Annotated in this window: 50 protein-coding genes and 3 pseudogenes (1 of these 53 only partly in view); 12 read left to right on the top strand and 41 right to left on the bottom strand. The window is 42.4% G+C overall.

The genetic code is table 11. The annotated features are described in order from the left end of the window. From DBX26_RS25255 to DBX26_RS25215, 9 genes are all read right to left on the bottom strand, one after another. Nucleotides 1-302, bottom strand: the 5' portion of a protein-coding gene (locus DBX26_RS25255; RefSeq protein ID WP_025767105.1) for a DUF3316 domain-containing protein. Its footprint begins 70 nt before the window's first position; the window shows 302 of its 372 coding nt (coding positions 1-302); the start codon lies at nt 300-302; its stop codon lies beyond the left edge, outside the window. Between the two features lie 364 nt (nt 303-666). Next, nucleotides 667-2,013 carry a hypothetical protein gene (locus DBX26_RS25250; protein ID WP_025767106.1) on the bottom strand — a complete coding sequence of 449 codons (1,347 nt, stop codon included), beginning with the start codon at nt 2,011-2,013 and terminating at the stop codon, nt 667-669. Between the two features lie 1,190 nt (nt 2,014-3,203). Continuing rightward, a complete protein-coding gene (locus tag DBX26_RS25245) occupies nt 3,204-5,045 on the bottom strand; it encodes a methyl-accepting chemotaxis protein (RefSeq protein ID WP_162889795.1) in 1,842 nt (613 codons plus the stop codon). A gap of 290 nt (nt 5,046-5,335) precedes the next feature. Next, nucleotides 5,336-5,629, bottom strand: coding sequence for a hypothetical protein (locus DBX26_RS25240; protein WP_074374617.1), 294 nt, complete (start codon nt 5,627-5,629; stop codon nt 5,336-5,338). Between the two features lie 100 nt (nt 5,630-5,729). Further along, the gene (locus DBX26_RS25235) at nt 5,730-6,053 is read right to left on the bottom strand and encodes a hypothetical protein (protein ID WP_118121339.1); all 324 of its coding nucleotides are present in this window, start codon (nt 6,051-6,053) and stop codon (nt 5,730-5,732) included. 177 nt (nt 6,054-6,230) lie between these two features. Further along, a complete protein-coding gene (locus tag DBX26_RS25230) occupies nt 6,231-8,951 on the bottom strand; it encodes a heavy metal translocating P-type ATPase (protein ID WP_102963034.1) in 2,721 nt (906 codons plus the stop codon). Beyond that, complete coding sequence (locus DBX26_RS25225; protein ID WP_102963033.1) at nt 8,941-9,387, bottom strand: MerR family transcriptional regulator; 447 nt, start codon at nt 9,385-9,387, stop codon at nt 8,941-8,943. The genes DBX26_RS25230 and DBX26_RS25225 overlap by 11 nt, the downstream gene beginning before the upstream one ends. A gap of 267 nt (nt 9,388-9,654) precedes the next feature. Then, complete coding sequence (locus DBX26_RS25220; protein ID WP_102963032.1) at nt 9,655-10,296, bottom strand: hypothetical protein; 642 nt, start codon at nt 10,294-10,296, stop codon at nt 9,655-9,657. A gap of 643 nt (nt 10,297-10,939) precedes the next feature. Next, nucleotides 10,940-11,404 (bottom strand): hypothetical protein, encoded by a 465-nt coding sequence (locus tag DBX26_RS25215; protein ID WP_102963074.1) that lies wholly within the window; start codon nt 11,402-11,404, stop codon nt 10,940-10,942. Between the two features lie 845 nt (nt 11,405-12,249). On the opposite strand from DBX26_RS25215, the gene DBX26_RS25210 reads away from it, so the two are divergent. The 6 genes from DBX26_RS25210 to DBX26_RS25185 all read left to right on the top strand — a co-directional run bounded on the left by DBX26_RS25210 (nt 12,250) and on the right by DBX26_RS25185 (nt 16,638). Continuing rightward, nucleotides 12,250-14,496 (top strand): heavy metal translocating P-type ATPase, encoded by a 2,247-nt coding sequence (locus DBX26_RS25210; protein ID WP_025767112.1) that lies wholly within the window; start codon nt 12,250-12,252, stop codon nt 14,494-14,496. A gap of 11 nt (nt 14,497-14,507) precedes the next feature. After that, nucleotides 14,508-14,861: a cupredoxin domain-containing protein gene (locus DBX26_RS25205; protein WP_118121338.1), complete on the top strand. Its 354-nt coding sequence runs from the start codon at nt 14,508-14,510 to the stop codon at nt 14,859-14,861. Nucleotides 14,862-14,902: 41 nt separating this feature from the next. Beyond that, nucleotides 14,903-15,238 carry a DUF2933 domain-containing protein gene (locus DBX26_RS25200; protein ID WP_025767114.1) on the top strand — a complete coding sequence of 112 codons (336 nt, stop codon included), beginning with the start codon at nt 14,903-14,905 and terminating at the stop codon, nt 15,236-15,238. Further along, entirely contained in the window at nt 15,231-15,893 is a 663-nt protein-coding gene (locus DBX26_RS25195; RefSeq protein ID WP_025767115.1) for an isoprenylcysteine carboxylmethyltransferase family protein, read from the top strand. Before DBX26_RS25200 ends, DBX26_RS25195 begins: the two co-directional genes overlap by 8 nt. A gap of 35 nt (nt 15,894-15,928) precedes the next feature. Then, nucleotides 15,929-16,300, top strand: coding sequence for a hypothetical protein (locus DBX26_RS25190; protein ID WP_025767116.1), 372 nt, complete (start codon nt 15,929-15,931; stop codon nt 16,298-16,300). A 74-nt stretch (nt 16,301-16,374) separates the two neighbouring features. Beyond that, nucleotides 16,375-16,638: a DUF5676 family membrane protein gene (locus DBX26_RS25185; protein ID WP_201769217.1), complete on the top strand. Its 264-nt coding sequence runs from the start codon at nt 16,375-16,377 to the stop codon at nt 16,636-16,638. Nucleotides 16,639-16,720: 82 nt separating this feature from the next. On the opposite strand, the pseudogene istA reads toward DBX26_RS25185, so the two are convergent. Then, a pseudogene (gene istA / locus DBX26_RS25180) lies at nt 16,721-17,559 on the bottom strand (IS21 family transposase); the annotation flags it as partial. A gap of 124 nt (nt 17,560-17,683) precedes the next feature. Continuing rightward, nucleotides 17,684-17,997 (bottom strand): annotated as a pseudogene (locus tag DBX26_RS25715) (NIPSNAP family protein). Between the two features lie 356 nt (nt 17,998-18,353). Between DBX26_RS25715 and DBX26_RS25175 the strand changes: the two are divergent. After that, complete coding sequence (locus DBX26_RS25175) at nt 18,354-19,877, top strand: ISNCY family transposase (RefSeq protein ID WP_118121337.1); 1,524 nt, start codon at nt 18,354-18,356, stop codon at nt 19,875-19,877. A 225-nt stretch (nt 19,878-20,102) separates the two neighbouring features. Here DBX26_RS25175 and DBX26_RS25170 read toward each other — a convergent pair whose 3' ends face one another. Beyond that, nucleotides 20,103-20,441 (bottom strand): NfeD family protein, encoded by a 339-nt coding sequence (locus DBX26_RS25170; protein ID WP_118121336.1) that lies wholly within the window; start codon nt 20,439-20,441, stop codon nt 20,103-20,105. A gap of 326 nt (nt 20,442-20,767) precedes the next feature. On the opposite strand from DBX26_RS25170, the gene DBX26_RS25165 reads away from it, so the two are divergent. The 3 genes from DBX26_RS25165 to DBX26_RS25155 all read left to right on the top strand — a co-directional run bounded on the left by DBX26_RS25165 (nt 20,768) and on the right by DBX26_RS25155 (nt 23,290). Next, nucleotides 20,768-21,145 carry a DUF3316 domain-containing protein gene (locus DBX26_RS25165; RefSeq protein WP_025767089.1) on the top strand — a complete coding sequence of 126 codons (378 nt, stop codon included), beginning with the start codon at nt 20,768-20,770 and terminating at the stop codon, nt 21,143-21,145. 104 nt (nt 21,146-21,249) lie between these two features. Beyond that, nucleotides 21,250-21,942 (top strand): heavy metal response regulator transcription factor, encoded by a 693-nt coding sequence (locus DBX26_RS25160; RefSeq protein WP_025767090.1) that lies wholly within the window; start codon nt 21,250-21,252, stop codon nt 21,940-21,942. Further along, on the top strand, nt 21,935-23,290 hold the full coding sequence (locus DBX26_RS25155) for a heavy metal sensor histidine kinase (RefSeq protein WP_118121334.1): 1,356 nt from the start codon (nt 21,935-21,937) through the stop codon (nt 23,288-23,290). Before DBX26_RS25160 ends, DBX26_RS25155 begins: the two co-directional genes overlap by 8 nt. 247 nt (nt 23,291-23,537) lie before the next feature. On the opposite strand, the gene DBX26_RS25150 is transcribed toward DBX26_RS25155, so the two are convergent. Then, complete coding sequence (locus tag DBX26_RS25150; protein ID WP_025767091.1) at nt 23,538-23,981, bottom strand: DUF411 domain-containing protein; 444 nt, start codon at nt 23,979-23,981, stop codon at nt 23,538-23,540. Nucleotides 23,982-23,999: 18 nt separating this feature from the next. Then, nucleotides 24,000-24,641: a hypothetical protein gene (locus tag DBX26_RS25145; RefSeq protein ID WP_025767092.1), complete on the bottom strand. Its 642-nt coding sequence runs from the start codon at nt 24,639-24,641 to the stop codon at nt 24,000-24,002. 261 nt (nt 24,642-24,902) lie between these two features. Here DBX26_RS25145 and DBX26_RS25570 point away from each other — a divergent pair, with 261 nt between their 5' ends. Beyond that, nucleotides 24,903-25,088, top strand: coding sequence for a hypothetical protein (locus tag DBX26_RS25570; RefSeq protein WP_162889761.1), 186 nt, complete (start codon nt 24,903-24,905; stop codon nt 25,086-25,088). A 260-nt stretch (nt 25,089-25,348) separates the two neighbouring features. Here the strand turns inward: DBX26_RS25570 and DBX26_RS25140 are convergent, their stop codons facing one another. From DBX26_RS25140 to mobH, 22 genes and pseudogenes are all read right to left on the bottom strand, one after another. Further along, complete coding sequence (locus tag DBX26_RS25140) at nt 25,349-25,711, bottom strand: cupredoxin domain-containing protein (RefSeq protein WP_025767093.1); 363 nt, start codon at nt 25,709-25,711, stop codon at nt 25,349-25,351. Nucleotides 25,712-25,725: 14 nt separating this feature from the next. After that, nucleotides 25,726-27,377: pseudogene (locus DBX26_RS25135) on the bottom strand (copper-translocating P-type ATPase); the annotation flags it as partial. 185 nt (nt 27,378-27,562) lie between these two features. Next, a complete protein-coding gene (locus tag DBX26_RS25130) occupies nt 27,563-28,480 on the bottom strand; it encodes a hypothetical protein (RefSeq protein WP_118121333.1) in 918 nt (305 codons plus the stop codon). 278 nt (nt 28,481-28,758) lie between these two features. Then, nucleotides 28,759-34,518 (bottom strand): conjugal transfer protein TraN, encoded by a 5,760-nt coding sequence (gene traN, locus DBX26_RS25120; RefSeq protein ID WP_118121331.1) that lies wholly within the window; start codon nt 34,516-34,518, stop codon nt 28,759-28,761. A 34-nt stretch (nt 34,519-34,552) separates the two neighbouring features. Further along, complete coding sequence (locus DBX26_RS25115; protein ID WP_025624955.1) at nt 34,553-35,224, bottom strand: hypothetical protein; 672 nt, start codon at nt 35,222-35,224, stop codon at nt 34,553-34,555. A gap of 144 nt (nt 35,225-35,368) precedes the next feature. Further along, entirely contained in the window at nt 35,369-35,815 is a 447-nt protein-coding gene (locus DBX26_RS25110; RefSeq protein WP_118121330.1) for a lytic transglycosylase domain-containing protein, read from the bottom strand. A 15-nt stretch (nt 35,816-35,830) separates the two neighbouring features. Further along, entirely contained in the window at nt 35,831-36,865 is a 1,035-nt protein-coding gene (locus tag DBX26_RS25105) for a TraU family protein (RefSeq protein ID WP_162889794.1), read from the bottom strand. Between the two features lie 10 nt (nt 36,866-36,875). Further along, nucleotides 36,876-38,027, bottom strand: coding sequence for a TrbC family F-type conjugative pilus assembly protein (locus DBX26_RS25100; protein WP_118121329.1), 1,152 nt, complete (start codon nt 38,025-38,027; stop codon nt 36,876-36,878). Then, a complete protein-coding gene (locus DBX26_RS25095; protein ID WP_162889793.1) occupies nt 38,021-38,572 on the bottom strand; it encodes a S26 family signal peptidase in 552 nt (183 codons plus the stop codon). Before DBX26_RS25095 ends, DBX26_RS25100 begins: the two co-directional genes overlap by 7 nt. Continuing rightward, nucleotides 38,565-41,147, bottom strand: coding sequence for a type IV secretion system protein TraC (gene traC, locus DBX26_RS25090; protein ID WP_118121327.1), 2,583 nt, complete (start codon nt 41,145-41,147; stop codon nt 38,565-38,567). The genes DBX26_RS25095 and traC overlap by 8 nt, the downstream gene beginning before the upstream one ends. Before the next feature lie 11 nt (nt 41,148-41,158). Beyond that, nucleotides 41,159-41,878 carry a hypothetical protein gene (locus tag DBX26_RS25085; RefSeq protein ID WP_118121326.1) on the bottom strand — a complete coding sequence of 240 codons (720 nt, stop codon included), beginning with the start codon at nt 41,876-41,878 and terminating at the stop codon, nt 41,159-41,161. Nucleotides 41,879-41,894: 16 nt separating this feature from the next. Beyond that, complete coding sequence (traA, locus tag DBX26_RS25080) at nt 41,895-42,227, bottom strand: TraA family conjugative transfer protein (protein ID WP_254063649.1); 333 nt, start codon at nt 42,225-42,227, stop codon at nt 41,895-41,897. 26 nt (nt 42,228-42,253) lie between these two features. After that, the gene (gene traV / locus DBX26_RS25075; protein ID WP_118121325.1) at nt 42,254-42,859 is read right to left on the bottom strand and encodes a type IV conjugative transfer system lipoprotein TraV; all 606 of its coding nucleotides are present in this window, start codon (nt 42,857-42,859) and stop codon (nt 42,254-42,256) included. Then, nucleotides 42,856-44,169, bottom strand: coding sequence for a TrbI/VirB10 family protein (locus DBX26_RS25070; RefSeq protein WP_118121324.1), 1,314 nt, complete (start codon nt 44,167-44,169; stop codon nt 42,856-42,858). Before DBX26_RS25070 ends, traV begins: the two co-directional genes overlap by 4 nt. Then, nucleotides 44,166-44,978, bottom strand: a complete 813-nt coding sequence (locus DBX26_RS25065) for a type-F conjugative transfer system secretin TraK (protein ID WP_118121323.1) — start codon at nt 44,976-44,978, stop codon at nt 44,166-44,168. Before DBX26_RS25065 ends, DBX26_RS25070 begins: the two co-directional genes overlap by 4 nt. After that, on the bottom strand, nt 44,975-45,577 hold the full coding sequence (locus DBX26_RS25060; protein ID WP_118121322.1) for a TraE/TraK family type IV conjugative transfer system protein: 603 nt from the start codon (nt 45,575-45,577) through the stop codon (nt 44,975-44,977). Before DBX26_RS25060 ends, DBX26_RS25065 begins: the two co-directional genes overlap by 4 nt. A gap of 21 nt (nt 45,578-45,598) precedes the next feature. Further along, complete coding sequence (locus tag DBX26_RS25055; RefSeq protein WP_025624840.1) at nt 45,599-45,898, bottom strand: type IV conjugative transfer system protein TraL; 300 nt, start codon at nt 45,896-45,898, stop codon at nt 45,599-45,601. A gap of 611 nt (nt 45,899-46,509) precedes the next feature. Further along, nucleotides 46,510-46,926, bottom strand: a complete 417-nt coding sequence (locus DBX26_RS25045; protein ID WP_118121320.1) for a hypothetical protein — start codon at nt 46,924-46,926, stop codon at nt 46,510-46,512. 96 nt (nt 46,927-47,022) lie between these two features. After that, complete coding sequence (locus DBX26_RS25040; RefSeq protein ID WP_118121319.1) at nt 47,023-47,673, bottom strand: DUF4400 domain-containing protein; 651 nt, start codon at nt 47,671-47,673, stop codon at nt 47,023-47,025. A gap of 1 nt (nt 47,674) precedes the next feature. After that, nucleotides 47,675-49,222, bottom strand: a complete 1,548-nt coding sequence (gene traD, locus DBX26_RS25035; protein ID WP_118121318.1) for a conjugative transfer system coupling protein TraD — start codon at nt 49,220-49,222, stop codon at nt 47,675-47,677. Next, entirely contained in the window at nt 49,197-49,529 is a 333-nt protein-coding gene (locus DBX26_RS25030; RefSeq protein WP_025624833.1) for a hypothetical protein, read from the bottom strand. Before DBX26_RS25030 ends, traD begins: the two co-directional genes overlap by 26 nt. Continuing rightward, a complete protein-coding gene (gene mobH, locus DBX26_RS25025) occupies nt 49,522-51,375 on the bottom strand; it encodes a MobH family relaxase (RefSeq protein ID WP_118121317.1) in 1,854 nt (617 codons plus the stop codon). Before mobH ends, DBX26_RS25030 begins: the two co-directional genes overlap by 8 nt. A gap of 140 nt (nt 51,376-51,515) precedes the next feature. Between mobH and DBX26_RS25020 the strand changes: the two genes are divergently transcribed. Beyond that, complete coding sequence (locus DBX26_RS25020) at nt 51,516-52,031, top strand: hypothetical protein (RefSeq protein WP_118121316.1); 516 nt, start codon at nt 51,516-51,518, stop codon at nt 52,029-52,031. A gap of 202 nt (nt 52,032-52,233) precedes the next feature. On the opposite strand, the gene DBX26_RS25785 is transcribed toward DBX26_RS25020, so the two are convergent. From DBX26_RS25785 to DBX26_RS24990, 5 genes are all read right to left on the bottom strand, one after another. Then, a complete protein-coding gene (locus DBX26_RS25785; RefSeq protein ID WP_267867363.1) occupies nt 52,234-52,365 on the bottom strand; it encodes a hypothetical protein in 132 nt (43 codons plus the stop codon). Nucleotides 52,366-52,455: 90 nt separating this feature from the next. Next, nucleotides 52,456-52,641 (bottom strand): hypothetical protein, encoded by a 186-nt coding sequence (locus DBX26_RS25015; protein ID WP_118121315.1) that lies wholly within the window; start codon nt 52,639-52,641, stop codon nt 52,456-52,458. 590 nt (nt 52,642-53,231) lie between these two features. Next, nucleotides 53,232-54,203, bottom strand: a complete 972-nt coding sequence (locus DBX26_RS25005; RefSeq protein ID WP_118121313.1) for a ParB family protein — start codon at nt 54,201-54,203, stop codon at nt 53,232-53,234. Between the two features lie 7 nt (nt 54,204-54,210). Then, the gene (locus DBX26_RS25000; protein WP_158297105.1) at nt 54,211-55,443 is read right to left on the bottom strand and encodes a ParA family protein; all 1,233 of its coding nucleotides are present in this window, start codon (nt 55,441-55,443) and stop codon (nt 54,211-54,213) included. 600 nt (nt 55,444-56,043) lie between these two features. Beyond that, entirely contained in the window at nt 56,044-57,114 is a 1,071-nt protein-coding gene (locus DBX26_RS24990) for a replication initiation protein (RefSeq protein WP_118121311.1), read from the bottom strand. Nucleotides 57,115-57,671: the final 557 nt, after the last annotated feature.

Raw genomic sequence — 57,671 nt, 5'->3', positions numbered from 1 at the left:
TTATTCATAAATTCCTGTACAGTAATATAACCGTTTTTATTCAAATGGACGTCGTTATTGGTTGATGTTGTAATCATCAATTTACGGTCGAGCTCTTGTGTCGAGCTGTTATCAAGTTCATGCAATTTCTGTAAGCCTAATTTATAAGCTTCTTGTTTTGAAGAGACCGCTTCGGTGTGAAATGTACGAGTTGCCAACCTTTCCTCATAATTGCCAAAAGTATCAATATACTGGCCAGCTAGGACGTTTCCACTTAGTAAAATCAAGGCTGCTGTCGTAAAAGTCGTTTTCATCAGTTTCATTGGATTTCCTTTTGTTGCGTTGATATTTGTAACTTGATCACATCTTAATGGTGCCATGGTGTCGAACTCTGGTCTTTAAGATGACAATTTTGTCATATTTCCTTAAAGTTAATGAGTTGAACTCATTGGTTGATATCAACGCTATACACAGAAAGATTAACAATGGAAACGGTCCGAATGGTAAAAATCGGTTAACCCATTAATAAGAAAAAGGTTATCCATAAGGCTCGACTTTGATTAAAACTCATGAGAAGAACATCCTGGATTCAATAAAATAATAATCTTGAATGATTTGATAACGCAGAAAAACGGTCAAGCGACTGCTTGACCGTCATAATAAAATTAATTGTATTTAATGATTCAATTAGAATACGACATTGAGCATAGCAACAATCTTGTATGTGTCCTCAGAGCTTTCTTGATAGAAATCCCCCATAAAACCGTAAGAACCACGCAAACTCAAGTCATATATACCCGCAAATTTTTTGCCAAACTGTGCAGCCAATTCAGCACCAAGATTCGAACCATTTGCCTGTGAAGCACTCTGAGGGGCATCGTCAGCCACTCTGAAGTAACCAGCGCCATACTTAACATAGTAGTCATCTTCTAGCATCTGATCACCAGAGAGCATCAAACCCAACAAGCCGTACCCTTGGTAAGCCGCATCATAAACTGCCTTACCGCCTTGCGAGCCGTTGTTATAGTATGAATCGGTTCCAAATATCATCAGGTTACTATTGTTGAGCTCATAACCTGAATTGTTTTCAGCAAAACGATCTGTCCCATTACTGCTGTCGTCAGCAGGAATATAGATACCGTGGACTTTAATATAACCGCCAGTCCAATGTTTTTTAGCATAGAGATTTAACATGAATGCTTCCCCATCAGAAGCATTTGAGTCCATTCCTGACGCAATCTTATAGAGTACAGAACCGCTATAAGCCATGTCACCATAAGTGTAGTCAACGTAGGATCCAAGATAAATATCGTCCGTTCGAGCAGCCGTGCCATTAATGGCATCTTCGTTCCTGTTGTTGATTGAGCCTCCAGTAAAACCGTAACTTAGATTATCGTTAGGGTTTAACTCACCATTCAACACGTAGAAGTCGACGTCGTCTGACGAATCTCTTTCTCCTTCATCCCATTTAAACCACCCCCCGCTCAGGTTGACCATGTCTATATTGCCCAAAAACGAGATGCCGTTCATGTCATCATCAGTCACGAAACTCTCATATTTGCCAAAACCATACCCTTGAATACCCGTTCGTACCTTCCAGTCCGTATTCGGTAGTCTAAAATCAACGTAAGCGTTTTTTGTCTCAATACCAACGCCATCAGAACTGAGTTTGCCACCTGAACCTGCGACCGTCTTACTGCCTTTTTCACCAAAGGGAGCATCGTACTCACCGTACCAAACCACAGAAACATTTTCATTCAGGTCGCCGGTGACCTTCATGCGCAGACGCTGATCAACCCAAGTACTACTATTATCGTCAGTTTCATCGAGGCTTTCCGCCGTGCCTTGCATACGGTAATAACCATTAAGCCTGATAGCAGATTGGTCATTTTTTAGTTTAGCGACTTCTGCGGTCAGTTGATCAATTTCACCCTTCAAACCATCTAGCGATGGTGAAGCGACATCAGCCAGTGCCGGAGCTGTAATTAGTACCACTGCCAAAGGAGCAGCCATTTTTAATTTTTTTTCAATCATTTATGCAATTTCCTTGTGTTGTCGAAACAGGACAAAAATCTATTGATTCTCATATAACTTTCGACATTCCTACCCCCTACTACAGAAAGAGAGGGGCCATTTAATTGCATGCCAGTACTAACAAAGTCACGAAGGAGACAAAGAAAAATATGCCATATAATATTATGGTATCGCCCCACTCAACAAAATTAAAATACTGGCAAAGCAATATCACGCTGCTTTCTACTCAAAAAATAATTAAGCAGACAAAGCTGCTTAATTTGTTCTAACCATGCATATTTTTGAATAGGTAATCATTCATCTAATTTCTATAACGGAGAAATTAACAATTCATTCATGTCATAAACATGACTCAAAAATGACATTCGTGTAATTTTAATATCCTTTGCCATTTGTATTTTAAGTATTCCCAGCACAGAGGAAAATATAGAAAAAAGCGATAAAAGCAGTTCATTGCTGTAGAAAAACATTTAGAAGCGTGATGTTACCAAAAGCAATTGCTTGGATAAAAACAAAAAAAAATCAAAACCTCACATAAACAATAACAAAACACCCTCTGCATCGTAAAGCTTAACAATTACCTATCATCCTATTAATTTTTCTGTAATTAATAATTAAGAACAATGGCGTTATGTCTTATATTTATTGTTAATTCCATGACAAATCTGTCATTCCCTGGTCAGGAAAAATTCATTATATTGCATTTATACTAGAGATCCACTGCTTACTCATATGGAAACATTTGAGGTTCATTATTTTATTTATCATTTATAGCTGAGCATTAGGCTCAGCTTTTTTTATTATCACTACTTAATAAACATTATCTCCATCTAATATGAGATTAAACAGAGAGAGAATGAATAATAACGACAGAAGATACGAATACGAAAAATCTGGTTCGCTCTTTTCACCAAAGAAACAAGCAGTACTGAGATGAACGATTAGCAATAGACCTAAGGAAGAGGGCACCAAATTTCATATTTGTTGAACTTCCTTGTCTCTTCAATGGCAGAGAACGAAAGAGTGCCACGGTAAGCCCGCGCAGACACAGCACTTCAAAATATGAGAACCGACCTGAACAATCTATCAACCTCATTTCATGTGGCTCAGCTACCCAACGTCTCTTTTTAATTAAAGCGAATTTTTATACATCTCAGCTCAACCAGGCACCATCCAAATAATTTGCTGATTTATGAAAGCTTAAACTGACTGATCAGCTTACTCAGTTGAATTGATAAACTACCGACATCACTACATAACGAGTTGATATCCATAATCGTGTTTGTATTTCTACGAGCAATTTCACCAACGGATTTCATATGTTCACCGACACGATCCGCGACGATACTTTGCTGACCAGAAGCACTAGCAATTTGAGTATTCATATCAGAAATAACTGACACGGACTCTTCAATAGCCGATAGTGCGTCGCCCATGAGGCTAACCTGTTCAACACTGGACACGGTTTGAGTTTTACCATTGTTCATTGCCTGAACAGCATCTTGGATACCATGTTGTAGTTTTTCAGTGATAGTATGTATCTGAGTGATTGACTCTCGAGTTCGCTGTGCAAGTAGCCTTACTTCGTCAGCAACAACCGCGAAACCACGACCATGTTCCCCCGCTCTTGCTGCCTCAATGGCCGCATTTAAAGCGAGAAGATTCGTTTGCTCCGCGACTTCATAGATAACATTTAATATATTGCCAATATCACCGGACTCAACTTCCACTACAGATAATTTTTCAGCAGAATCACCAACGGATTGAGCTAGCTTATTGATTATCTGCGTGGTCTCTTTTGCAATGATATAACCTTTCGTTGCTTGCTCCCTTGCTTCACTTGCTGTTTGTTCAGCCATTAAAGTATTTTGAGCAACATCTTTTACGGTCGCTGTCATTTCCGTCATTGCAGTTGCTACGGAATCGGTTTCCTGTTCTTGTCTCTGGATACTGTTGGAGTATTTCTCCGTCAGATTGATCATCACCGAAGATGTTTGATTCAGCTCTTTACCGGCTTCAGCAATCGTGCTGACCATACTTCTCAATCGTATCGTCGTAACATTGATCGCATTGAGTAACGTTCCAACCTCATCTTTTCGAACACTTGATTCGTCAGAGCAGCCCGATAAATCTCCCTGAGAAAGCTTATCTGCTGCATCGATAGCTTTCAAAATGGGCTTAGTAATCGAGATAGTCATCAAGTACGCCAAGACAGTACCGATTAAAATGGCAATAAATGAAATAGCAGTAGTAAACTGGATACTCTGCTTTGTTGTTGACTTCAATGCCAGTTCGGTTGTTCTCTTGCTATCATTGACGGTAGATTGAATCTCTAATATGTCTTTTTCTATTTCAGTTTCTAAACCTTTAAGGCGAACTTGAATCAATTCTTTTCGGGCAACTTCGGCCTGTTGAATCAAACTCATTGCTTGAAGATACGATTTGTGTGACGTGTGATACTGAGTAAGGAGGCCTTTCAATGAATCCTCGGTTAACAGGTTCTTTAACGCCATAGCTTCGCCTTTCAACTCTTGCATATCTTTCAAGGCTATATCGTAATTTTCATCACTGCTTGACTGTAGAAACTTCAACACATTGATCCGACTTGATAGCAGCTTTTCCTGAACCAGAGATGCCCGATACGCAGAGTCTGTGTCACCATAATCATAAGCCTTGACTGCAAGTTGACGCATGGTACTGAACATATGCTCACCACTCCGTTCAAGGACACCATTCAAAACATCGCTTCTCTGTTTTGTTTGGTTGATTACATCTGAAAATATTTCATCATATTGATGCAGTTTATTTGATATGTCGTTAAGCACTTTTGCATTTTTCATGTCGAATGAGGGTAAGTGCATCTGAAGGGCTTTGTCCAACTCCGAGATATGTTTGTTGTAGCGTTGAATGTCTGTATCACTATTTGACAATAAGTACGCTCGTGTATCTTCTTTCACTTCAATCAATTTATTTCGAATATGATAACTAAAGTCAGACACTTCACTAAGGCGACTATACGATTCTATACCCAAATCAGCCTTATTCAGCGTGAAAATACTCATCATCACTATAATGGAAAGAAATACCATAGAGTCGCAAAACCCAGGCCTATCTTTTGACCAAGTTTCAAGTTATTAAACATTTATATTAATCCAGCAAACATTCGACACATCAGATAGTTATACATGAAGTTACAAAATATTCAGATGATCTATATCATGCTAAAAATCAATTAAAATTTTGAAAAAAAAGAAAAAAGCCCGGCCATAAGCACGAGCTAAATTTAAAGTAGATAAAGAGAAATTGTGTACGGAATCGGTAACTAGCTTTCTTTTTCCATCATATTTTTTCCCATTGCTTTGTCGCAACCTTTCTCTGACATCATCTGATGCATTTCAGTCATCATGGCATGCATCTGCGACATCATCTGCTGGTGATTTTCCATGTTCTGCATCATATCCATCATCGGCATTTCAGCGGATGAAGAAGTGTTACTCTCCGAACCGTGGTGCTGATTATGAGAACCTTCGGTTGCGCTGTCTTTTACCATATCCTGTGCAAATATTGGTGCAGAAATAAGGCTACCGATCAGCATTGTTGTAAGAACAGTTTTCATTATTCAATCCTTATTCTCTTTTTTAAATTTAAAGTTGTACGGCGTTATCAAAAGACTTAGAAATCTTGGTTTCCTGATTCGTTGCTTTGAATGAGATAAATCAAGCGCTAAATCGACCACCATCATTCGTTTTATCTTCTACCATTTGCACCTCTTTCTTATCCTGCGGTTCTTGAGAAGCATCCTGATCTTTTGTACTTCCTGGCATCATAAATTTCATCATCACCCCGTGCATGACCAGACATAAAATCAGAGGCACAAGTGCGGTACCAAGCAGAGACGGACTAAACGAACTCATGGTTGAGGAGAGAACCAGGAACGGTATTCCGACCATAAACAGTACACATAGAAGCATCATCCAACCATGGCCTTTGTGCGCGCCGTGTCCCGAATGGCAACTGTGATTTTTGTTGTTAGCTTTCATAACTTTCTCCAAATTACTTACTCTATCTAGTGCTGATCTTAGCCTACAGTACCTGTCAGTAACCGGACGGTAATGATGACAATATTGTCATTTTCTGCCGAGTTGTTTCCCCCAAAACCACCAGATGATCAGTACAATGGCTGTAAGACCTATTACGTTCACCCACATATCAACCTCCTATTTATTACTGATAGAACGGCCAGGCTTGTATAAGCGCAACCGGTTTGCGTTAGTGACGACCGTAACAGATGACAGCGACATTGCTGCTCCTGCAATGATTGGACTTAGAAGCCAGCCCGTAAATGGAAATAGTAATCCTGCTGCGACTGGTATACCCAGGGAGTTGTAAATGAACGCCCCCCAGAGGTTCTGTTTGATATTTGTCATCGTTGCACTGCTGATCCCTATAACATCTGAAATACCATGCAGAGAGCTTCGCATCAGAGTGATATCCGCACTTTCAATGGCAACATCGGTGCCGCTTCCGATAGCAAACCCAACGTCGGACTGAGCAAGTGCCGGAGCATCATTGATCCCATCGCCAACCATGCCGACAACTTTTCCCTGTACCTGAAACTCTTTAATCCAGCTAAGCTTATCCTCTGGCATTAGCCCTGCGTAAAACTCGTCAACATTGGACAAGCTCGCAACCGCCCTAGCCGTATTTTCGTTATCTCCGGTTAGCATAACGACATGAATACCTTGTTGGTGAAAACGATCAATCGCACTTCGGGCATCTTCTCTTATAGGATCGCTGATACCAAAAAGAGCCTGAATATCGTTATCTACAGCAAAGTACACCACAGTATTTGCATCTTGTTCCCACTGGATGGCGTATTCACTCACGGTCTCTGTTTTCAGTCCAAACCGATTCATAAGCTTATCGTTACCAAGGAGCAATCTTTTCCCGTTGTAGTGAGCCTGCACTCCCATACCGGTTAAGGACTCAAACTCGGATACTTGTGGTGACTCTCCAGATTGAGCGTGGTGTTGCGCATAGCTGGTTAATGCCTGAGCCAATGGGTGGTTAGAGCCTTTTTCCAAAGTCTCAACCAGCGACAAAATATTTTCTTCACCCGAAAAGACACGGAAGTTTGTGACCTCAGGTTTACCCTGTGTGATGGTCCCGGTTTTATCCAATACGACAACATCCAATTCACTTGCCCGCTGTAAGGCTTCTCCGTTGCGGATCAAACCACCAAACTCTGCCGCCTTCCCAACTCCAATCATGGTAGATATTGGCGTCGCCAGCCCGAGAGCGCAGGGACAAGCGATAATAAGTACTGAGGTTGCGGCAACAATCATATAGGCCAGAGTTGGCTGCGGACCAACGTTGTACCATATCAAAGCAGTCATAATGGATAAGATCATAACTGTTGGTACAAAAACGGCAGAAACCTTGTCGGCTAAGTGACTAATAGGAGGTTTCGAGTTCTGCGCATTGGAGACCATGCTGATAATCTGAGCAAGAACAGTGTCACTACCTACCTTTTTCGCTTCAAACACAAAACTTCCCTGACCGTTTATGGTGCCTGCGGATACCTGGCTGCCCGGTTGCTTCTCTATGGGAATCGGTTCCCCGGTTAACATAGACTCATCTATCGTCGTACGCCCATCAGTGACCACACCGTCCACAGGAATTTTCTCACCTGCTCTTACCCGGATCTTGTCACCCCGCATCACCTGTTCGACAGGAACGGAGACATCTTGTCCGTCACGAATCACCACCGCAGTTTTTACTCTCAGATCAAGTAACCGTCTGATAGCCTGAGACGTTCTGCCTCTGGCCCGAACCTCAAGCGCTTGCCCAAGGTTGATCAAACCGATTATCATTGCGGTCGCCTCAAAATAGAGGTGTCTGGCACTTTCAGGTAACCATTGAGGTCCTAAAACTACCACCATTGAATAGAGCCAGGCCGTCCCAGTGCCGAGTGCAATAAGGGTATCCATGTTGGCGTTACGATTTAAGAACGCTTTCCAGGCTCCCTTAAAAAAATGCTTGCCGGCTCGCCACAAAATAACCAATGTCAACAATCCGATACCAAGCCAGAGAGCTTGCTCTGAGAGGGTATTTACATTCATAGGGCCACCCAGTAGGCCATAACCCATCAATGGAATACCCAGTCCCAGACCGATAATACTTTGCCTGATTTTAAACCGATACTCTTGGGCTTCCTGCTCTGCTTTGATATCTTCCGCCTCATCAGCATCAACGATTTCACTGGCATCGTAACCAACCGCCTGAATAGCCTGAATAAGTGATAGTGTTGATTGATGAGACTGAACGGTCGCTGTACGGTTGGCAAAGTTGACATCCACAGATTCAACACCTTCCAGATTTGTCAGAGCCCCCTCAATGGTATTGACACAACTGGCGCATGTCACTCCCACTAAAGCCAGATTCACCGTCTGTTTTTGAGCCAATAAATCCATATGAACACTGGTCGTATTAGCTTCAGCCACATCGGGAACAGCGGTATTCCGCTCTTCGTTTAGGCCACTGTACCCTAACTCCAGTAGAATACGTTCCACCTCTGAATCACTGACATGGCTATTGACAACTAACCGCTGAGCCAAAATGTCCACTGACACATCAGCATTGTTATCAACATCTCTAATGCCAGACGTGATTTTTTTAACGCAGTTTTGGCAAGAAACGTTAGCCAATATTGTTTCGTATTGGTGAATTACGGGCAAAGTCGCAGCATATCCAGTGCTGGAAATAATTTGTATCGCGTTTTCTGGTTCCAATGTGGTAATAAGGTCTGTTTTATCTTTACTATTATTAATAACCAGAGAGATATCAGGATCGCTTTCCCTTAAAGCAGAAACGATCTTTGTAACACAATTGCCGCAACTGACACCTGATAACGCAAGAGAATATTCTTTAACCTTCATTTTTTGCCTCCTGAGAGTTAATCGATGGATGTTTATCTGACCAGTCTTCAATCAGGCAGCATATCGCCTTCCCGTCAGGAGTCATGTCTGGTTCATGCACCCACTCGGAATAAGTTTCTTCCATAACAGCCAGGTGCATCTGATATTCTTTAATTTTTTGTTGTGTCTCAGATATTTTATCACTCAGCATTTTCCGTACTTTCGGACAGGGAGAATTTCCTTGCTGAGAGTATTCTATGATCTCTTCAATCTGGCTTAAGCTAAAGCCAATACTTCGCGCATGACTAATAAACCGCAATCTATCCACAGCACTCGGTGGGTAAATTTTATAGCCGTTACTAGGGTCTTTCGTCGCAGAGATCAGTCCTTTTCTGGTATAAAAGCGAACCGTTTCCGCAGTAACCCCGACTGTCCGGGCAATTTCAGTTGTCAGCATACTTAACCCTCTGAATGGCAACAAAATAGTGAGATAGCACAAAATTCCTAAGGATAATCAACCAAATAAAAAAACTAACAACACAATGACCGCTAACATACCTAAAGTCACTTTCAACAATAATTTAGGGTCACTGGTTCCGCCATTAGGCGCTTTATTACAACAACTCATAACGAACTCCTTACATCTTTATCTATGTTTCTATTTTGAGTTTAAAACCTGTGTGCAACACATAGGTCAAGAGACTATCGTCAATTTTCCTTTTATTCAGAACCTGAAGGACATATCAAGAACATGCTGGTTGTATTGCAATCTGTATTCACCGGGTTGTGCTTTCCACGTATACGATTCTGTTGCATAGGGTTCGATTGAAAGTGTGTGATTATTACCAATCGGCATCAAAGACAAATCGATAGAGTCAAAAGTTTTGTTGAATATAACCAGTTGATTATCTGATTCTTTATCAATTTCCACCTTGGTGTATGAAACCTCTCCATCAATCGTCCACTCAATGAGTTCCAATTTACCCAAAGCTTTGAGATATCCAGCCAGAGCATATTTATCTCCATCGCTAAGTGCATTATTCAGTAGCTTCATTGTTGGCTCATTCTGAAGGGCATAATTTATCTGGCTTAGTGAATGGTCTCTTATATTTCCCCCCACGTTACCGCCCCCTTGAGCAAACAGACCATGGCATGCGGTGCAGCCATAGCCACCAACCGCACGAAAAAGGTTTTGGGCTTGTTTAAATTCAGCAGAATCCAGTGCTAATGCTGGTACGTCTTGGTTCACTTCTTTCAAACCAGAGTTCCTCTCTGAGTCATGCATACCTTCATGAGCGAATGCTGTGATCGAATTCAATCCAAGTAGCAAGGCAGCAAAGCAAGCTAAAGGTTTTCGAATATTCACTGATGATTTTCCTTTTCGAGTTGATAGATACTGCAAAAATGCTCGTTATCTAATAACGAAATTGAGCCGGTTATACAGACAAACGTCATGCAAGATAAGCATGTCAAAGCCACTGTTGACGAGGGTATTAACCGTTAAGAAGGAATCAGACTATTGGAGGGTGATACAAATTGCCTGTTACCGAGTTGACATACTCAGCAGTTTCCCTGAAGAAAGGGATACGTTGGGGTGTTTGATAGTTTGTGATGATGACTTGAGAAATCAGCAGAGCGCTAGCTGCACAGCTCGAAGGGTAGCACTGATGCTCTGGATTCATATCATTGGTTGAATCATGACAATCTGTTTCGGTCGTTATTGATTCGAGTTGTGATGACAAACACTTCAAATGCTCATCATGTGAAAGAGACGATACAGTTAAAGAATCGCCCCTATTTTTGAGCGGCATATTAAGAGAGGAACTGGCAGAGACACTAGAGAGCAATAAAGCAAACAGTGTGAGTCCGGTTAACCAAATTGTATGCAACGGTTTTAGCATCACAACCTCTCAGGCATCCTTACAAAATTGTGTTTATGACACAACCTAAGAGAACTTATAGACCCTTCCCTTAGGGGAAGGTCAATAGACACAGGGAAAGTAGTGCTGTTAATATTTCGCTTCAGATTCATGCTCCATCATCTGTCCCATCATCATTTGCATCATACCCATGCGCTCTTCCATCATGTCCATGCGCTTCATCATGTCTGGCTCACCCATTTTATCCGACATGCCTTTACCCTGATGTTCAGTCATTTTCATACTGTCTTGCATAGGCATACCTTTATTCATCATCTGCATCCCCTCCTGCATAGCCCGCATATGTTCCTGCATTAATTGCTGACGTTTTTCCGGATCGGTTTCGCCTTTGATTTTGTCCATTATTTTGAGCATTTTTTGCATGTGCTCAGACATATCAGCCATCTGTTCTCGGCTCATCATACCCATCATCATGGTACCGCCCATGGATTGGTTTTCATCAGTTTGGGCATATACTTTTTCAGCAAATATCGTTGAAGACATTACAGCGGCAACAACGATGGTGGAACACAGTGTTTTTATGAAATTTTTCATAGCATAATCCTTAATAAGTTGTAGTCGTTTAATCGATAGTAATTTGGGGAATCCATACATCTCGGTAAAAAGCGCAATGATAAAGGCAGAAAAAGCCCCAAGACTGCGCCAGTCAGTTTTCGTTTTCGGCTTGGTAAAACTAAAAGCGAAGAAAATAAAGATAGCCGAATTCAATATCACCAGCGGCCAAAAACCATAAGCGGAATCGTCGTGCATTTATCGTTCTCCCGTTCTAAATCATTTCAATGGTGATACCGATCATTGCTCTCATAATTATTAATCAGATGAGAACGCTAAAGTATTAGTACTTATTCATTTCAAGCTAAGTGTAGACTCAGCATTTTTTGCTCTCCAATTACTTCCCAATAGAAATAAACATCAAGTTAGACAGCAGTGTCACTTTATATGCATTCAATTGCTCTTACTATTTGTTACTTTTATTTGAGCGTTAAGTTACAAAATATGGTCTGCATCCACATTTTAGTGCGAAATTTTATCCTCAGATGCCTCATATTAAGGTTTTGTCATTTTTGCGACAGTTACTTGTCATTTTAAAAGACTTAGTCTGACACCACTCCGTAAATAAAACTTCATATCACGAGGTGTTAATACCGTCTAAGGCTACCTGCGCTTCATGTCGAATTAAGCAACAAAGCCAGTTGGAGAGTTACGGTAAAGTAAGGCCTTGACCTGTGCCTTAGACATAGGTCTAGACTACAAATGAGCATGTGACCTAGGTTTAGACGATGGTAAAAAATGACACAGATTAGTGTGGTGCTTTGTCCAAAAACAGTTGGTACCAGCCAAAAAAACAACCTTCGGAAGGCTAAGAGAAGGAGAAAACTATGATCACAGAATTAACGGAACAACAATTATTGATTGAAGGCGCGAGTTGTGCCAGTTGTGTCGGCAAAATAGAAGCCGCACTGAATCATACACCGGGCGTTCAGAGTGCAGAGATGAACTTTGCAGACAGAACCGTTCTGGTATCTGGTACAGCGGATACTCAATCATTGATCAAAGCTGTAGAATCTGTTGGGTACAACGCTAAACCTCTCGACGAAGATACTACGGATACAGATACTCTTGATGAAAAAGAAGCTGCCGATTGGGCGTATTACAAAAAATTGATGCGAGATACTTTTATTGCGCTTTCGCTCGGTGTCCCTTTGATGGTCTACAGCATTATTGTCGGTGAAATGACAGTTGAAACCGATATAGAGAGGTTGTCATGGTTAGTCGTTGCCCTGCTAACGCTAGGAGTGATGTTCTTTTCCGGCAGGCATTTCTACATAGGCGCGTGGAAAAGTTTTAAAAATCACTCAGCCAATATGGATACGCTGATCGCATTAGGTACAGGTACAGCATGGGTTTATTCAATGGTTGTCGTGTTTGTTCCCGACGCCGTTCCACTGATGGCTCGGCACGTTTATTTTGAAGCCACCGCCATGATCATCGGTTTGATTAATTTAGGCTTAGCACTCGAAATAAAAGCCAGAGGGAAAACCTCAGAAGCCATCAAGCGTCTTATCGGATTGCAAGCCAAAACAGCGATCGTCATTCGTGACAACAAAGAAATTCAAATAGATATTAAGCAGGTTTTACTTAACGATGTAGTGAAAGTAAAACCGGGTGAAAAAATTCCTGTCGATGGTGTTGTACTTGAAGGACGTACTTCTATTGATGAATCAATGCTCACCGGTGAACCTATGCCAGTTGAAAAAGTTAAAGAGGACGACGTTGTCGCCGGTACGTTGAACAAATCTGGCATGATTTTATTTAGAGCGACACGCGTTGGCAAAGATACTGCGCTGGCACAAATCATTAATATGGTGAAACGAGCACAAAACTCCAAACCACCGATAGGTCGATTAGCCGATGTGATTTCAGCGTATTTTGTCCCTGTGGTGATGATCATTTCAATATTAAGTGCTCTTGCATGGCTTAACTTTGGGCCAGAGCCTGCGATTGCTTTTGCCATCGTTTCTGCAACCACAGTGTTAATCATCGCTTGTCCATGTGCACTAGGCTTAGCGACGCCTATGTCTGTTATGGTCGGGGTTGGAAAAGCAGCAGAGGCAGGCGTACTCATTCGCAACGGAGAAGCGCTACAAACCGCCTCTAAAATCACTGCCATGATTTTAGATAAAACAGGCACGATTACCGAAGGAGCACCTAAAGTAACCGATATCGTTTTAGCGCATGCTATAGACGAAAAAAACGTGTTGCAGCTTGCCGCTAGTTTAGAAAGCGGCTCAGAGCATCCTCTCGCACAAGCGATTGTTGAAAGCGCTTTAGAAAAAGGGGTTAAATTACTAAAAATTGAAGCGTTTAACGCCATAACGGGATTTGGTGTAGAAGCAACCTGTGAAGGTAACATCTTATTTTTTGGCAACGATAAACTAATGAAAACAAAAGGTATCGACCTGTCTAACTACACAAAGCAGGCACAATCCTTAGCCAAAGAAGCCAAAACTCCCATGTACTTTGCTATCAATGGCGAGCTTGCAGCAATTATTGCCGTTGCCGATCCGATTAAGTCTGATTCTATTTCAGCGATCAAGCGACTTCAGGCAAATGGAATACGGGTCATCATGTTAACAGGTGACAACAAGGAAACTGCTGCGGCTGTGGCTAAAAAAGCAGGGATTAACGAATTTTTAGCAGAAGTGCTTCCTGAGGATAAAGCCAACAAGGTTCAAGAACTTCAAAACAGTGGAGAAATCGTTGGTATGACAGGCGATGGTATCAACGATGCCCCAGCTCTGGCATTAGCCGACGTAGGCTTTGCAATAGGCACAGGTACAGACGTAGCGATTGAAAGCGCAGATATAACCCTAATGCGTGGCTCTCTTCACGGGCTCGCTGATGCGATAGCAGTGAGTAAAGCGACACTGCAAAACATCAAGCAAAACTTGTTTGGTGCGTTTGTATATAACGTAGCGGGAGTCCCTTTTGCAGCAGGTATTCTTTACCCCTTCTTTGGCATCCTACTGAGTCCTGTCATTGCGGGGGCGGCAATGGCGTTTTCGTCATTAACTGTGGTGTCAAATGCCAATCGACTACGTTTATTTAAAGCCAAAGACCACTAAGGAGAATCTCTATGATGGTGATTAATTTATCCGGCTTAGCATTAATCGCGCTTATTGTTTGGTGGTTCTGGTTATACAAACCTACTAAAACTATTGTTAAAAACAATGAAGTGGTAATTGAAGTGAAGGATGGGGTCTATTCGCCATCATCAATTCAATTGAACTCCAATCAACCTATTTCACTTAAATTTTTACGCAAAGATCAAACACCCTGTTCTGAGACTCTGCTAATTCCATCATTAGAAATAAGTGAACAGCTTAAACTTAATTCTGAAACATCAATAACACTGCCTAGCTTATCTCCCGGTGACTACGAATTTCATTGTCAAATGCAGATGTATCGCGGTGTCTTAAAGGTGGTTTAGATAAACGTATGCTTACAACTTACAGCCAGTAGGAGTTCAACATGAAAAATGAAAGCCCTAAATTTTGGTCAACGCCGACAGGCTGGGCTGCTCTGGCACTGATTGCCACAGCAACTTACTTCTTGGTGTTTGAACATGGGCAACATGTCCTGCCATTTCTTCCCTATTTAATTTTATTGTTATGTCCTTTGATGCACGTATTTATGCACAGCAGCCATGGCAAGGATGGACACAATCATTCACACACAACTGAACATGATAAGAAAGAGAACTTTCAAGAACTGAGTGAAAAGAACGCAGCCTACCGCGATGGCTACATACAAGGACTAGAAGAAGGACGTAAAACATCGCACAAAAAGGAGAACAACCATGAATGAGACCTATGATTATGGCCTATGGTCAATGGTGATACTAAACTCAGCGATTTTTATCTTTTTTGCTTTTAGTTTTGTCAAACCCAAAACATCAACTGACTGGCGAAGTCTTGGTGCATTTTCTGCGTTCATAGTTGCCCTATTTACTGAAATGTATGGTTTTCCATTAACTATCTATTTCTTGTCTGGATGGCTGACTAAAAATTACCCAGAAGTAAATTTCTACGCACACGAAAATGGGCACTTATTGCATACCTTCTTTGGTTTTGAAGGCGATGCTCATTGGGATCTGTTCCACATTGCAAGCATGGTGTTTATCGTTACTGGCTTCTTTATCTTGTCATCAGCGTGGAACGTACTTCATCACGCACAAAAGCAACATCAACTTGCGACTACAGGATGGTATACAAGATGCCGTCATCCCCAATACGTAGCATTTATTCTCATCATGTTCGGCTTTTTGTTGCAGTGGCCGACGATTCCCACACTTGTGATGTTTCCAATTTTAGTAGTTGTATATGTAAAACTTGCTAGGCGTGAAGAGGCTTATGCTATTTCTGAGTTCGGAGCAAAGTACCGTGACTATATGAACACAACCTCAAGTTGGATTCCAAATTTCAAAAAAACTAAGAAAGTAAAAAGCATGAATCAAAAGTGATAGAAATATTCTCATTCACATTAGGAGATAAAAAAATGAGCGATTTAGATCATAGAGTTGGTGTCAGAGAGCAGAACTTAGTAGTGCGCAATCTGAGGTTAAGTAATGTTACCAAAATAAATTGCGATGCTCTCATTGAAGAAATAGACCGTGTATTTGGTATTGATGAAGTGAGTTACAACATAAAAGATGGTGAGATACATCTCGCGTATGACGCTGTAAATATCAATCTTGATGGGATTGAAGAACTCATTAAAAAGCATGGTGCTGATGTTCATGATGATTGGTGGACAAAAACTAAAGAGAGTTACTACAAGTTTGTTGACCAAAATGTTAGGGACAACGCGAAACACGAGCCTTGGAGTTGTCACTCAATGCCTCCGAAGACTCACAAGAAGAATAAATAGCACTAACCGCTTCACTTTCACGGAGAACTAACTCTGATTGAGGCTAATACATACTGGTCGGTTTAAGGAGAGGTATGATGAAAGTTCGTGAAAATGCACTTGCCGTCGCTTGTGCGGCAGCATTTGGCCTGATATGGATTATTTGCTCCGTACTGGTAATTATATTGCCAACAATGATGTCAAATATTACGGGCAATATGTTACATACTGATTGGAATACCATGGGATGGCACATATCTACATTTGGTGTAGTTATAGGAGGAATTTTATGGGCTTTTCTAGCTGGTATATTGGGTTGGCTGGTTGCGAAAATTTATAATATGCAGCTTCGAGGTTGATTTGTAATATCACCCACCCACTTTAAGGGCTGAACTCACAATTGATTGAGCGGGTAAACATCGATGAAGATCCGAACCAATTGAAGGTATGGAAGATTCGATGACGACGCATCATGATCCAACGCTCAACGATAAGGACGGCATTCTCTGCCTTTGCTTTACCTTTGGGACTATAAGGGGACGTGCTGGCATAACCGCTGTGCGGTAATGTTAAGCCAGCTTGCGGTAACTATCGTTGAGCTTGGGTTCGTAGCAATCCGTTTTGGTGAAGGCTGCTTTTAGGTTGTCAGGCACAAGAAGCGCCGACACACCGCCGAAATGTTCAAAGGCATAGGCATGAGCTTCCAGCCAGTGTTCTAGCCGCTGGCTTTCACAGACCTCGACATAGGTGTAGTTGGAAGCGCCTAACGTCGCCACGAAGATCTGAGCGTTGCGGATTTTTCCGGTTTCAGGGTTCACCACTGGGATGGTTGGCCCACAGTAGTCGATGAACAGTTTGTCACCGGCCAGGTGGCTCTGACGCATACTGCTTTTCTGCTTCTTTAACCAACGAGTGTAATGCTCGCAGAACTGGGTGTAACGATAGGCTCTCTCCTGATATTCAGCCAGATACTCTTCCCACAGAAGATGTTTGCTCATGCCTTTACGTTTCAGTTCGACAAAACACTGAGCGAAGTCCGGCATCACCTTTGTGTTGCTGGTTGTTTTGTCACGGTAGAGAGTCTGAGCCAGTTCGGTATATGAGCAGTTTTCGGGAAGTGGCCAGCTCATTGCGCTTTGTTCAAAGCGGGTCAGTATTTCTGAGACCGTCGAGCGACTGACTTTCGTGCAGGAAACTATCTTTCTGGTCGATAGATTGCACTCATATTTAAGGCGTAATACCTCTTTAATGTTTGTCATAGATGTTCTCTTTTTCGGCATTATCACTTCCTTGCTACGTTAAGATGCATAACAAGAACAGTGAGTTATTGATTTAAAAGAGAAAAGAGGGATATTCTGGAGTAACCGGCCAGGGTTTCCGCTCAACCGGACAGTGATTCCGGAGTTAGTGGAAAAATGGCTGGTTTATCCCGGAAATGGTGTCCGGTTTAAAACGGAATCGGTGGCTGGATAGCTCCGGAATACTCACATAGCTCAGCACACAATCGGTGTCTTCTGCATATTTGAATGCTGCCTTACCGCTTCATCTTGCGCGGATTCGTGTCGGTGCTTTTCATATTCCGCTAGTTATGAAAATGAGAATAGAGCCATCGCTATATTGTTAGCACCCTATAACGGTAAGAAATAGTCATAATGGACTCCTCCAAACTGTTCAACTAACGGTATCCACATACGAGCATATTTCTCAAACTCAGGGATTTTCTTTCTAAATCGGTGTACTCATCTAAGTAGCATTGTCTATTAACCAAAAATTGCTTCAAATCACTCTCCAAAGTCATCAACATGTCGATATGCGCATTCGATGATATTAAATGCATAAGATTAGTTCAGTCAAAGACAAACAAGTAGAAATGCTAAGAGTACTTGCACTAACGCAGTTTGGGGCAAAAGCAAGTTTAAGACAAGAAATTAACAGTGTGATCACCAAGCGATTCTGTCGTACCTTAACTACCAACCGATTTTGTCGGTTGACTAATTACCAAGGGAAAATGACGGATCCGTTTCTATACCTAACCCTTTGAATAGGTCAACTCACCATTCAGGGGTTAGTAAGGATGATCATCATGGACTCTCGCTCCCAGCTTACTGTTGATGTGATCGCTAAAGTCACTCAAGGTAAGATCAGCATTCACAGTGCTTCCAAACTCCTCAATAAATCCCGTCGTACCATAGAGCGTTATCTCCACCGCTACCGCCGTGAAGGCATACGCTTTGTTGTCCATGGCAATAAAGGTCGTGAGCCTGTCAATAAAACCCCTGATTCACTGAAAAGACAGGTTCAGCAACTGATCCAAACTAAGTACTTCGATTTCAATTTGCAGCATCTGGCCGAGTTGCTCACGGTCAACGAAGGCTTGACCATCAAGCGGGAAACTTTGCGAAAGTGGGCGCACGCTATCCACCATGTGAAGCGAGCCAAGCGTCGTCGTAGCCGAGTAAGAAAGTACAGGGAACGAATGGAGCAGCCTGGACTGATGCTGCAAATGGACGGCAGTCCGCATCAATGGTTTGGTGAGCATCGCTCATGCTTGATTGCCATCATCGACGATGCGACCAGTGATATCCATGCCGAGTTCTTCCCTTCCGAAACCACGGAAGGTTGTATGAAAGTCATGAAGGCGTATATCGAAAAGCGAGGTCTGTTTAAGACGCTCTACGTCGATAGAGCGGGTATATTCGGTGGTCCAAAACGCAGTAACTTCTCTCAGATGCAACGCGCTTGTGAAGAGCTAGGGATCGAAATCATTTTTGCAAATTCGCCCCAAGGCAAAGGACGTGTCGAACGGGCATTCGATACGTTCCAAGACAGGCTGGTTCCAGAGCTTCGGCTGCATCATATTACCGATATTCAAAGCGCCAACGAGTATCTTCAAAACCAATTCATTCCACTGTACTGGCAACAGAAAATCGCGGTGCAGGCGAAGAACCCGAGGTCGGCGTTCAAGGTTGTACCTGAACACATCAACCTTGATACGGTCTGTGTTCACAAGGAATATCGCAAGGTTCGCCGAGATCATACCTTCAGTTATAACAATAAAATGTATCTCATCGACTCTCCCATACGGCACTCTATCGTCAATCAGAAACTGGAAATACGCTGCCAGTTCGATGGCGCATTCTCAGCCTATTTTGGTCACCGCAAACTGCATATTACCGAGTTAGAAGAGCCTCCAAGAGCGAGTGAGTATGGGATGGAAGTCCAACGCAAGTTGGATGTCATCGAGCTTGCCGACCGCTTGGGTAATGCGACGGAAGCCGCTCGGATCAGCGGTTGCTCACGCCGAAGTATCTATAACTATCAAAAGGTCTTAGCCGAGGAAGGCATACTTGGCCTTAAGCGCATTAACAAACCGCTGCACCGCAGCAAAAACAGCATACCTGAGGAAACCGAACACAAAATTATCGAGCTGACCTTAAACAATCCGTATCAAACCTCAGTACAGTTGAGAACCATGCTAAAGAAGGAGTACAACATCACCGTCAGCAGTTGCACGATACGAAATATCTGGAAGCGCGAGGCACTGAATACCAGAGAGCTGAGAATACAGCGCTCAACGGCATTAAATAAAGAAGTCTAGCCTTTAGGCTAGACTTAAAGATGAACGACAAAGTCGCTTGGGATTTATCCCGTCAGGCTCCCTTGGTAATCACAGACAAGAAATTAACAGATAAGCGGTTGACATAAATACGTAAGCCAATAGTAGAAATGGTTTTCATCACCTTTTGGGTTTCAGTGGTAAAAACTCTAAATCAGGAGGAATCAATAAACGTATTTCTGGACGTTACATTTGGCAATGTATCACTCAATTCTTACTACGTTTAATGTCCAGCGTATTTCCATGAACTGAACAAACCTCGACATGCTCGCCTGATTGTAACTGCTCATCAGAAAGCGCATTCCAATATTCACTGTTTAAACGAACCTTATATAACCCGTTCTTTATGCCGACTATTGTCCCCACTTGGTGAAGAAGAGCTTCAGCCCCCGTAACAACGGGTAAATGCATCGCGCGATAGGCAAGCCAATAGATGATCACAGAAATCGTAAAAATCAGGCCATAGACTGGAATCGCGATGGATAAAGGAGCCAACCAAAAAATTGGCAGTACTAATAAAGGAAGAGCGAGTAAAACATGACACATAATGGATTGGCTCGATTGGTACTTTATATAATTATAGTTCGCAATCAGCGGGCTTTATATCAGGTTCCGGGGCAATAGATCTCTGCATCAAACAGAAAACTCTTACAATACTCTTGTACAATTGGACGCGCTATACTCTCTATTTGATTGAATCTAATCAAATTTGCTTCCAGTCTTTAAGCCCCCTATATAACAAATCCCGTTGTCCCTGCTCATGATTAAAAACTTACCTTTCATGACAAAAAAGTCACTTTACTGAAAGGGTGGTGTCAGAGGCGATATTCAATAATGTCAACACTGAAAACAAGCACTCAAAGGATAAAAACATGAACACAATCAAAACGGCTCTTTTCGTTACTGTTATGACAATTACCAGCGCGTCAGCATTGGCGCAACCTCTATACGCGGCGGGCAACTACGTTAGCCGTGAAGAGATGAAAACGATTTATGTCGCACCAACGTCATCGTCGGATGAAGCTTATCAACAAGCGTTATCCGAACTTAATACTCTTAAATCGTTGCCAGCGAGCGAACTGAACAAAGAGCTCAATATTTTGACCTTCAATGTGAAATCACGAAGCACTCACTTGAAAGACGGTGGTTTCGTCACGGTACAAGAGCGCATGAATGAAAATGGTCAACTGGAGTACCTGGGTAAGGTGAACGTCAAAGTGCATTATGTAGAACGTCGTGATAATCAATAATGTCATGTCAATGGAAAAGAGTATACTGTGGCTCACATCATGCTCTTTTTTATCTATTTATACTGAGCGTTTACCCATCCCGCTAATGCCATAGGTAAGTTAACTTGAAGATACTGATCGTCGAAGATGAACATAAAGCCGGAGAATATCTACAAAAGGGGTTGATTGAGTCTGGGTATGTAGTGGACTTAGTGCACGACGGTGTCGATGGGCTCTACCACGCGACCAGTGAAGAGTATGATCTGATTCTCCTCGATATTATGTTGCCAAAACTCGACGGTTGGCAGGTACTTAATACATTGCGTAGTAGCGGGATTCACACGCCAGTGATTATGCTGACAGCAAAAGAACAAGTAGAAGATCGTGTACGTGGCTTCGAGCTAGGCGCTAATGATTATGTGGTAAAACCTTATGCGTTCGCTGAACTAATGGCACGAATTCAAAATGTATTTCGTCATCATACTGCAGCGCAGGTGGTCGCTTCGCCCCAAATATTACGCGTAGCGGATTTGGAGCTGGATATGATCAAACGGGTTGCCACGCGAGCAGGACACTCTATCCCTCTTACTGCCAAAGAATATGCCTTATTAGAACTGATGATGCGAAAAACTGGACAAGTGCTTTCTCGCACCACGATTGCCTCGTTAGTCTGGGATATGAATTTTGACAGTGATACCAATGTCATTGATGTGGCGGTCAAACGCCTGCGCAGTAAAGTGGATAAACCTTTCGATAAACCAATGATTCACACAATTAGAGGAATGGGCTACAAATTAGAAGATATCCCCGATGCCTAAACTTTCACTCCCTTTATCTATGAAAAACAGGCTCGTGCTGATGTTCATTGGTATGACGCTTGTCACCTATTTTTCTTTGGCTTTCATTCTCCACTATGCGATAGAACGCCACTTTTACACTCAAGATTTCAACTATATCTCCAGTAGGTTTAATGCCATTGATAAGGATTTAGAAAAGTCGCCAGAATCAATATTTAAACAGTCAAACAGTACCCCACTCTACATGTGGGTGTTTAAAGGCAAAAACGCTATCTATCAAAACTCAAGCCTAACGATTCCTCAAGTTCGGGCCTATACCCTCAGCTCGCCACAAATTTTAAACAACGACCGGGCGATAGAATGGAGCGAAGATTCGCTTAATATTCGTGCCTTTGCATTTCAGACGGGCGATTATGTGGTCGTGCTTGGTATGAGTATTAATCACCACTTTTTATTTTTAGACAAGTTGAATTGGATTCTATTCTGGTTACTTGGCTTTGCATTTTTATTCTCTTCTGTATTTAGCAGCTTTATCGTAAAGCGAGGGCTTCAACCGCTCGTTGGACTTAATAAGCACATTCAGCAAGTTTCGCTAGAACAGATGGGGATCCGTATCGATCCTGATTCTTTGCCAACAGAACTGCGAGACTTGGCAAACAAGCACAATGCAATGCTCGATCGATTACAGATGGGGTTTCGTCGGTTAAGCGAGTTTTCTTCGGATATTGCCCATGAATTAAAAACGCCACTTACCAATATTACGACGCAAAACCAGGTTATTTTGGGAGCCTGCCGATCACCAGAAGAGTATCAGGATGCGATAGCCTCAACGTTGGAAGAGCTAAATCGCATCACTAAGACCATCAATGATTTGCTGTACATCGCGAAAGCAGAAAACAAGCTAATCCATCGCAATGACGAAGTGTTCGCAGTGCATGAGGAACTTGCTCGCCTAGTGGAGTATTTTGAGATACTCGCTGATGATGCCGAAGTGCAGATAGTAAGCTCTGGTAAAGGGCGACTTTACATGGATAAGAATATGTTTGAGCGAGCCGTGGGCAATTTGCTTTCTAATGCCATTCGCCATGCTTATGCTCATTCGACGATCATTATTAAAGTACAAGAAGTCGGCAAACACTTAATAATATCAGTCAGTAACCAGGGTGACGAGATTCCTAAGCAAAGCTTACCGTATATTTTCGATCGTTTTTATCGGGCAGATAAATCACGCCAAAATCTGGGGAGCATTGGCGCTGGATTAGGCTTATCCATCACTCAATCAATTGTGCACGCCTATGATGGTGAGATAAATGTAAAGTCTAAAGGCCAACACACGACCTTCCAAATCACCTTGCGCTCCGCGAGTTAGTTATGTCTCATGGCAAAAACAATCCGGCCAGTAGTATGTAAGTGGCCGGATTGTTGCCTGATAAAGAATTGAACACTAGCCAAAGAAATAAGCTAACGCTAAGATCAAGACTAACAACACACCTATCCCTTTAAGCATAGAACCCATTTCGTTATTGTTGGGGCCTCCTGCAGGAGGTCGATTACAGCAACTCATAATATATTCTCCATGTTATAAGCCAATACCAAAATTCTTAGGCAGTGGCAGGTTAGTCATATTTTTTATACAGGCTTGGTTTACCATTTTTATCGAAAGCGACAACGTTGAAGTTTTTATATGCTTCTCCATCACGAGCCATACCTGGGGAATAACGAGGCATTCCTGGTACTGCTATGCCTGATATATTTGCCGGACGTTCTTTTAGAAGACGGGCTACCTCTGCCTCTGGCACATGACCTTCAATCATATAGCCATCAATAATCGCGGTATGGCATGAGCTAAGCTGTTTAGGCATATTGAAAGGCGCTTTCACTGAATCCCAGTTGTGTTGTTTGTGAACGTTGACTTGATAGCCTTCTTTCTCCATTGTGGCCGCCCATTGACTGCAACAACCACAAGTTGGTGATTTATAAAGTTCCACGACTGGATTAGCGAAGGCATTTACACTAAACACAAGTGCTGAAATTGCGGTAATGTTAAGATACTTTTTCATCAAATTTCCCTTAATTTTTTAGAACATGACATGCATGTCAAGAACATGCTGTTTGTACTTCAATCTGTAATCACCGGCATTTGCGGTCCATGAGTAGGATTTGGTCTCATAAGGTTCAATTGACAATGCACGGCCAGATCCAATCGGCTTCAACGTCAAATCCAGGGTTTCAAAGGTTTTGTTTAAAATAACCAGTTGATTAGTATTGCTTTTGTCGACGTTTACTTCGGTGTATGAAACGTCACCATCTATCGTCCATTCTATGAGCTGTAGATTACCTAAGGCTTTCAGATATCCCGCCAACAGATACTTTTCTCCATCGCTAAGCGCATTATTCAGGAGCTGCATTGTCGGTTCATTTTTGAGCGCATCATTTATCTGGCTTAATGAGTGGTCTCGTATATTGCCTCCCACGTTACCACCCCCTTGTGCAAACAAACCATGGCAGGCGCTGCAGCCATAACCACCAATGGTACGAAAAAGCGTTTCTGCTTGTTTAAATTTGGCGGAATCCAATGTTAATGCCGGAACATCTTGGTTTGCCTCTTCTACACTCATTTGTTCCTTGGTGTGATTCGTACCTTCATGGGCAAATGCTGTCAGTGCATGAGAACCTAATAGAAAGGCAGAAAAACAGACTAAAAATCTTCTGGTATTCATGAAGTTACCTTCTCGCGCTTATAAGCACGGCTACTAAGTGTTCGTTAAACTAATGACGTGGTTGAGCAGGTTATATTGACAAGCGCCATTTAGAATGAGCTTGTGAATGTAACGATGGACAGAGCGATAGCCCTTGAAGGGTTTAGACTATTGGAGGTCGGTATAACGAACGAGTAACCGAGTTGGCATACTCGACAGTGTCCGCAAGGAAAGGTATCAAACGAGAGGTTTGATGATGACTAACGATAACTTGTGATATGAGTGGATAACTGGCCGTACAGCTTGCGGGACAGCATTGATGCGCAGAAACATCGCTATTTGCTGTGTCATGGCAGTCAGTTTTTACAGCGAGAGTCTCATGTTGTGATGATGAACAATCAATGTGTGCATCATGTGATAGAGAGAGTGACGGCTGCGCACCAGCCTGATTTAGAACTGGTGAATTAAGAGATGCATTAACAGGCATACTGGAGAGCACTAAAGCAACCAGTGTTAGCCCCGTCAACCAAATTGTGTGCAGCGATTTTAGCATCACAACCTCTCAATTACCGATACAATATCGATTTACAAAACTCACTTAAAAATATAAACCCTTCCCCTAGGGAAAGGTCAATAGGATCTAATAAAAGACCATACTAATACTGAGACTTTAAGGCATGTATATCCAGCCCTATTCTTCTTATCAGTCTTTGGTCAGCGCCAACACCTCATTTTTTATCAATAATAACTAACGTACCACGGTACATTTGCATCTGGCAGGTAAAGCTATACTCTCCAGGTTCTCCGGGAGGCAAATAAACATCTTTATTTTTGTTCAGTGGCAGCTCTTCACTAATATCGAAGTCGGCAAACACCACGGTCGCAGCGCAAGGTGAAGCATCTTTGCGCAGAAACCGTAATGTTATAGGCTTACCTGCCTCTACTCGTACACGTGATGGCTCATAGGTACCGTTTTCAACTTTTATCGAGATCACTCCCTCATCTGCCGTCACCTCTTTTGCTTTATACAGCCAAAACCACCAGACAATTAAACCTATTAACAGCAGCCCGAGTAGATTAATTATTATCATGTCATTCCCTCCCGTTAATGTTCTTTTGCCTTGAACGACCGTAATCGGTTAGCATTACTCACTACGGTTAATGATGAGAATGCCATTGCCGCGCCAGCGATTACAGGATTTAACAGCACCCCGAAGAACGGATAAAACAGTCCGGCAGCAAACGGAACACCAGCGACGTTATAAATAAACGCTCCGAATAAGTTCTGTTTTATATTACGCAACGTTGCTTTACTTACCGCTATAGCATCCGCAAGACCGTGTAAGGAGCCTCGCATCAATGTGATATCAGCACTTTCTATGGCCACATCGGTTCCTGTACCGATGGCAAAGCCAACATTGGCCAAGGCCAGAGCAGGAGCATCATTGATACCGTCACCGGTCATGCCAACAATTTCTCCCTCCGTTTGTAGCTCTGCAACTTTATTCGATTTATCTTCTGGCAAGACTTCTGCGAAAAACTCCTTAATTCCCACTTTTTCGGCCACGGCTTTAGGTGTTGCCCTATTGTCGCCGGTGAGCATCACGACCCGGATACCATTGTTCTGCAATCGCTTGATTGCACTGATGGAGTCTTCCTTGATCGGATACGGCAATGATGGCAGCCAGCTTACCATCGACAGCAAGATAAATAGGAGTCTGCGCTTCTTTGGCCATTAGCTGAGCCGTTTCGATATGTGGTTCAATATCAATTGACTGATCGCGCATCAGCTTTTCGTTACCAAAAAACAACCGATGTCCACGGACGACGCCTTCTACTCCATGTCCGGCTATCGCCTGAAATTTCTCAGCTTGTTCAGGAACCAAGTCCCGATCTTTGGCTGATTCAACAATCGACAACGCCAATGGGTGTTCGGAACCTGCCTCAAGGCTGGCAGCCAGTTGCAATACTTCATTTTCATCAGAGGCTTCTGCCAGATAGATACGGGTTACTTTAGGCGACCCCAACCATAACAGACATAGGTGTAGCCAAACCCAGAGCACAAGGACAGGCAATAATTAACACAGAGGTAGCAGATACTGTAGCAAAAGCGACTGCGGGGGCTGGGCCAAAGTTGAGCCACATAAGGGAACTGACGATGGCAATAATCATCACTACGGGAACAAAGTAAGCAGAGATGACGTCAGCAAGGCGTCCAATAGGTGGTTTTGAGTTTTGTGCCCGTTTCACCATGCTTATAATTTGAGCCAACGCAGTATCTTTACCAACCCTAGTTGCTTCAAATAAGATTGACCCACTTTTATTCATCGTTCCTGCGACCACCTTATCACCAGTGGTCTTCTCGACCGGCATAGGTTCGCCTGTCAGCATCGATTCATCTATGCTGGTGTGGCCCTCTAGTACCTCCCCGTCCACTGGAACCTTTTCTCCCGGCCTGACTCTGACGTTATCACCAAGCAGTACTTCCTCAATAGCAATATCAACATCTTTACCATCTCGAATTACCCGAGCCGTCTTTGCCTGTAAGCCAATTAACCGCTTAATCGCTTCTGATGTTCGCCCCCGAGCTTTTATCTCTAGGGCTAAACCAAGGTCAATTAAGCCAATAATCATAGCGGAAGCTTCGAAATAGACATGGCGTGCCATTTCCGGTACAAAATTTGGGAAAAAAACCACGACCATGGAATAAAGCCATGCCGTTCCAGTACCTAGTGCAATGAGGGTATCCATATTAGCGCAAATCAACTCGTTATCTGGATCATCCACTTGCAATAACGGGACGTACCATATATTGGGGCATTTTCGATTTAGAAATGGCAGCGTATCGACTGTGCAGCGTATCGACTGCGATCGCTGCCATTTTAGTATGAGACTTTATTACTCTCTTACATGAGGGGCTATAGATTTCTTAATTACTTTTATTAAGGTTTGATAAATTGGTATTGCTCGCCCTGAGTGAAGATTGAGGGAACAACGAATGAACTATCAAAGTACTTCTTATTATTCCACGATGCGCTTGGAAAGCTTGGGACGTAAATATAGAACCCCTTCGGCAAATGAGCTGAATACTCTCTATAGAACCCCACAGTGTCTATTGGACTTATTTCTACTGAGTAAATAAATGGCACTGGTGGTTTAACGATGGTCTTATTCCAAGATATGCCCGAATCCCCAATAATACCGTAGGTTAACTGAACCTCATTGCTGCCATCTATTGATGTTGCGGTTTCAGCTATAGAAACGCCTTTTAGCTCACTTTCTTTGTGGTTAACTAGGCTAAAGGGAACCGGCTTACCTGACTTTTCAACCCAAAACGCATCATAGGCACTTTCAGGCTTTGGTGATATTTGCTTCACCTGACCATATTGTGAAAGTACCTTGTTTGCTGCTTGTTCCATGCTGGTAACTATGAACTTTTCAGCCTCTACATTACTAGCATATTTGCTCTTAGGCAGCTCTACAAGCAACCTAATTTGATTACTTGTCGCGTGGTCTGACTGTGCAAGGCTTGCTACCGCACCTCCTGCCACGCTGATTACTCCGGTCAAGTCACCAGTTACAATACTTAGCAAGCCCGTACCTACCGACACATTACCGCCGCGATACTCGCGCAAACTGGTTTCTGCTGCATCTATTTCTGATGTTGAAAAGTCCTTCAATGGACTCGCTATAGTCGAGCCATGCCAGTAGTCCTTTAAAAGACTTGTCTGTTTAGCGATGTTGTACGCTTCGCTCTGAGCGTTGTCATATGGCAAATGTGTATAGTCCTGCTTAGGTGCACTCACACACGCTGTAAGAGAAACTACACTGACCAATATTGCTAACGTTTTTAAATACATAATTCCCTGCACCACTAATAATTTAATTACTCTTATTCTACTATTTAAGCTTGCTTTCCTAACTCCTTTTAATCACTTTCCCATCACAGAAAATGACATACTCTATTTTGTTTCTATTTACTGCCTCTTGCACCAAGTGTTCGCCCAAAACCCCTAAACTCTCTAGCCTAAACTGACAATATATTGTTCTGTTCGCACAGATATCAGACTTAAAGTAGTCTTCTAGGGTTCCTACACAACTTGCGAACGCGACACTGTTATTACTCATTGCTCACCTATCAATTCTGTTGCTCGTTCCATGCATCTTCATAAGCATCTCTGCGAACTTCATCCACATCAATGTCGTCAAATCTATCGGTGTTTTTCTCTAATACATTCTGGCGCTCTGTCTCAGTGGTGTCACCATAGTTAAGTAGCGAACCACTACCGGTTAAACGCTCAATATCAATAACATCGTTTTGGATAAAGTTATCCGTTTCAATAAGTATTCCTACCCATTCATCTAGATTCACTTGATCCCAATCTACGTTACCAATGTCTTCTATGCTTAATCCCGAACAGTTTGGATTCTTTGCACTGCCCCAGGACAAACCCATTTGAGGTTGTTGATATATCTGCTCCATCAAAATACGGGAAAGCGGGGAGTCATAGGCACAGTATGATTTCCTTTTTTCAATACACGCCCCTAAAACTTCGGTCTTACAGTACGAGCCAAGATAGTGAGCTGAAAGTAGCTCCACTTTCATAGCTAAATCGAGTTCTTCTTCCTCACAGGCGAAAATGATGTTTACGAGCAAATTGAAGACTACATATGCCAAATATGCATAATAGCAATACATAAGAGCCTGCCCCGCAGCAGCCATTTGTGGCGATGCTCCAATTACCGCTTCACCCGCTGCATTAGTTCCTGTTTGAAAAAACATCCCCGCAACTTCAGGACCAAATGCTTCGGTCAAGAATGCGTTCGTATAGGTCATCATAGATTGAGCCATTGCATTCACTGCACCTTCACCTACCGCTTCTGTTCCTTGTTGAGCAACCACATCAGCACCAGACGTAAATGTGCTCTGTACTGCATCAAAAGCTGTACTAGCGGCTTCGCTAGTCCAATTTGAAGCGATGTCCCAAACTCCCGTATAGCCGTCCAAGCCAAACACCTGCCCTGTGAGGGAGTCCATACTCAGCATGTGTCTTGTCAAAGTGATATAATCACCAAGCGAAACGGTGACTGGCGATTCACAACAGTCCTGCATGCCACCAACCGCTTGCTTGCATTCCATTGCCTCACCTTTAAACAGTTCACATTGAACATTCGTTGTACCTTGACCATCAGACGGTGCGCTACTAGACATCATCCCTAATAGCTGGCTTCGACCTTGAGCAAACATCGCTTTTTGGTAGTCAAATGTTTGAGCTGCATATTCGAACTTCTCACCGATGTATGCATTCATAGTATCTTGAGTGACACTATCTTCCGGCTCTGCAACTTCTTCTGCATAAGCTGTCGGCATAAGTGCCGAAGCAAGGTGAGAGAAAGGAGCCACGGCATACGCTATTAAAGCCTGAGCCTCATTAGGATTGTTGGCGTCAATGTCTGCGTTCGACTCCAACTTGGTTCGAACTTTTGCTAACGGGCTAAGAGAACCCGACATACAACGGTTTTCGTCGTCACTCCACACAGGAAAACTACTTGGACATGATTGCTCTACATCAACTTCCAATCGACACGTATTACTTGGGGCGTGATAGCTAGTACCCTCAGTGTCACAACTCAATCTAGGTTGAGTGCTAGTTGCTAATTCACACTGACCAGTAATAGTGCTGTACGCATACCCATCAGGACAGTTTGGGGCTGACGATATCTCTTTGTAGCAAAATCCATCCTGGTACTCATATCCAGTTTGGCATTGGGGTTCGCTTTCAACAATCCTCTTACACTTATTCGCCACAGGATCATAGCTGTATCCACTCGGACAAATAGGAGCCGCATCAATCTCTTTTTCACATTTATTAGTGGTTAAATTAAAGCCATAACCTGTTTCACAAATAGGATTGCTGTTTACTGTCTTTTCACACTGGTTGGTTTGAAGGTTGTACCCATACCCGCTTTGACACAATGGAGAAGATGTTTGGTGTTTTGTACAAAGCTGTAAATCATCGTTGTATTGGTATCCTGATTGACAGAACGGCGTTGATTCAACGGTCTTCTTACACTTATTAGATACTGGATCATAGCTGTATCCACTTGAACAAATAGGAGCCACATCAATCTCTTTTTCACACTTATTCGTAGATAGATTGAAGCTATACCCTGTTTCACACATAGGACTACTATTTACTGTTTTTTCACACTGGTTGGTTTGAAGGTTGTACCCGTACCCGCTTTGACATAGCGGTGTATAATACTCTGTTTTTTCACACTTTCCGGTACTAGAAACATACGAATAACCAGACTGACAGATTGGAGTAGAACCAGTGTCCTGAACACACTTATTCAGCGAGACATCGTAGGTGTAGCCTGACTTACATTGTGAACCCATTGGTGCGATTGTTTCTTTAACACATTGATCGCCTTTCTTGGTGTATCCAGTAGGACAGATAGGAGCCGTTTCAACCTCAATGTTGGTACATATCTCGTAGTTCGTGGTTACATCCTGATTGTTAGCCAAACACCATGTAGTACCAGAACCACTACCATCATAGCTATTCTTTAGGGAACCTCGTGATATAAATTTTTCGCTAGAAGGGTACGTCTGATAATTTACTGTTTGTCCACAGTGATCGTTATTACGCCTAAACTTATAACTTTCTCGCTTGTTCCCTTGCCAGAATTTATCAGAAGCCAAAGTTTCATCGGCATGCTTCCCCGTAGTAAATACACACACATCTTCCATTGTGGTATCTTCGGAATTTGGCAGTTCATCAAAATTTTCTACATAACATGAGCCGTCAAATACATAGACTGTCACCATGTCACGGTATAGGCTGAGATATGGCGTGTTGGTTACGTAGCCATTATCGTCAAAATAACAACCTTCACTAACTTCCTTACACACTCCATTTACCGGTAGCAATCCAGACTCACATACCGCACTCGTAGTTTCTGTCTTTTTACATACACTGCCATCTTGGACATAGCCGCTTGGACAAACAGCACTTGGGGCAGTAGTGCCTTTACATTTACCATCTTCTAAAATTGAACCTGAAGGGCAAGTAGCGTTGTTAACTAAAGTAATTTCACACTTGCCGTTTATTAATATCTGTCCCGCACTACATTGAGCCGGTTGCGTCAATGTTGCAGAACAAACACCATCTTTTAGGCTTTGACCTGCCGGACATTCAGCTTGCTCTACGAGCAATCCGTTACAGCGATCATTTTCTAACGAAGAACCACTCGGACAGGTAGCATTGTTGGTCAAAGTTTGGCTACACATGCCGATTGTTGCATCAAAGCTTTGACCTGACTGACAGTTCGGCTCAGTAGTTTGAGTGATCGAACAAATATCATCTTCTAGAGTGTAACCTGCTGGACAACCTGCTGGCTGAGACAGAGTGACGGTACACACACCATTTTCAAGCTTTTGACCGCTTGGACATTCAGCTTCCTCAACAAGCAGCCCATTACAACGGTCATTCTCCAATGACGATCCCGTTGGACAAGTTGCGTTATTGACTAGTGTTTGGCTACATAACTCTTTATCGAAAACAAATGACTGACCAGAAGGACATTGCACATCATCACTTAGTGTTGCGGTACAAATATGGTTTTCTAGGCTCATTGGATCGTCACAGGTAGCTACGTCATACAGCAACCCTTCACAAACACCAGTTTCAGGATTGTAGTACTCATGAGACTTGTCGCAGTTATACGTCACCGGAACCTCAAGACGACAAACATCGTCTTCTGAACTCCAAATATCCGAACCTTGATGCAACACAAACCCACTCGGACATGTCACTATAGGAGGAACTTCACAGTATCCTGTGTTCTCATTCAACTCATGCTCATCTGATGGACAGGTATTCGGCGTAGGCTCACTGACGGTATTAGTACACACCTCATAGAACGTATCAGTACCCACATTCTTACGAGCTTCGCCACAAGTGTAGGCAGTACCGTTTTTTATGAGCGTTGTACAAGTCAGAACGCTAGGTTCGTTTGCAACAACCATGTTGTTGAGTAGGACTTGGATACCATCACGGCGGCTAACAGCAAAGAAGTCGTTATCTGAATAAGTACATGCTGTTTGAGTAAGACATTTACCGGAGGTTTTATCGTACACCGAACCTGCGGGACAACTAGGAATCGGCTCATATCTATCCGGTGGATTAACTGGATCAAATGGTCGCTCCGGTATACCTTCGCAAGTCATGTCTGCTTGCGCATAGCGAAGCATTTCAAGATAGGCGTTAACCTCTCCAAAATCATTGTTCGCCAAATCACGGTCAGGGCTATAACAAGATTCACCAATACATTGGATCTGACCGTCACAGCGCAAAACTTCTTCTTCGTGTGTCGTACCCGTTGAAGCATCGAAACCACAATCGTAAGTATCTAGCTGAACGTAACATTCACCGCTGGCACCTTCGGCTCCTTCAACACACTCTGTTTTGATATAACTACATGTAGAATCATTTTCATACTGAGCACATTGGTTGTTTTCGACGGTATCGTTATCAAAGCATGTTTCTACACCTTCGATATTGGTTGTGCAGATTTGACCCTCGTTAAAACCACAGTTGCTCTCGATATCAATACGCTGACAAAATGGGCTAATACCCAACTCAGATAGTGGGTTGTCGTCAAAGTTTTCTTCGCACACTCGTATACCGTTAATCACGGCACATCCGTTTTCATCAACGGTGGCTGGCATGTCTGCACACGTAAATGAAGCTTCACAAAAGCCATCATCTGCTTGCTTCTTTATCGCGTAGGCTTTATCGATCAACTCTTGGTCTGACCAACTTTCTGCATACACCAAATCACTAGCATCGTAGTTGATCGTAATTTTGGCATACCCCTCACCTTCACCGGATACTGAGGTGCGGTTCTTAAAAGTCAGGACGCCTTTTTCTGGCGTACTACGAAATGAGTTTAGAACGTTAATATTCGGACTTGTTTGCCAACTTTTACTTAGCTCACATCTGCCGTCAGTTTCAGGTGGAAACTGATCAGGATATGGTGCGTTATAGACTTTTTCACCATTGAGGTGTATCTGAAACCAGTCATCGAATTTGGCGTAGTCAACGATTGCAGATTGAATGGCTGATGGCTGAATTACCTCAACCTCCATCTGTTCTTCATAGATAGTACAGTTTCCAGACCAATAGTTGTTACCGATAGTACCTAGCCATAATGTCGTACAACCATCACCACAAGACGCAATGTTCGTTGCTCCTGAATGATGTTTGATTACCCCTACTTCATATTCATGAAAAATGCTGTAGTTGTCTTCAATTGCTGGCAGTCGTTCACATGTCTTGTACACAGGAACATGGTAGGACTTTCCATTAGACACTAACTCTTTATCAATTGTGCAATTAGCAAAGTCTTGAGCAATGTCTTCTAGGTTATTGAACACATCTTCTGTCGCAGCCCAAAGAGGATCATTACTTAAATCCGGTTTCTGGTTAGCTAGTGAATTCTTTAGAATGTGGTAAGCGCGTTCGCCTGATGTTTCAGCCGTAGCTAACGTTTTTTCCTCATACTTTTTTTGCGCAGCTTGTCCCTGCATGATCGTCTGAGCATCTGACCCATACACATCCACCCCTGCCGGTAGATAATCGTCATCACGTTGCCCCGTAATTTCCTCCTGGCTCATGTACACTTGCCCATCGACCAGAAGATTACCTTCAGCATCATAGGTAGGGTTTGCTCGTTGGTTGAGCATAGATTGAGCAAATGAGTTCGCATTAACTACCGCCTGATCAAACTCCTGCTGAGCATATGCCATGCGTAGCGGCAATAGGGTGGTTGTAATCATCACCACATAGCTAATTAGTTGCCCTACGACCCCATCAAACCTATCTCTTAACATCAAGCAAACCCTACTTTTCTTCTAATTATGTTGCTTAGGCGGTATGAGCAACTGGCTCATCTTCACCGTCTTCAGTCTTTTCCATCTCCGCTGATTGCACAGCTTTTGTGGTATCCAAGACTTCTTTTGCGATCTCATGGGTAACGCCAATCTTTTCAACAGATTCAATGACCTCTTTTTCCTTACCCGCAGATTTGGCTAGACGCATCGCGGTTTGAGATGCATTGATCACATAGCGAGAAACGTTACGCATATGACTCTGAAGTGCCTTTTGTCGGTCTTTACGTTCACTTGAAGGAATGTGTCCGTTTAACCATGCCTGTTCAATCAAGCTAGTTAAAATGTCGAACTTTTTGATGAGCTGAATGTACTGACCGCACAGTGGCGAGAAGATTAGGTATTCTTCAGAAAACTCTTGTGTCCAAACGATATCGACCATCCCACTGTCTTCAACAATGTTGTTGTAGTGGTTAATCTTCTTGTTGAAGAACTTCATTTTTTCATCGAACAAATCAGCTACTTTTTGGTTAGCAGCTTCGCTAGTCGCTTCATCGCTGATGTAAAACAGGATCACATCAAGTGCATAGATAGCACTCAGCGTTTTATTCATATACGTTTCAACAGCATTGATAGCTGATTCGGATTTCACACTTAGCATCTTCTTTATTGCAGGGCGTGAATACGCACGTTTTTCGTTAGTAGCCATATCTATTTCTCCGTTGATTGACTTGAATTGTTTTCTATTTGGAGCTGCTTCATCCCGTCAATGATCGTGAATGGCTGACCACACTGAATTGTTGAGGTGCACCCAACCAAGCTGACCAATATCATCGCGTTTAAAAGCCACACTTTACTCATGTGTCATGTTCTCCAAGTTCTCTTTAACCAGGGCAATGTACTCTTGCCTTGCGGCTTCCTTCTCAGGTGTGTTCTCCCAACCTGCGTTGTAAGCCCCCACCGCTTTCCATCCATCCGATGTAATTTCAAAGTTACCGGCTAATATCCACGCCGAAACCAGCGTGTTTTCGCATGGATCATTCAGCAAGCTTTCTCTCGTAATCCCGTATTTTTTTAGTTTGGGAAACCACCATGAATTGATTTGACATAGACCGTAATCGACAGTCCCGTTAGAGTTTTTTCCATTGATGGCATTGGCTCTCATGCTCGATTCTGTAAAGCAAACCGCTTTTAGCAAAGGAACGCTTACATCAAAGCGCCTACCCGCTTCATCAAAGCAGAAAGACCACGCTGAAAAAGAAATCGTGCAACAAGCAACCAAAGCACTTCTAAGTAACATTGTTCGCACCTCACATTAGTAGTAGGTGGTGCAGCAATCGTTGTATCGCCACAGCATGTAAATCGCATCTTCTTGGGATGGTATGTTTCGCCATTCTCCCCACTGCAATGATGGTTCTCCTATCTCGTGCGCCTCGTTCCTTTCGGCTACGGGATACATCATGTTCATTTTGTATTGTGATTTTGGAATAGTTGGAAAAATGGGAGCATCACACAGGGCATCATCACCAGTGGTTTTTCTCGCTAGTAGTCTTCGGTGTAGAGCTGCAACTGAGCGCGTTGCCAGCAAACTTGTTTTTGTAGCAATAGAACTTTTAGTCGATACAAAGCCAGAAAGCGGATAGATACCACCCCATGCCCCTGCGCACCAAAACAGCTCATCCATTGACTTACCAACAGCAGCAGCAGCCCCATCAGCAAGACATGACGCTAAGGCGATAGGATTACCAAACAGCGCAGCTTCAGGATTAGCAAATGCCGCCAATTCAGCATCATTCCATGTTGGATCGAGTTCGCTGACATAAAGTAAATCCATAGACATGAACCCATCACCACAACGGTTAGCGACAACCATTTCAAGCATTAATAGCAAGGGATAAGCAAAGTAGTGATAGTGCCAAAAAGCGTTCTGAGCGCCTTGACCACCCTCTTGCTCATTTTGTCCAGTAGACCCCCTCATGCGTCCATTAGTCATACCCATTTCAGCACCACCTAATGACATCATGCAGTCGGGTTCACGCACCAGCTCAATGAGCCTAGCCGGTTCATACATTGATTGTGTAAATCCTGGTACTGCTATCCCCAAGTCATCTTCACATGCGCAGAATGCTTTTTTTGTAGCGTCACTAGGCGCACCATTTCCACTAGGGCTAAGATTGACTCCTGCTAATCGGATTGGATACATGGCATTCCACGGAACGTCAGTAAACATAGAGCCATCTAATACCCCACCATCACGACATTCACCGAGTTGTGATACGTCGTCTGCCAATGTCATTTCACTGAACGTGATTGCTCCTAGAGCAACAGCTAACGCTACTTTCTTGAGCATGTAAAAAGTCTCAGTCTTCCATTTTGGTTTCACTGATAACAAAGACTTTTCTTTGATGATCAGCAGTTACGATGCTTGGTACGACTTGCAAATCTAACGCTGTGACTAGCTCTGGTTTTAGCTGATACACAGGTGCATTGAGTTGTCTTTCTACCGACTTAACAGCACCCCATTTGAGGCTTCTATCAAAACGTGTCGCGATAAATTTGGTTCGTAGCGGTGATTCTGGTAATGACTGAACAAATTCCATTTGCTTACGGTCAGTTGGATCGAACACTACTAGTCGTTGGGTAAATGGGAGGGTATTCAGGCGATTAATTCTCTCTCCTGCGAACGCAATAACATCACCGTTCGGAGTGACAATATCTTCACGGGCAACCACTTCCGGTACAAAGCTGCGTACTAGTGTTTCAGTAGCGTTTGGTAATGCAGTAAACGCTACGTTATCCCAAAACCTATCCTTTGCATCAGCAATCAATGCTTCCTTATCGAGCAACGCTGCACGTTCTTTTAGAACCTCAGTTAGATCTCTTTCAGATATCTTAACCATGCTCCCAAAATTTCCTAAATCACCTCGTTTTCCCTTTTCAAACTCAGTTTTTAGGTAGTTAGGGTTAACCAACCCAGCAGCAGAGAGAACAACCGAGTCCCCTTTGTACATAAGAATTTGAGGTGCATATTCAGCATTAATGCTTTGGAATGGTCGCGGATCTAGATTCACGTTCGGAACTTCAGGGAGGTCTTTAATAAGCCCAATAATTCGCTTACCAACATCGGTAATTGTCTTTTCTGTTGGCAAGATACCTCTTACAACAAAGGACACATCGTTGCGGTGAGACAACGATTTGAATAAGTGTTTAAGCTCACGTTTGCCCATCGCATCACTAACTAAAATCACATAGTGGGTATCGGTTTGAGGCTCAACACTATCTTGATGTTCGGTTGCCACTTCAGTTTCAAAGGTTGCCGAGTGTATTGATTCATTTTTGCGCAGCAATTTGTTCATGTACTCATCACCCAAAACTTTCTGTCCTTGGGTTAATGCAGTTTGTTTGGACTGAACAATGCTATCAGGCATGCTCGAATATTCGGTACTGCTATCAGCTAATGCAGTGCCGGAAAACAAAATAAGGCTCAAGAGTGTTTGCTTAGCAACTACCATAACGGAATCGCCTCACCAACGATTTCATTGATATCTGCCGTTCCCCAATAGCGGGAGTCAAAACTACGCTCAGCCGGTGCAGTGAAAAACACTTCGTTATCTTTAAGGTGGTAGCTCTTATATAGAGCTTCTTGATCCACGCCAAGCTTATCTATCAAGGGGTAATCATCAGTAATGCGCTCATTATTAATGAAAACTCCTTTCGCATTCTGAATGACCTCATCACCTGGCAACCCTACTGCATATTTCGTAATAAGCATGTTGTCTTGATAGAACGGTGTCATACCCTTTGCTTTAAACGTATAGATTTTTCCATGCTCAATTTGACCGTAGTTTCTCTTTAACAAATACACGGAAAACTCAGGGATACATCTCTCACTAGCGTCCTTGCCATCAACCACCAACAAATAGTGCTTAGTTAGTGTTGTAACTGCTAGGTGGAACGTAAAAATCATAGCAATCGCAACCCAAACCATTTTTATCGGGAAACTCAATGGATGAGCACGTTTAGTCTCTGTTCCTGTCATCACACCCTCACTACTCATTGACCACCCCATCATCTTCAACCAAGTGAAGCGTTGGTTTACTCTTACTCGGCATCTCAAGGACTTGTGCGTCCATCATGGAAACAGTTTGAGTCACTGGCTCATCTAGGAATTCAGGGCGTTCTACAGGAAAGCGGATCATCTGCCTATCCTGTGCGACCTGCTTCATGGCTTGTGATAGTGGAATGTTATTTTTTGTGTACGCTTCAATCGCTTGGTTATCTTGCGCTCGTGTTGAGTACATCATGATACGAACCGGATCTACGATAAGCCTTCCGATACCCATGCCAGCATTGGTATTGAAGAAAATTTCTGAGTAATGCCCAATTTCAGTAGTCACCTTCTTCAACAACTGATAACCAGCCGGTGGCAATGCCATCAAATCGTCTTTTTTAGCATTAGCAATGGTTGAATCTTTTTGCTTCAGGATAAAGGTGTTTGCTGCGTTCTCGGCAATCGCCTTACCTGATGACGATTTTTGCAAGTCCATAATTGACTGTGTAACGACAATGCCGCACCCGCCATACTTACGGAAGCGTCGAAAACCTTTTTCAACGAATGCTTCAACAGCTTTTGAGTTACCAAGCAAGTCCCAAGCTTCGTCAATGATCACCAAACGTTTTACGTTACGGTTTTCTTTGAACTCGTGGTACATCGAGTGCGAGATTTGAACCATCAATAGGAAAAGAACTACCGCTTGAAGGCGAGGACGTTCACTCAAACCATCTAATTCGAGCACGTTGAAGTTCCCATTGAACTCTACGTTGTGTGGTTTATCGAAATACTTACCAAACTGCCCATCAGAACAAAACGCACTTAGCTGTTTGCCCATGTCACGAACACGAATATCCTCATCTTCTAAGCATTTAGCGCGAATATCGTCAATCTTGGCTGACTGACGTTTCTCATTCCAAACCTGAGTTAAGATTCGCTCCATTTCGGAAGACTGTAGATCGGTCGGAGACTCTTTCGTGAATGCCATAGCAATCAAACAACCAGACAGCATTTCCAAAGAATCCAGAAATGCTTCAGGATCGGAGTCATCGATCATTGTGAAAGGGTTAAGGCTTAGGTCTGAACCAGAGTCAAATGCAGTAAAACTCCCTCCAAGGCTGCTTGAAAGTTTCTTGTACGATTCACCTGCATCAATCGTCCAAACCTTATTACCTGTATTGAGGTAGGAGCGAATAATTTCGTTAGTAAGAAATGACTTACCAGCTCCCGACTCTGCAAAAATCACACAGTTAAAGTTGGTTTTTGAATCATAGAGGTCAATATTCATCAACTGCCCTGTTCGACTCACAAACTGTAACATTGGGGTTCCAGTACCTTTCCACTCAGCAAAGAGAGGAAGTATCGGTAGCGCATGGTTAGAAGCCATCGTGAAGTAGCGACGAGAGTGAGCTACAGCATGGTTGCAAGCCCCGAACGGCATCAATTGGATGAATGACGGTACAGAGAATGAATCCTCTGAAACCATCGTTACCCCTGATTGCTTCATGTAAGACTGTAAACCAGTGATACCGGCTTCAGCATCTTCTTCAGTTCGCCCAAAGACAGCAGCCGAAAGCGTCACTTTTATCGCTTTACCCTTGTCCTGTAAAGATAATGAAAGTTCTTCTAAGTCAGCTTTCATATCCTTGATTTTCGGGGCAAAGTTAGTCAGTGAACTGAACGATTGTTTGATGTAATGACTTTTCTTAGTCTCTACTTGTCCTTTCTCTTTTGCATGGTCAGCGTAATGAATATTCACGGTGATCATGAAATTCTGGTTTACACAGCCTTGTCCATCGAATGGATCACCAAACCACTTAAATGCTTGACCGGTATAAGCTTTACGGGGAAAACGACGAACCGTAAGCATTTTCACAAATGTTGGGTTCTTTTTAGTACCAAGTACAACCCCGTCCTGTGTTTTGAATACACCAGTATTGTATTGAACAAACTGTTCATTAAGCGTACTAAATTCATCAACAGGTAGTTGCTGCGTAGTTCGCCACTCAGCGTCTTCCTGCCAATTCATGACCGTATTCATAATATTGACCAGCATTACGCTGTTCATTCGCCGTGGTGCAAGCTGCGCTTTAATCAAACGCTGCTCCATCGTTCTCTGAATGGATTGAATAGTATGAATATCTTCGGGGTTCACATCTAATGACTCTACAGGCAGTTTGAATGTCACAAGAAGTTGGAAGTTGCGTACTTTCGTATTCTGAACAACCTCTGCGGAATCGCGTGTCGCTGACCATAGATAGCCTAACGCATTGTCATGAACCTCTCGATGCAAAGCCTCTCGGCAAGAACTTCTCAGATAGTCAGAGCCTTTTAGGTACTCCCTAACATCAGGGCTAGCCCACAAAGAAAAGCTAAGCAATGATTTAGTAGGGTACGGATCTTGAGATAATAGCAACTCGATTGTTGATAGCATTTGTGTGTCCCAACCACTAGTTGGCTGACAAACGAAGCTGAACGCCAGCATGTTGTCATCGCACAAAAACAGGTCTGTATCAGCATCAAACGCTAGAGGTCGAAATAAACGACTTGCTTCATTCTCATTAAACTTATAATCAAACATCGTTTATCTCCCTATTTAGTATTCTTTCGTAACCAGCCCAATAACTCAGTAGGCATTCCCACATGGAAAACGTCATTTGGAGCAATAAGCGTTGGTGACTCTTTGATATGTAGAAACTGTGTTAAGCCAAAGCTATTCATTACTTGCACTTCCCTACATTTGCGTTCGCCATAAGCAAACTGCTTATCAACGACCTTTTCTATTACTTGGTCTGTTGAAAGGGTTTCTGTCTCACATGCAAAAGAGAAGAATGGCTTAATGTTCGATTGGGACATTGCGGTAAATATGTAACGAATCTGGTAGTCAGCCGCATACTTGTTTAACAAGTACATTTCGTTGGCTGAATGCTCCAAAAATGGATCAAGAAAAACCGTCAGTACCTCCGATTTTTCTGGATTCACTCTTATGTCTACAACATCGGTTGTATTTACATTAATGGTTTGAATTGGGATCTTCTTTGCTGCGTCATGTAGCTGTGATTTGCTGTTAATCTCTGTGTTTTGCCACATATCATATAGCTGCCCTTTGATAACCCATCGAGGGTTATCGGTTAGTACTACGGACTCACTGCCACCAAAGACAACAACAGAGTTTGCATTGGGTAGCTTTTCGGCTTTACTCGCCTGAGTTAAGGATGCTTTTAACTGTTCTTGAGCACCGTTGGTAGCTAAGGCAGGGGATGCAATCAAAGTTAAACAAAGAGTTGCAGGAATTAGTTTAGTGAATTTCATTACATCCCCCTAAATATTAAAGTACTGCTGAGAACATGCTGTTAATGATGTCTGGTGTGTAGTTCATACCTAGAGCAGCACCAACACCAACAGCAAATGCCATTAGGCTTTGACGCATAATACCGATGACGATACCGACAATAACGAATGCGATAGACACACCTTTACCTAGAGAACCTTCTAGCCAATCAGTCATTTGAGTCACCCATGAATCAAATGTTGTGTCCGTACCCGCAGATGCAAACGCACTGAATACCACTGCCAGAACAACTAATGACAAAGCGAACTTCATCTTCATCAAGTTATTTTCTGTAGCCGTAAAACTTACGTTGTTGTTAGTTGCGATCATTTTTTTTCTCCGTGTGGTTTAAATGATTAGTTGTTATCAAAAGTTGTTTGTAGTTTTGCTTTCTCGGTTTTCGGTACTCGATATTCCTTCACACTTCGCTGTTCTGATTTGGAAGGGTTTACCAAGGACTTTGTCACCGGTGGAGCAATTCTCGTTTTTAAATTGGGATTGATAGTGCCAAGCTCCCAACTGCGTTGTTCGATATCGGTGTACACCATCGAAGACAAATGAAGGTCATCATTTGTATCGACAAAAGGTGCAACCCAAACACGTAAGACTTTCACATCTTTTCGCAGTACATCCCCATCGAAACTGAATGATTGAGGTACGTAATTAAATTTTGCCCCATAGGTGGAAATTTCCGAAATCTCTGAAGCAACTTTTTTATTTTTTTGTTTATTTTCAATATCTTTAAGCTCATCAAGCGTAATTTGTCTTGGTTCACCATCTTCGATATAAGTCAGAGTGTCATTCGTTACTAATGTGCCATCAGTAGCCTTATAGATAGTCCTAGACGAACCACAAAGAGCGTTTTCATCGCCAGCAGAACAATTAAATTCACTCTGACCAACTGCACAGCCACCCAATAACGCCGCAGATAGCAGCACACCAATAGCTTTACCTAAATTCATAACCCAGTCCCATTTGTCACAATCATGTCCACTACTCGACCCGCACCGACTTCAATAACCGGATGCATCGCATCGGCTAGTTCCATGTAGTAGTCAGCGAGTCTATTCATTGCGTCTGACGCACCTTTTGCCGCACCACCTTGTAATGCATCGGTACTAAAGACATCTTGATACTGTGTTTGCCCATTCGACGTTGTGGACAAAACAGGGACAGGGTTCACATCAAACATGCTGGATAAACCGGCAGCAAACCCTGCCATCATCGAGTTGGCAAGAATCTTTGAATTACGAGTAACTAACGTCCCTTTCAGACCATTTTTGCCATCTTCGCCAACAGCAAAGCTCCTGAAGTCAGCCTCGATAACTTCCCCATTAACTTTCACACAAGTAATTGACTCGCCGCGCAACATGGCACGTTCTGAACTCAAGTCACCATAGCCAGCCATTAGAGCAAAGCATTCGTTTACCTCATCAAGCACAGCAAAGTTAGGTAAGATGGCTTCCTTCTTTATGCGAACCAAAACAGGAATAGGCTCATCGGCAGCTTTAGCACTAGTAGGAGCATCAAGACCTGTAATCAAAACGCCAGTGAGAATAGAACCTCTCGGCAAATAAATTTCAGGCTCGGAGTCATCTTTATCAGGGGTAGTGTCCTCGACAATCGTAAATAGTCCTTCTGATCTAGTGTCTGTCTCAGCTACATGTCTAGGTGAAACCACTACATTACGATCTCCCTGGTAACTTGATGACTCCCCGAAGCTCGGCTCCTGTCTACCACCATATGAAAATGAAGTACTCGATACCTTTCGCCTTTCAGGGTTCACTTGTAAATCTGGATGCTTGATCTCACCACTTCCCTGTTCTCTTACTGCATCAAGTTCATTGGAATAAGTTAATTGCTTATCTTTAAAAGTAGCTTGTTCTTGACGCAATTTTTCGAGTTGATCATTTAGCTGAGCTATTGTTCGTTGTGCGTTGCGAACATCATTGTTCAACTTCTTTGTATCTTGAACCTTGTTTTCTAAGGATTCATTTTTCTTGTTGAGAATTTCCACTTCCTTTTCATAGTCATCCATCTTTCGTTTCTGCTGCACCAACTTATCGTTGATAGCTTCGATACCGAACTCTCTAGAATTGCGATCAGTGATGATGTTTTCTACTTCTGGTTTAGCTCTCGGTCTAGACCTCTCAGGTTCAAGGATGGTCATGATCGCAACCGCTGCAACAAAGACACCTACTACAGCTAGGACAACGTAGACACGACCTTGCTGTGATGGAGAGAAGTATTTGTTCATGAACTTGAGCTTCATTGTGAACCTCCCAATAGAGACTGGCGTTTTCGCTCGGCTTTAGCTGGAACTTTCACTCGATGATACATAACCAAAACTTCAGACTTTTGTTTTGGCATTAGCTGATACGTTGGATAAGCAACTACCGCTACGACACCTTCTTCATAACAGAGGTTTTCTTTGAACTTTACGGGACGCGACGACTTATTTACGACTGTACCAATCGACACAACATAATCACCACCAGAGACAAACTGACCATTATAAAAATCAAAGCTCAACTCTAACTGCTGACACTTCGGCAGATAGCTAGCGTTTACATTTTCAACTTGATAACCGGCAGGTAGATTTCCGGTAGCAATACCAGACATGATCGACACAATGGATTCAGTGCGAGGCGACGAACGTTCAAACCTTCGAGCAATCTCAGATCCTCCTTTGATTCCACCTTTCAACACAACTTCTTGTGGTGGCACTGGCATTGGCTTAAATACAACATCAATCGCTGCTGACTCATCACCCGATTCAGTTATAAATCCCCCGATATTGGTGTTGAGCTTCGTTGCCAAGTACACGACATTTCCTCGAACGCTATGCGTTATTCCTTCACTCTTATCAATCTTCAGCGAAGGTTTCTTAAATGGTGTGACTATACGGTTAGGATGACGATTCGAAATAACATACAAACCTTGCTCTTTATTTTCTGAGCTTGTCGCTTGCTGCGCCGTTGTACTGTTCGAATTGAACTTAGCCATATCCGTTGCACTTGCCAGAGATGATGCTCCACAAACTGCCAAGAGTAAGGACACTTTTTTAATCGAGGTCATCATTTATCTGCCTCCAACTTCTTACGGTTTTTTTGCTTCCATTCACTGTCATGTGGAACGTCGTCGTACACATCTATGTAATCAAAAGTAGGTGTGTAATTCTGGACATCGAAAATGAACTCATAGGTACGAACATACCTATCCGCCTTTCCTGTCATCCCCTGCATTGAACCTTTACCGGTAACAAAGGTTTTACCGTCCTCAACAAACGCACGTTCCGCTGAGAACTTCATGGTCACTTCTTCTTCAACTAAGCTAGCTATTTGGTAAGCGATAAGGTCATTAACTTTGTGATAGATTTCAGGAGAAGCGAAAGGTGCCACGGCTGACTCTACGTATGAAGCTGAAGCCGGTGTAATGTTTCCTAACATTCCTGCCAAGTAGAAACCTAAGCGTCGATGATTCGCTTCATTCATTGAACTAGACGAAATCTCTGACTCCTGGCACGACTCATTTAAGTTGTTTATAACAACGGTATCTTTCTGGAAGTTCCCCCAAAGTGACACGCCGAGCATGACTACTAACCCCGCATTGGCGTAGCTTATTGCCGCACTCTGACCTCTCATTTCAGAAAAGCTTTTTTTCAATTTTTGGAAATTCATGGTTTATCCCTAAGTCGTTTGCTACGAATGCCACTCATCTACTAACGGAGGCTGCATAGAACTACGCTGTTCTACCTTCTCAAAGGCAAACCCCATTTCACGGAAACGATGAATGAAGTAGCCCCTCGGCTTACCATCTCGAATCCTGATATAAGTGACCTTGGCAAAATAACCTGCCAGCAGCCCAAGCATGGGAGAGTTAATAATGATGCCCACGACTAGCCCAATAGCTACCGTTGCAATTTCATCGTACTGCCAGATTAGAAAATGGACGGGTTCATCAACTAGATCCGGCATTGAGATAGGTTTTTCATCCGACATTTAAACGCCTCGTATTTATTGCCTTTCTCATATGTTAATGATGCTTTTGAATTTCCAAAATCGACGGAGAAAGAAAGACTTCAAAGTGGGCGCAATTATCTTCGGTGCAAAAAAAAGCGACAACTTAACAAAGTTAAGCTATCGCTCTAATAAGATGAGTTGAGTTTAAAGCTGATGATTCTTTTGAAGGGAGGACACCCAAAATCTGAGTTACGTTAGTCCTTATTCTTCTGCTCCCTGTCTAGGTGAAGATTGACTTTCTTAGGAATGCACTTTCTACGCAACCAACGCCTCAACGAAATAAATACGCGAAGACCGTACCTGCTCATATACTTTAAAATGATAATGAAAGCAAAAGCGGAAACAGCGACTACCACACGTTGATTTAGACTTAGTTCATGAATCCATGTAACTACGTTATTCATTACCCTAATCAGCATTTCATCAAGCTGCTCAGTGCTACCTAAGTGCTCAAACCAGTCAATTAGCTCTTGCATGTCCCTACAGCGCCCCTTTGATTAGATCTAATCACTAAAAATTAGACTCACTTTAAACCCTAATATATTCAGCCTACTAGAGAGAGTCATGAGTCCAAAACGTATTCTCAAGTATTAAGAAAATGAAGCGGTACATGTTTCAAATGAGTTTCTAGCACTTACGCTTGCCCCTTTGAGATTGTCAACGTCTATCGTGTACAAAGCACCTTCATAATTAGAAGAATATTTTCTTAATCTTAAATGTTGTGGATTGCTTAACGGTGAATCCATTCTATTGAAACGTAGGTCGATAGTATCGCCTTCTAATAGGTGTGTGACCACTGCACGATACTTGTTAGTGTGATCGATAGTTGAATTATGTGTGGTAACAACAACATTTCCGTTCGAGCCAACAAAACTGTAATCCACAGGATAGCCACCTCCAGTATTGCACTTTATCTCGAAGGACGAATTTTTAGTGACATACGCATAAGCTGATGAAGTAGAGAATAATCCAGCCAAAAGGACCACGGCGATGGACTTTAGTTTCATAATACGATAATTCCTTATGTTATAACTTAGGGTTAGGGAAAGACAAGGAACCGGAGTAATCAAACTTACATTCTCCGACCCCTTAATTAACTACTGCTACACTCGCTTGATTGTGTTCGCAACAATTGTCATGACCGACATTGAATAGACAGCACAAGCTATCGGTACAAAATAAACTGGAAGTGCCAGGGGAACCGTAATGTAGAACAGTGCAACCAGCGGTAATGAGTACAGAACTCGCCTACTAATGCCATGTCTCATTGGTGATGAATATTCAAAACCATGCTTCTTAATCTCTCGTATCCAATATCCACTCATCATTGATGCAACGGTAAAGACAATCATTGCCGCAATCCAGATTTTCAATCCCCACAGTCTGAGTAGAACGAAATCCAAGTTGAGCGCCAAGCCCCAAATAGCCTGATCTACACTTTCCCAAAATCCAGTATTGAAGAACAGCCTGTCATTGATATCTTGTCCTTTCAAATACTCGACTGGCAGCAGCACTTCTCGGCACCATTGTATAAAACCCGAATCCACTAGTAGCGAGTCCGACAGATATGACACAGATTCATAAATTTCAATTGTCTCATCACTACCGACAAAGTGAGCTATATTTTCCAACTCTTGCTGCATACTGGACTCAACAACAGAAGGTAAAAAGAGTGTCGCAATTAATAGTATCGGCATTACCAGAGTAAAAATTAGCGTAATAATAAGCCCTGTATCTTTCTTGTCCTTTGCCATATTACTTCCTTGGTTTTGCTAGAATTGGTACACGACCTTTTTTGAGGTTCCCCCCAACAAACGAGGCAACATACTCCAAGTTAGGAAGCTGTCCCATTAGTTGCATTGGAAACATGTCAGCTTCTTCTTCCATTAAACGCTCACCAATGTTCGCTCCTAACCCATCCAACTCATCGTTGGATGCATTAAAGCCCTGTGTTCGCATCACATATCGAACTCTTGTTTTTGGAACCTGTGCCAAGACTCGCTCTTGAGTAGGAACGTCAGCACATCGAAAGCTTATGAAATTATTCGTTGATGCAATTATTTGGTCAGCCTTTGCCTTACTACCCAATTCAGCTTCAAAATCAGAGACAGTCTGTGTCGCTATCCATAAACGGAACCTTGCGCCACGAGCTTTGTTGACCATTTGTATTAACGGTTCACACAGCATTTCACTAGCTTCATCTACAAATAGATTAATGACTTTGTCATCTTCATCACCGTAGTTGTAGCGATCCGAAGCTACAGCAGCAGCATCAGCAAGAATCATTTTTCCTATCGCGCTCGAAACTAATCTATCCGAAAGTGAATCCGTACCAATGATCAGCACCTTGTTGTCAGCGATGATATTTTTCATGTCGAATACACCGCGAGAATCATCTAGGTTGGTTGGAGATAGCATTTCTGCCAGCTCACCATTAGTCACTTTAGAAAGGTTAGCCAACAGGTTGCCCGTTGATTGCTCCAACGTTCTTCGCTTATCGATGTACATGCTAGCCATTGATTCAATGGTTGCATTTGTGAACTTGGAAGCAACTCTGTTTCGGTAGTAATCAACACAAAGTAACGCTCTCACTTCTTCGTTCGTTGACGATTCTAATTTCGAGTAGAGCTTATCTTTCCAATCAACTCGATTAGCTTCACACCACGCAATTACCGCCTTTTCTATAAGTAAGCCAAAGTGTTCGTAGTAGTAACGAATTGCCGTGAGCGTAACTTGTTCATTAATTAGGTGCATGGCGTCGATCAAATACTGCAATACGGTGTTGGCAATATCTCGATAGAATGAGTCTCCATCTTCCGGTATAAGTGCTGTTACCCTTGCAGCCAACTCAGAAGAACGAGAAAAGTTCTTTAGAGGGTTAATCCTAATTGTGTCTCTTGGATAGGCAGGATGCCACATGAGATATCTATCAGGCTCCCCCATCGCTGCACATGTTCGTTCAGCAATAGCCCTAATGTCCTTATCACCCTTCGGATCTAGAAAAATACAGCATTCTTTCCTCAAGATAAGCTGAGTAAGCACAAGATCGAAGAAGCGGGTTTTACCAGAGCCAGAAGCTCCCGTGATAAGAGTGTGTAAGTCAGCCCACTTGAACATAAATCGGATATCTTCTTCTTTTTCCAAGATACCATGTATATACCCACTTCCTTCCGTGACATTTTGCTTACCAATGATGTCATCCATTTCACGCTTGGTAATGTCGTAGATTAATTGAGCCTCGTTATAACCTACAGAAGATCCCCACCCCAGGAATAAGCTATTTTTTACTGTTTCGTTGGACACGCTCGATCACCTCTCCATCTATACCAAACATCTTCAGTGTTTTAGTGCTACTTGGATCTATAAACTCCAATGGATACCCTTTTAGTCTTTTCTTTCTAATATGAATTTCGAAAGCTTTATGACCGGTGACAACACCAATGACAATACAAGCAAGCGCTGCATACCAATACGTTTGCTTGGGTACTTCAAAAACATAGGGCAGACAAAATAGAATCACAGCGGCAATCAGCCACGTAGCGATCAAGTAAGCTTCGTAGTTCGTTCTGTAAGGGAAGTTGTATTTGGTCGGGTTCGTACTATCAGTCATTGATTACAATCTCCGGTGAATCAAACAGATCAAGCATCGACACATTTTTAAGCTCTAACTCTGCTTTCATGACAATATCCATCACTGCGTCATTTGGAACTTGAATGCGCTGTTCTTGAACTTCATAGTTGTAGTGCTTGGCAATGAATTGGGCTATTGGAGTAGTGAAGCTAACAATAGATGGACTCTCGTTAGTGGATAGTTCAGGTTGTTCGTTTAACTCTGAGTGTTCAGTTGACACATTATCAGTCACTTCATCCGGTGTATTACTTGAACTACCTGCATCTACAAATTCAGGTTCGTGCTGTTTGGTATAAGCCGGAACTTCAATTTCCTTTGGTGCATCATGCGTCTGTTTCGATACCGGTGCTGACGGTTTTCTTTCAACAGCCTTTGCCTTTAGAGTGAGAGATTTACTAATATTTTTGAGCACACGCCCCAATGTTTCTTTACTGGTTTCATGCGTCTTTTGTTTATGCATATTGCCACTAACAGTGTAATCAGTCGGCTCATCAAATATTTCTTCAATAATCTCGCTATCCGGTACAACTTGCTCTTTTGGTTGTGGCTCATCAACCTTGTCTTGTACAGGCTTCGCTACTTTCGGGCGCTTTGAGTGTTCCTTGAGTGAGTAGAGCTTTTCCGGCTCTAGAACTAAACGTTGGACATTACGAAACTTCAGCCCCTTAACCTTCACCGGTTTCTTAGCATCACCGAGTATTTCAGGGTAGATGTCAAAATACAGTTCATCACCATTACTCGTAACTTGTCCTTCTTCAACCATGATTCGGGCTAGAACTTCAGGGACGGACGGAATGTTATACCCCGCATTTACCATTTCTTCGACCAATTCAGGGACAGCGTTATTCCAAATTACATACAGTTGTTCTTCAACAAACCACAGGTACGCCGACTTCTCATTTACCTTCCATTTTCCAATTAGGATGTAGTGACGAATCAGGTCGCAAAGTAATTCTGAAAGCGGGACTCGCTTTATCTCTTTTGTAATGTGAGAGTTGCGAGAGAACATATCAGCTTTCGTGGAGGCGCTATCCGCTTCGGCAATAATTTGCGGCATCGGATGAGACATGTTTGTTTTGCCGACACTTGCCAACATCATTGAGTGAATATGCTTGCCGTCATAGCACTTCTCTAACCATGACCACGTTTTGGCAGGAATCAAACGCTCCATCATCACCAATGAAGCATTTTGATGCTTCATATGTCTATCGCGGTTCCATGTAATGAAGTACCGTTCTATCTGATGTTCAGCAGCCCAAGCATGGATCGTCGTTCCGCTTTGCGCATCCCAAATAACTCGTTCTGAAGTTTTCGCATTACCATCGTGAACTTGCACATCTGCTAGTATCTTACCGGCATCATGCAAAAGCCCCGCTAGTATTGTTCCTGTGCGCCACTGAATATTGCTTTGCTGTGTTTCAGTCAAACTACCAATGGTAACTGGAAAATGTGTCATCTGCGCAGCTCTCATAGAACGGTGCGCAACGTCTAGTGAATGCGAGACTAAACCGCCGCCGGTGGCGTGATGTTTGTACTCCGAAGCGGGAAGTAAGTCTGCATAACGAATGAAGCTTTCAAACACAGGATAGATATATTCGTTAAAGACTTCTTTACTAACGCCGATTTCGTTTCTGATCGCGTTAATTTGCCCCTGCATACGCTCAAGTAACACATGAGGCTGAACCACCGGAATGCCTATTGGATTTGGAGGATATCCTATGGCATCGTCATCGAGGTTACTTAAACCATACATCTCGCTCTTTGAGTCTACAAATGCTTGCTTATCAGCTTGCCAAACTAGCTTCTTGAACCAACGTTTAAGCATGTTTTCATACACTCCAAAAGCAAGGCGAGATACCGCCTATTTTTCTTAGAACAACCATATTTTCATAGACCTCTAAACTTTGGAAATCACTTCTAAATGGTACATTGGCGGTATAAGTTTCCTAAATCCAAGAGAGTGATATGCGTACAGCAACAACGACTTATCCATTTTCTGCTAGTCAATTCGTAACTTGGGGTACGCACCGTTCTATCTCACCACGAATTAAGGGCATTATTGAGCATCACGCTCACCATATTGCCGTAAGCAAATATCAACTTCAGTCAGTTCCACAACCACAAAACGGAGATTCTTGGCTAACCAATGAAAACATGCCCTCTGTTGTACGCTTGGCTACCTTGGCAAAGTCTGAAGAAAACATTGCTCTTTTGTTCAGAGACTTAAATCTATATGGACGCATAGACCAGATGTATCAGTACGATGGAACGTACTTTCTCGTAGATACCAAGTCCCATGCATCCCCAACATTTTCAGATCAATTGCAGTTAAGCTTTTATTCTTTCATTCTGTCCCGATTGGGGTACAGAATGGCTCCTGCTGCGTTTGTTCGCTCATGCTATGGAAATCAGGTTCACTATGAAGCAGTTGACATTATTCCTCATGATGCAATGTCAGAGATTATCGGAGAGGTGGAGTAGGGAAGTCACCTTAACAAAGTTAAGATAAAGAAAGGGCAAGCCAATTTCAGCTTGCCCTTATTGTTTTTACCAGTACGTCTAGCCAGTAATGTTGAGTATCATTGATGCATAGTGTTTGAGTGTCGGTTCAAAGAAGACAACCCCAATTAAACCAGTCATCGCATAGACACTTAGAAACTTAGTGATTCTTTCTTTCATCGGCTTATTGCTCCCGTAGTGTTGTTTGATGTGAACTTCCTATTTGGTCAAGCATAGAAAGAAAGTCAGCCCAACTCATGCTCTCAATTTTTACTGGCTTTCCGGTTTGAAAAGCTGTTATGATTTTCTCAGCCATTATTACTAATCCCATTAATAGTTCTGGCTCGATGGTTTAACCATCCGGCTCTTGAAGGTGCGAACTTCAAGAGCCTTTTCATTTCAATTGTTACCGACTAATCAAAATGCGGTTATCTCCCACCTGAACCCATTTAAAATGATTCCCATCGACAATCAATTTTGCTTTTGGAAATCGCCCCATAACATTTTCAAGTGCAAGCTCAAGGTCACACTCATCTGTAAATCGTTCTACTTGCTGCTCCAAGCCTGAGTTTTTGTATAACGTTGCTCTCATAGTGTTCGCATTGATTTGGTTGCTAACTATATCCAGACTATCATTAACGTTTTAGTTCCAAAGAAAAAGGCATAGGATGGAGTGGTTTTTCTACTTTATTTTTTTCGGAGCCATACCCGCTTTCGCTTCCGTTTACTACCTGCTACCTAAAGCGTCATGGACAACCCGAATCAAAGTAGTTGCGAGTCGGGGATTATTGAAATTTCCATTTGGCTTAATCTTTGGCTTCCTTGCCATACTGCTCATAGAAATATTCAGAGTGGGTGTTATTACGAATGCAATTCATTGGGTGCTACTTTCACTCTCAATATACCTGCTATTAGCTTGGCTCTACCTATTCCTTTATAAACTGATGCTGAACAGAGTATTTAGACAAGCGATTACTTGGTCAGCGATTATCAATAGTATAATGTTGGAGGTAGGTATTATTGTCGCGTTTGTTGTTACGGGATTTGGTCTTTCACTTGCTCTAAGCTAATCACCTATCCGTCAACACTACTGCTGTGACAACCCCCATTGTTTTACTTAAAATAACCGCCCAATCCCTTGTTATATATAGCCTCAAGCGTCACTGTGATGAAAGGTTGTTTTTACTCATCACCAGACAAAACACGTTTGATGTATGCATCAATCTTGTTCACCTTTTCAGAACCAACGCGAGAGAACTCGTATTTCACCATGTTTCTATCAGCACTGCGACTTACTTTGGCGTAAGCGTTTTTGTCCTCAAACTCAGCCAGCTTATTTGTCTCCCATGTGGCTTTTTTAGGCTTACCAGTAGTATTTTCTACGACGAACGATTCTAGTAAATCTAAGGTTTCTCTTTGGCTTTCAGAAACGTCCTTGCTCAAATCAGTCAGGTTCTTTTTGAACTCTGCCATTGATTTGTCAATTTTTTTACCCGCTTTAATTAGTGCTCTTTGGTATTTAGCAAGCTTGCTGTAGAAACTATTTGGTATACCCTCAAAATCCACAAATACTTTGCGCATTGAAAGCTCAACATTATTCGCTTCGAGTCGCTTACGTAGTGACTCCCTACCGATTGAAAGTGCTGCTGCTAAGTCTTCAACCTTAGTATTTTCAACATCAATACCTTTACGTTCCGCTATGGTTAAAAGATACTTTGCATGTTCAGGGTATGACCAACGCTTAACCTCTTGGCTATCATTGATGATACCAAGCATTTGATCGTCCCTAACATCTTCCTGTAACTCCCACAGTGGTAAATCAACACCACCATTGATACACGAAAAACGACGACGACTTGCATCTAAAAGCAATAGCTTGCCAGTGGTAGGGCATCTAACAGCAACGCCCTCCTGGTTAACGCCGTTCTCACATATAGACGGGAAAATGTCTCTGACAGCATCTAACGTAAGTGCTTCCTGGTTACGTGGGTTGAGAGGGTGAATGTCTGTTTTGGACTCAACTTCGGATGCAGGAATGACAACACGCTTAGCCGTTACCGTCCCTTTTAAATATGTTCGAGTCTGAGAGCTGGTTAGGCTACTAGTGCGTGACTTGGCGCTGCCAGTCAACAAGCTCTTGCCTTTTTTCATCATGATTTACCTACTTATTGTTCTTACTTGTTAACGCTTTCAAATCGGAGATAAACGTATTGTATACCTCGTTTACAGAATTGATTGCATCATAGTATTGAATATCAGTACATGTACTTTCAGAACGAATGATGTCATAGATAGTACGATTCTTGTCAGCAGCTTCATGGAAGAACGGGCTGTGCTTAATCGCCTTAGTGATCATGTCGCTCCCCACCGTTCTTAGAAGTCGATCATAAGTTTTACGCTCTTGTTTATTTGCCTCGTTATAGTTTACCGGCAAGATTTTGAACCACTTCACGTTGTCACCTTGAGATGGCAAATCCTCTAATTGCTCAGACATAGTCAGTAGGTAAGACATTGTACTAACGTAGTCGTAAGTTCTTGGCGTTACAGGAGATAGGATCATATCAGCAGCTTCAATAGCTGACCAAGTAATAGGGCTGTTCTGAGGTGGCAGGTCTAAATAAATGATGTCGTATTGTGATTTCAGAATTGGCACAACTTTGTTGGCAAACGCTGTTAGCAATTCAACACGCTTTTCTTTGTCCAGTGACCAGTAAAGTTTTGTAAACTGCTCGTCCGTTGGGAAAGCTGTCATGACATCGAGGTTTGGTAAATGTGTCGAGAATGGTGCAGCTAGAACCACATCCTCAAAGCTATGTCCTGCTTCTTGGAATTCAGTTGCTTCATTTACAAACTCTTGAGAATCAAACTCTTTAAATAGTGAGCGAAGCAAGTCAGATAGTGTGATGAAAACTTCCTCACTCTCATCCTCTACGTTAATGATACCTCGCGCACTGCCTTGAGGATCGAGGTCAATAATAAGAACACGAGCATTCAGATTAAGGTCTAGCGCCGTTTTAACAGCAAGTGATGTGTTCGTCGTGGTTTTACCCGTACCACCTTTGTAGTTGCTGACTAACACAACTGTTGAATCATGATTATCAGAGAACTTTTCAAAGCCAAAGTGGTTCATTACGGCATGCACTTGCTCTAGCGTAAACATGTGGCTTCTATTGTAGAAGTAGGGTTCATCAATAACACCTTCTTCAATCAACTGTGCGATTCGTTTGTTATACGTGTTTTTCGATAAACCAAGAATATCGACACCTAGAGTAGTTTTGTTGACAGCATGGTTATGGACTAGGCGCGTTACACCATTTTCCAAAAGGTCATCTTTAAAACGAATCGCTGACTGTTCTAACAGTTCTTCTTTAAGCGATACGTTTTCATGAAACATTCTGGTTCCCAGGTCGGTAGCTTTCTCTTTGAAGTTCATTCGTTATTAATCCTGTTGAGTATGTCCTTTAAGTTAAAACCAGACTACATGCAAATTGAACCTTTAACAAGTTCATTTTGCATTTTTTGGTTCATTTTCCTGCCAGAATCAAAAACAACATGTAATAAGTTATTTTCTTATTACAAATTGCTAAGGACAGGCAAAGACAAACTTCGATTGAGGAACAAAAACAGGAAAGCAGGTAATAAGCTATTTTCTTATTAAATGAAAAATATGGATTTAGGAAAGATCTAATGGGGTGATACTTTGAAACTATAAGGTTATGAAATTAAACAGAGGATTAGACCGGCATGAACATTATTTATCCTAAAAACGCACCTGAAAAACTGAGAAAGAAGACAGAGAAAGCACTGAGAATGCTTAGAGAAGGAGCAGTAAGGTTTCGTGTATCAAGTCGGTACGGCTATAAAACTCTGAGCTTGGGCAAGTACGAAAGATTGGTAAAGACCGGTGAAAGCATACATATCTTCAGCCAGCATAGTGACTATGAAAAGTTTATCAACCAAGCAAGGTAGGGGAGCCTTGCTTGGTTTGGCTAAGTCATTTCTTTAAGAACATTTGTTCAAACAGGTTGTCTACCTCACGGCGTTTTTCAGCCAGCTTCAGTTCTTCTTCATTAGGTTCATCTGGAATCCTATTGCTCTCAACAAGTTTATTTATTTCATCTTCCAGAACTTCAGCATGTCCTTCATTGCCAAGTCGTAAAAACAAACTATGAATCTCACGCAGTGTTGGTAAAACATCACCACCTTCAGATTCAATATCTTGCTTCTGTTTCATCAAAGAAGATATTTTGCTGTAACAAGCTTCAGCTTCCTTAATGCTGAGTTGGTTCTTCCACTTGACCAAAAATCGAATTTTACAACCGCCATCACTGGTTGGCTCAACCTCATACCCTTGTAGTCCGTCCTTAGTGATGATTTCTAACTTATCTTTAGCGATTGGATTCGTAGCAATATCCGCAAGTGCAGGGGCAATAATCCGACTAATAAAGGCACTATGCCTCATGTATGTTTTCTTGAGCACTTTGCCCTTGTCGGTTTTAACACCAAATAGTACCTGAAGCTTATCCACCGAAATGAAATACATTTCAGTCTGATTGGAACGGTAACGGCACAAAAACTCAAAAACTCTTTTAGTGTTGGGGTTTCCAAGCTTCTTAAATACATTGTTATCAATTTTGGCGTGACCGTTTTTGTGAGAGTTGATGATGTATAGCTCTCGAAGTTCGCCGTTAGGTTTAATTGTAAGCGTTCCATCTGCATAAGTGACTTTAGCTAAAAGCGGATAGTACGCGAACGACCCCTTGTCATCTTCAATCCCTATTTGTTTCTCGCCAAGAGACTTCGCGGGGTTCTTCAGGGCAGTAGCCAGGTACTTAACATCAATATCAAACCATTGAGTTAACTGACTCGTGTTGAACCTGTATTCAGGAACAAAATGTTGGTCGTTATTCTTGTTCCAGTCACTTTCTTTCATATGGGTTAGCATTAAAGCGAACATGTCCATCATTCGGCATGTAAGACTAGTTGACGCATAAATTAACCCATGCGTTTTAAAGTGATAATCTAAGTGGTCTTCAGTAACCAGCTCTATATTCTTTTCCGTCATACGTGTACTTAAATTTGTTGTTTCACCACAACACTCGGTCCAATAGACACAAAACTCAGTTCATACTAGCACAAAGCTAAGTAAAAACTAGCACAAAACTCAGTTTACAATGGGAGGCATATCACGAGTTGTTAGTAGCAGCATTCTCGTAAAGAACATACCCCTCTATGCAACAAGTAATATAAAGCGTTGATTTTAAACATTTTAATGCATTATACCATTTGCCTTTGGATTTCCTAAATCTCAAGTTGTAAATGAACTCTCCGAATAGACCCGCCACAAAACAAAGTACATGACCACAAAATAAAGTACACAACCACAAAACTCAGTTCAATCACCACAAAATTAAATACAAACAGCACAAAAATAAGTTAAAACCACCCAAAAACCAGCATAGCTTCACAAATTTTAAGCACTCAAACACAAAAAAAAGTTAAGTTGTACAAATATATGTATGCTTTTAGTGAAGCTTGTACCTCATGACCACATACAACAACCTGTGTATAAGCTGTTATTAACCTGTGATTTGCCACAAAAATAAATTCAAGTAGCCACAA

The sequence above is a fragment of the Vibrio sp. dhg genome, from assembly GCF_003443775.1.
Taxonomy (GTDB): domain Bacteria; phylum Pseudomonadota; class Gammaproteobacteria; order Enterobacterales; family Vibrionaceae; genus Vibrio; species Vibrio natriegens.
Note: the sequence above shows the minus strand (reverse complement) of the source record. Positions and strands in the feature narration are given on the sequence as shown.

Excerpts from the sequence above, each read along its gene's own strand:
- DBX26_RS25250 (WP_025767106.1), bottom strand. The coding sequence starts at position 2,013 with ATGATTGAAAAAAAATTAAAAATGGCTGCTCCTTTGGCAGTGGTACTA.
- DBX26_RS25240 (WP_074374617.1), bottom strand. The coding sequence starts at position 5,629 with ATGAAAACTGTTCTTACAACAATGCTGATCGGTAGCCTTATTTCTGCA.
- DBX26_RS25235 (WP_118121339.1), bottom strand. The coding sequence starts at position 6,053 with ATGAAAGCTAACAACAAAAATCACAGTTGCCATTCGGGACACGGCGCG.
- DBX26_RS25230 (WP_102963034.1), bottom strand. The coding sequence starts at position 8,951 with ATGAAGGTTAAAGAATATTCTCTTGCGTTATCAGGTGTCAGTTGCGGC.
- DBX26_RS25225 (WP_102963033.1), bottom strand. The coding sequence starts at position 9,387 with ATGCTGACAACTGAAATTGCCCGGACAGTCGGGGTTACTGCGGAAACG.
- DBX26_RS25215 (WP_102963074.1), bottom strand. The coding sequence starts at position 11,404 with ATGAAAAATTTCATAAAAACACTGTGTTCCACCATCGTTGTTGCCGCT.
- DBX26_RS25210 (WP_025767112.1), top strand. The coding sequence starts at position 12,250 with ATGATCACAGAATTAACGGAACAACAATTATTGATTGAAGGCGCGAGT.
- DBX26_RS25205 (WP_118121338.1), top strand. The coding sequence starts at position 14,508 with ATGATGGTGATTAATTTATCCGGCTTAGCATTAATCGCGCTTATTGTT.
- DBX26_RS25200 (WP_025767114.1), top strand. The coding sequence starts at position 14,903 with ATGAAAAATGAAAGCCCTAAATTTTGGTCAACGCCGACAGGCTGGGCT.
- DBX26_RS25195 (WP_025767115.1), top strand. The coding sequence starts at position 15,231 with ATGAATGAGACCTATGATTATGGCCTATGGTCAATGGTGATACTAAAC.
- DBX26_RS25190 (WP_025767116.1), top strand. The coding sequence starts at position 15,929 with ATGAGCGATTTAGATCATAGAGTTGGTGTCAGAGAGCAGAACTTAGTA.
- DBX26_RS25185 (WP_201769217.1), top strand. The coding sequence starts at position 16,375 with ATGATGAAAGTTCGTGAAAATGCACTTGCCGTCGCTTGTGCGGCAGCA.
- DBX26_RS25175 (WP_118121337.1), top strand. The coding sequence starts at position 18,354 with ATGATCATCATGGACTCTCGCTCCCAGCTTACTGTTGATGTGATCGCT.
- DBX26_RS25170 (WP_118121336.1), bottom strand. The coding sequence starts at position 20,441 with ATGTGTCATGTTTTACTCGCTCTTCCTTTATTAGTACTGCCAATTTTT.
- DBX26_RS25165 (WP_025767089.1), top strand. The coding sequence starts at position 20,768 with ATGAACACAATCAAAACGGCTCTTTTCGTTACTGTTATGACAATTACC.
- DBX26_RS25155 (WP_118121334.1), top strand. The coding sequence starts at position 21,935 with ATGCCTAAACTTTCACTCCCTTTATCTATGAAAAACAGGCTCGTGCTG.
- DBX26_RS25150 (WP_025767091.1), bottom strand. The coding sequence starts at position 23,981 with ATGAAAAAGTATCTTAACATTACCGCAATTTCAGCACTTGTGTTTAGT.
- DBX26_RS25145 (WP_025767092.1), bottom strand. The coding sequence starts at position 24,641 with ATGAATACCAGAAGATTTTTAGTCTGTTTTTCTGCCTTTCTATTAGGT.
- DBX26_RS25140 (WP_025767093.1), bottom strand. The coding sequence starts at position 25,711 with ATGATAATAATTAATCTACTCGGGCTGCTGTTAATAGGTTTAATTGTC.
- DBX26_RS25130 (WP_118121333.1), bottom strand. The coding sequence starts at position 28,480 with ATGTATTTAAAAACGTTAGCAATATTGGTCAGTGTAGTTTCTCTTACA.
- traN (WP_118121331.1), bottom strand. The coding sequence starts at position 34,518 with ATGTTAAGAGATAGGTTTGATGGGGTCGTAGGGCAACTAATTAGCTAT.
- DBX26_RS25115 (WP_025624955.1), bottom strand. The coding sequence starts at position 35,224 with ATGGCTACTAACGAAAAACGTGCGTATTCACGCCCTGCAATAAAGAAG.
- DBX26_RS25110 (WP_118121330.1), bottom strand. The coding sequence starts at position 35,815 with ATGTTACTTAGAAGTGCTTTGGTTGCTTGTTGCACGATTTCTTTTTCA.
- DBX26_RS25105 (WP_162889794.1), bottom strand. The coding sequence starts at position 36,865 with ATGCTCAAGAAAGTAGCGTTAGCTGTTGCTCTAGGAGCAATCACGTTC.
- DBX26_RS25100 (WP_118121329.1), bottom strand. The coding sequence starts at position 38,027 with ATGGTAGTTGCTAAGCAAACACTCTTGAGCCTTATTTTGTTTTCCGGC.
- DBX26_RS25095 (WP_162889793.1), bottom strand. The coding sequence starts at position 38,572 with ATGAGTAGTGAGGGTGTGATGACAGGAACAGAGACTAAACGTGCTCAT.
- traC (WP_118121327.1), bottom strand. The coding sequence starts at position 41,147 with ATGTTTGATTATAAGTTTAATGAGAATGAAGCAAGTCGTTTATTTCGA.
- DBX26_RS25085 (WP_118121326.1), bottom strand. The coding sequence starts at position 41,878 with ATGAAATTCACTAAACTAATTCCTGCAACTCTTTGTTTAACTTTGATT.
- traA (WP_254063649.1), bottom strand. The coding sequence starts at position 42,227 with ATGATCGCAACTAACAACAACGTAAGTTTTACGGCTACAGAAAATAAC.
- traV (WP_118121325.1), bottom strand. The coding sequence starts at position 42,859 with ATGAATTTAGGTAAAGCTATTGGTGTGCTGCTATCTGCGGCGTTATTG.
- DBX26_RS25070 (WP_118121324.1), bottom strand. The coding sequence starts at position 44,169 with ATGAAGCTCAAGTTCATGAACAAATACTTCTCTCCATCACAGCAAGGT.
- DBX26_RS25065 (WP_118121323.1), bottom strand. The coding sequence starts at position 44,978 with ATGATGACCTCGATTAAAAAAGTGTCCTTACTCTTGGCAGTTTGTGGA.
- DBX26_RS25060 (WP_118121322.1), bottom strand. The coding sequence starts at position 45,577 with ATGAATTTCCAAAAATTGAAAAAAAGCTTTTCTGAAATGAGAGGTCAG.
- DBX26_RS25055 (WP_025624840.1), bottom strand. The coding sequence starts at position 45,898 with ATGTCGGATGAAAAACCTATCTCAATGCCGGATCTAGTTGATGAACCC.
- DBX26_RS25045 (WP_118121320.1), bottom strand. The coding sequence starts at position 46,926 with ATGAAACTAAAGTCCATCGCCGTGGTCCTTTTGGCTGGATTATTCTCT.
- DBX26_RS25040 (WP_118121319.1), bottom strand. The coding sequence starts at position 47,673 with ATGGCAAAGGACAAGAAAGATACAGGGCTTATTATTACGCTAATTTTT.
- DBX26_RS25030 (WP_025624833.1), bottom strand. The coding sequence starts at position 49,529 with ATGACTGATAGTACGAACCCGACCAAATACAACTTCCCTTACAGAACG.
- mobH (WP_118121317.1), bottom strand. The coding sequence starts at position 51,375 with ATGCTTAAACGTTGGTTCAAGAAGCTAGTTTGGCAAGCTGATAAGCAA.
- DBX26_RS25020 (WP_118121316.1), top strand. The coding sequence starts at position 51,516 with ATGCGTACAGCAACAACGACTTATCCATTTTCTGCTAGTCAATTCGTA.
- DBX26_RS25785 (WP_267867363.1), bottom strand. The coding sequence starts at position 52,365 with ATGGCTGAGAAAATCATAACAGCTTTTCAAACCGGAAAGCCAGTAAAA.
- DBX26_RS25015 (WP_118121315.1), bottom strand. The coding sequence starts at position 52,641 with ATGAGAGCAACGTTATACAAAAACTCAGGCTTGGAGCAGCAAGTAGAA.
- DBX26_RS25005 (WP_118121313.1), bottom strand. The coding sequence starts at position 54,203 with ATGATGAAAAAAGGCAAGAGCTTGTTGACTGGCAGCGCCAAGTCACGC.
- DBX26_RS25000 (WP_158297105.1), bottom strand. The coding sequence starts at position 55,443 with ATGTTTCATGAAAACGTATCGCTTAAAGAAGAACTGTTAGAACAGTCA.
- DBX26_RS24990 (WP_118121311.1), bottom strand. The coding sequence starts at position 57,114 with ATGACGGAAAAGAATATAGAGCTGGTTACTGAAGACCACTTAGATTAT.